At 71.6% G+C, this 56,221-nt stretch carries 55 protein-coding genes (1 of these 55 only partly in view); 22 read left to right on the forward strand and 33 right to left on the reverse strand.

What is annotated here, in order from left to right; all coding sequences use genetic code 11:
• Positions 1 to 231 precede the first annotated feature (231 nt).
• The 4 genes from ACN265_RS17925 (at position 232) to ACN265_RS17940 (ending at position 4,091) form a co-directional block, all read left to right on the forward strand.
• Positions 232 to 912 carry a hypothetical protein gene (locus ACN265_RS17925; RefSeq protein ID WP_421408615.1) on the forward strand — a complete coding sequence of 227 codons (681 nt, stop codon included), beginning with the start codon at positions 232 to 234 and terminating at the stop codon, positions 910 to 912.
• Positions 913 to 1,143: 231 nt separating this feature from the next.
• A complete protein-coding gene (locus ACN265_RS17930; protein ID WP_420115571.1) occupies positions 1,144 to 1,575 on the forward strand; it encodes a hypothetical protein in 432 nt (143 codons plus the stop codon).
• A gap of 168 nt (positions 1,576 to 1,743) precedes the next feature.
• A complete protein-coding gene (locus tag ACN265_RS17935; protein WP_421408616.1) occupies positions 1,744 to 3,246 on the forward strand; it encodes a hypothetical protein in 1,503 nt (500 codons plus the stop codon).
• 83 nt (positions 3,247 to 3,329) lie between these two features.
• Positions 3,330 to 4,091, forward strand: a complete 762-nt coding sequence (locus tag ACN265_RS17940) for a DUF429 domain-containing protein (RefSeq protein WP_421408617.1) — start codon at positions 3,330 to 3,332, stop codon at positions 4,089 to 4,091.
• A gap of 235 nt (positions 4,092 to 4,326) precedes the next feature.
• On the opposite strand, the gene ACN265_RS17945 is transcribed toward ACN265_RS17940, so the two are convergent.
• The gene (locus tag ACN265_RS17945; RefSeq protein WP_420115568.1) at positions 4,327 to 4,947 is read right to left on the reverse strand and encodes a TetR/AcrR family transcriptional regulator; all 621 of its coding nucleotides are present in this window, start codon (positions 4,945 to 4,947) and stop codon (positions 4,327 to 4,329) included.
• 118 nt (positions 4,948 to 5,065) lie between these two features.
• Between ACN265_RS17945 and ACN265_RS17950 the strand changes: the two genes are divergently transcribed.
• A complete protein-coding gene (locus ACN265_RS17950; RefSeq protein WP_421408618.1) occupies positions 5,066 to 5,851 on the forward strand; it encodes an SDR family NAD(P)-dependent oxidoreductase in 786 nt (261 codons plus the stop codon).
• A gap of 195 nt (positions 5,852 to 6,046) precedes the next feature.
• Positions 6,047 to 6,574, forward strand: a complete 528-nt coding sequence (locus ACN265_RS17955; RefSeq protein ID WP_421408619.1) for a DUF6244 family protein — start codon at positions 6,047 to 6,049, stop codon at positions 6,572 to 6,574.
• Positions 6,575 to 6,606: 32 nt separating this feature from the next.
• Here the strand turns inward: ACN265_RS17955 and ACN265_RS17960 are convergent, their stop codons facing one another.
• Positions 6,607 to 7,257, reverse strand: a complete 651-nt coding sequence (locus ACN265_RS17960; protein ID WP_421408620.1) for a TetR/AcrR family transcriptional regulator — start codon at positions 7,255 to 7,257, stop codon at positions 6,607 to 6,609.
• Positions 7,258 to 7,356: 99 nt separating this feature from the next.
• Here ACN265_RS17960 and ACN265_RS17965 point away from each other — a divergent pair, with 99 nt between their 5' ends.
• Positions 7,357 to 7,962, forward strand: coding sequence for a CatB-related O-acetyltransferase (locus ACN265_RS17965; RefSeq protein ID WP_421408621.1), 606 nt, complete (start codon positions 7,357 to 7,359; stop codon positions 7,960 to 7,962).
• Positions 7,959 to 8,864 carry a virginiamycin B lyase family protein gene (locus ACN265_RS17970; protein WP_421408622.1) on the forward strand — a complete coding sequence of 302 codons (906 nt, stop codon included), beginning with the start codon at positions 7,959 to 7,961 and terminating at the stop codon, positions 8,862 to 8,864. The genes ACN265_RS17965 and ACN265_RS17970 overlap by 4 nt, the downstream gene beginning before the upstream one ends.
• A gap of 19 nt (positions 8,865 to 8,883) precedes the next feature.
• Here the strand turns inward: ACN265_RS17970 and ACN265_RS17975 are convergent, their stop codons facing one another.
• A complete protein-coding gene (locus ACN265_RS17975; protein WP_421408623.1) occupies positions 8,884 to 9,678 on the reverse strand; it encodes an NAD(P)H-dependent oxidoreductase in 795 nt (264 codons plus the stop codon).
• 144 nt (positions 9,679 to 9,822) lie between these two features.
• Between ACN265_RS17975 and ACN265_RS17980 the strand changes: the two genes are divergently transcribed.
• Together ACN265_RS17980 and ACN265_RS17985 are read left to right on the forward strand one after the other, a co-directional pair.
• A complete protein-coding gene (locus tag ACN265_RS17980) occupies positions 9,823 to 10,671 on the forward strand; it encodes a helix-turn-helix transcriptional regulator (protein WP_420115561.1) in 849 nt (282 codons plus the stop codon).
• A gap of 233 nt (positions 10,672 to 10,904) precedes the next feature.
• Positions 10,905 to 11,417, forward strand: coding sequence for an O-acetyl-ADP-ribose deacetylase (locus ACN265_RS17985; RefSeq protein WP_421408624.1), 513 nt, complete (start codon positions 10,905 to 10,907; stop codon positions 11,415 to 11,417).
• A gap of 78 nt (positions 11,418 to 11,495) precedes the next feature.
• Here the strand turns inward: ACN265_RS17985 and ACN265_RS17990 are convergent, their stop codons facing one another.
• Both ACN265_RS17990 and ACN265_RS17995 read right to left on the reverse strand, forming a co-directional pair.
• Complete coding sequence (locus tag ACN265_RS17990) at positions 11,496 to 11,729, reverse strand: hypothetical protein (protein ID WP_421408625.1); 234 nt, start codon at positions 11,727 to 11,729, stop codon at positions 11,496 to 11,498.
• Between the two features lie 261 nt (positions 11,730 to 11,990).
• Positions 11,991 to 12,932, reverse strand: coding sequence for an AEC family transporter (locus ACN265_RS17995; protein WP_420118703.1), 942 nt, complete (start codon positions 12,930 to 12,932; stop codon positions 11,991 to 11,993).
• Positions 12,933 to 13,094: 162 nt separating this feature from the next.
• On the opposite strand from ACN265_RS17995, the gene ACN265_RS18000 reads away from it, so the two are divergent.
• Together ACN265_RS18000 and ACN265_RS18005 are read left to right on the forward strand one after the other, a co-directional pair.
• Positions 13,095 to 13,541, forward strand: a complete 447-nt coding sequence (locus tag ACN265_RS18000) for an AAA family ATPase (protein ID WP_421408626.1) — start codon at positions 13,095 to 13,097, stop codon at positions 13,539 to 13,541.
• 56 nt (positions 13,542 to 13,597) lie between these two features.
• Entirely contained in the window at positions 13,598 to 14,155 is a 558-nt protein-coding gene (locus ACN265_RS18005) for a dihydrofolate reductase family protein (protein ID WP_421408627.1), read from the forward strand.
• 49 nt (positions 14,156 to 14,204) lie between these two features.
• Here the strand turns inward: ACN265_RS18005 and ACN265_RS18010 are convergent, their stop codons facing one another.
• From ACN265_RS18010 to ACN265_RS18025, 4 genes are all read right to left on the reverse strand, one after another.
• Entirely contained in the window at positions 14,205 to 14,882 is a 678-nt protein-coding gene (locus ACN265_RS18010; protein WP_421408628.1) for an alpha/beta fold hydrolase, read from the reverse strand.
• A 197-nt stretch (positions 14,883 to 15,079) separates the two neighbouring features.
• Positions 15,080 to 15,517 carry a hypothetical protein gene (locus tag ACN265_RS18015; RefSeq protein WP_420118699.1) on the reverse strand — a complete coding sequence of 146 codons (438 nt, stop codon included), beginning with the start codon at positions 15,515 to 15,517 and terminating at the stop codon, positions 15,080 to 15,082.
• Positions 15,518 to 15,526: 9 nt separating this feature from the next.
• Positions 15,527 to 16,720 carry a Cmx/CmrA family chloramphenicol efflux MFS transporter gene (locus ACN265_RS18020; RefSeq protein WP_421408629.1) on the reverse strand — a complete coding sequence of 398 codons (1,194 nt, stop codon included), beginning with the start codon at positions 16,718 to 16,720 and terminating at the stop codon, positions 15,527 to 15,529.
• A gap of 429 nt (positions 16,721 to 17,149) precedes the next feature.
• Positions 17,150 to 18,193, reverse strand: a complete 1,044-nt coding sequence (locus ACN265_RS18025; protein WP_421408630.1) for an alpha/beta fold hydrolase — start codon at positions 18,191 to 18,193, stop codon at positions 17,150 to 17,152.
• On the opposite strand from ACN265_RS18025, the gene ACN265_RS18030 reads away from it, so the two are divergent.
• Together ACN265_RS18030 and xylB are read left to right on the forward strand one after the other, a co-directional pair.
• Entirely contained in the window at positions 18,152 to 19,132 is a 981-nt protein-coding gene (locus ACN265_RS18030) for a helix-turn-helix transcriptional regulator (protein ID WP_421408631.1), read from the forward strand. The two genes, ACN265_RS18025 and ACN265_RS18030, sit on opposite strands and share 42 nt — an antisense overlap.
• Before the next feature lie 123 nt (positions 19,133 to 19,255).
• Positions 19,256 to 20,653 (forward strand): xylulokinase, encoded by a 1,398-nt coding sequence (gene xylB, locus ACN265_RS18035; protein ID WP_421408632.1) that lies wholly within the window; start codon positions 19,256 to 19,258, stop codon positions 20,651 to 20,653.
• Between the two features lie 141 nt (positions 20,654 to 20,794).
• Here the strand turns inward: xylB and ACN265_RS18040 are convergent, their stop codons facing one another.
• The 3 genes from ACN265_RS18040 to ACN265_RS18050 all read right to left on the reverse strand — a co-directional run bounded on the left by ACN265_RS18040 (position 20,795) and on the right by ACN265_RS18050 (position 25,584).
• Complete coding sequence (locus ACN265_RS18040; protein WP_421408633.1) at positions 20,795 to 22,006, reverse strand: pectate lyase; 1,212 nt, start codon at positions 22,004 to 22,006, stop codon at positions 20,795 to 20,797.
• Between the two features lie 727 nt (positions 22,007 to 22,733).
• Positions 22,734 to 23,999, reverse strand: coding sequence for a S8 family peptidase (locus ACN265_RS18045; RefSeq protein ID WP_421408634.1), 1,266 nt, complete (start codon positions 23,997 to 23,999; stop codon positions 22,734 to 22,736).
• A gap of 616 nt (positions 24,000 to 24,615) precedes the next feature.
• Positions 24,616 to 25,584 carry a hypothetical protein gene (locus tag ACN265_RS18050; RefSeq protein WP_421408635.1) on the reverse strand — a complete coding sequence of 323 codons (969 nt, stop codon included), beginning with the start codon at positions 25,582 to 25,584 and terminating at the stop codon, positions 24,616 to 24,618.
• A 142-nt stretch (positions 25,585 to 25,726) separates the two neighbouring features.
• Here ACN265_RS18050 and ACN265_RS18055 point away from each other — a divergent pair, with 142 nt between their 5' ends.
• Positions 25,727 to 28,870, forward strand: a complete 3,144-nt coding sequence (locus ACN265_RS18055) for a BTAD domain-containing putative transcriptional regulator (protein WP_421408636.1) — start codon at positions 25,727 to 25,729, stop codon at positions 28,868 to 28,870.
• Between the two features lie 59 nt (positions 28,871 to 28,929).
• Here ACN265_RS18055 and ACN265_RS18060 read toward each other — a convergent pair whose 3' ends face one another.
• Entirely contained in the window at positions 28,930 to 29,361 is a 432-nt protein-coding gene (locus ACN265_RS18060) for a hypothetical protein (protein WP_421408637.1), read from the reverse strand.
• Between the two features lie 345 nt (positions 29,362 to 29,706).
• Positions 29,707 to 30,156, reverse strand: a complete 450-nt coding sequence (locus ACN265_RS18065; RefSeq protein WP_420119438.1) for a VOC family protein — start codon at positions 30,154 to 30,156, stop codon at positions 29,707 to 29,709.
• 119 nt (positions 30,157 to 30,275) lie between these two features.
• Between ACN265_RS18065 and ACN265_RS18070 the strand changes: the two genes are divergently transcribed.
• Entirely contained in the window at positions 30,276 to 31,109 is an 834-nt protein-coding gene (locus ACN265_RS18070) for a helix-turn-helix transcriptional regulator (RefSeq protein WP_421408638.1), read from the forward strand.
• Between the two features lie 120 nt (positions 31,110 to 31,229).
• Here ACN265_RS18070 and ACN265_RS18075 read toward each other — a convergent pair whose 3' ends face one another.
• Positions 31,230 to 32,111, reverse strand: a complete 882-nt coding sequence (locus ACN265_RS18075; RefSeq protein ID WP_421408639.1) for a hypothetical protein — start codon at positions 32,109 to 32,111, stop codon at positions 31,230 to 31,232.
• Between the two features lie 210 nt (positions 32,112 to 32,321).
• Here ACN265_RS18075 and ACN265_RS18080 point away from each other — a divergent pair, with 210 nt between their 5' ends.
• The gene (locus tag ACN265_RS18080; RefSeq protein WP_421408640.1) at positions 32,322 to 32,498 is read left to right on the forward strand and encodes a hypothetical protein; all 177 of its coding nucleotides are present in this window, start codon (positions 32,322 to 32,324) and stop codon (positions 32,496 to 32,498) included.
• 243 nt (positions 32,499 to 32,741) lie between these two features.
• Here ACN265_RS18080 and ACN265_RS18085 read toward each other — a convergent pair whose 3' ends face one another.
• A complete protein-coding gene (locus tag ACN265_RS18085; protein ID WP_421408641.1) occupies positions 32,742 to 32,936 on the reverse strand; it encodes a hypothetical protein in 195 nt (64 codons plus the stop codon).
• An 80-nt stretch (positions 32,937 to 33,016) separates the two neighbouring features.
• A complete protein-coding gene (locus tag ACN265_RS18090; protein WP_421408642.1) occupies positions 33,017 to 33,955 on the reverse strand; it encodes an NmrA family NAD(P)-binding protein in 939 nt (312 codons plus the stop codon).
• Positions 33,956 to 34,017: 62 nt separating this feature from the next.
• Here ACN265_RS18090 and ACN265_RS18095 point away from each other — a divergent pair, with 62 nt between their 5' ends.
• Positions 34,018 to 34,632, forward strand: coding sequence for a TetR/AcrR family transcriptional regulator (locus ACN265_RS18095; protein ID WP_421408643.1), 615 nt, complete (start codon positions 34,018 to 34,020; stop codon positions 34,630 to 34,632).
• Between the two features lie 15 nt (positions 34,633 to 34,647).
• On the opposite strand, the gene ACN265_RS18100 is transcribed toward ACN265_RS18095, so the two are convergent.
• The 13 genes from ACN265_RS18100 to ACN265_RS18160 all read right to left on the reverse strand — a co-directional run bounded on the left by ACN265_RS18100 (position 34,648) and on the right by ACN265_RS18160 (position 48,016).
• Entirely contained in the window at positions 34,648 to 36,141 is a 1,494-nt protein-coding gene (locus ACN265_RS18100) for a serine hydrolase domain-containing protein (protein WP_421408644.1), read from the reverse strand.
• A gap of 78 nt (positions 36,142 to 36,219) precedes the next feature.
• A complete protein-coding gene (locus tag ACN265_RS18105) occupies positions 36,220 to 36,882 on the reverse strand; it encodes a response regulator (protein WP_421408645.1) in 663 nt (220 codons plus the stop codon).
• Positions 36,879 to 38,099 (reverse strand): sensor histidine kinase, encoded by a 1,221-nt coding sequence (locus ACN265_RS18110; RefSeq protein WP_421408646.1) that lies wholly within the window; start codon positions 38,097 to 38,099, stop codon positions 36,879 to 36,881. The genes ACN265_RS18105 and ACN265_RS18110 overlap by 4 nt, the downstream gene beginning before the upstream one ends.
• 203 nt (positions 38,100 to 38,302) lie before the next feature.
• On the reverse strand, positions 38,303 to 39,250 hold the full coding sequence (locus ACN265_RS18115; RefSeq protein WP_421408647.1) for a MerR family transcriptional regulator: 948 nt from the start codon (positions 39,248 to 39,250) through the stop codon (positions 38,303 to 38,305).
• Between the two features lie 158 nt (positions 39,251 to 39,408).
• Positions 39,409 to 39,936: a nucleotidyltransferase family protein gene (locus ACN265_RS18120; RefSeq protein WP_421411523.1), complete on the reverse strand. Its 528-nt coding sequence runs from the start codon at positions 39,934 to 39,936 to the stop codon at positions 39,409 to 39,411.
• Between the two features lie 118 nt (positions 39,937 to 40,054).
• Positions 40,055 to 41,041 carry an XdhC family protein gene (locus tag ACN265_RS18125; protein ID WP_421408648.1) on the reverse strand — a complete coding sequence of 329 codons (987 nt, stop codon included), beginning with the start codon at positions 41,039 to 41,041 and terminating at the stop codon, positions 40,055 to 40,057.
• Entirely contained in the window at positions 41,031 to 43,145 is a 2,115-nt protein-coding gene (locus tag ACN265_RS18130) for a xanthine dehydrogenase family protein molybdopterin-binding subunit (RefSeq protein WP_421408649.1), read from the reverse strand. The genes ACN265_RS18125 and ACN265_RS18130 overlap by 11 nt, the downstream gene beginning before the upstream one ends.
• Complete coding sequence (locus tag ACN265_RS18135) at positions 43,142 to 44,137, reverse strand: FAD binding domain-containing protein (protein WP_421408650.1); 996 nt, start codon at positions 44,135 to 44,137, stop codon at positions 43,142 to 43,144. Before ACN265_RS18135 ends, ACN265_RS18130 begins: the two co-directional genes overlap by 4 nt.
• Positions 44,134 to 44,673, reverse strand: a complete 540-nt coding sequence (locus tag ACN265_RS18140; protein WP_420115950.1) for a (2Fe-2S)-binding protein — start codon at positions 44,671 to 44,673, stop codon at positions 44,134 to 44,136. The genes ACN265_RS18135 and ACN265_RS18140 overlap by 4 nt, the downstream gene beginning before the upstream one ends.
• Positions 44,674 to 44,734: 61 nt before the next feature.
• The gene (locus tag ACN265_RS18145) at positions 44,735 to 46,012 is read right to left on the reverse strand and encodes a low temperature requirement protein A (protein ID WP_421408651.1); all 1,278 of its coding nucleotides are present in this window, start codon (positions 46,010 to 46,012) and stop codon (positions 44,735 to 44,737) included.
• Between the two features lie 29 nt (positions 46,013 to 46,041).
• Positions 46,042 to 46,671 carry a class I SAM-dependent methyltransferase gene (locus ACN265_RS18150; RefSeq protein ID WP_420115948.1) on the reverse strand — a complete coding sequence of 210 codons (630 nt, stop codon included), beginning with the start codon at positions 46,669 to 46,671 and terminating at the stop codon, positions 46,042 to 46,044.
• Positions 46,668 to 47,657 (reverse strand): alpha/beta hydrolase, encoded by a 990-nt coding sequence (locus tag ACN265_RS18155; protein ID WP_421408652.1) that lies wholly within the window; start codon positions 47,655 to 47,657, stop codon positions 46,668 to 46,670. Before ACN265_RS18155 ends, ACN265_RS18150 begins: the two co-directional genes overlap by 4 nt.
• Before the next feature lie 53 nt (positions 47,658 to 47,710).
• Positions 47,711 to 48,016 carry a putative quinol monooxygenase gene (locus ACN265_RS18160; RefSeq protein ID WP_420115946.1) on the reverse strand — a complete coding sequence of 102 codons (306 nt, stop codon included), beginning with the start codon at positions 48,014 to 48,016 and terminating at the stop codon, positions 47,711 to 47,713.
• A 380-nt stretch (positions 48,017 to 48,396) separates the two neighbouring features.
• Between ACN265_RS18160 and ACN265_RS18165 the strand changes: the two genes are divergently transcribed.
• On the forward strand, positions 48,397 to 48,948 hold the full coding sequence (locus ACN265_RS18165; RefSeq protein ID WP_421408653.1) for a ferritin-like domain-containing protein: 552 nt from the start codon (positions 48,397 to 48,399) through the stop codon (positions 48,946 to 48,948).
• On the opposite strand, the gene ACN265_RS18170 is transcribed toward ACN265_RS18165, so the two are convergent.
• Positions 48,884 to 51,640, reverse strand: a complete 2,757-nt coding sequence (locus ACN265_RS18170; RefSeq protein WP_421408654.1) for an ATP-binding protein — start codon at positions 51,638 to 51,640, stop codon at positions 48,884 to 48,886. The genes ACN265_RS18165 and ACN265_RS18170 overlap by 65 nt on opposite strands.
• A gap of 142 nt (positions 51,641 to 51,782) precedes the next feature.
• A complete protein-coding gene (locus ACN265_RS18175; RefSeq protein WP_421408655.1) occupies positions 51,783 to 52,691 on the reverse strand; it encodes an AraC family transcriptional regulator N-terminal domain-containing protein in 909 nt (302 codons plus the stop codon).
• A gap of 106 nt (positions 52,692 to 52,797) precedes the next feature.
• Between ACN265_RS18175 and ACN265_RS18180 the strand changes: the two genes are divergently transcribed.
• The 3 genes from ACN265_RS18180 to ACN265_RS18190 all read left to right on the forward strand — a co-directional run bounded on the left by ACN265_RS18180 (position 52,798) and on the right by ACN265_RS18190 (position 55,243).
• Positions 52,798 to 53,409: an aldo/keto reductase gene (locus tag ACN265_RS18180; protein ID WP_421408656.1), complete on the forward strand. Its 612-nt coding sequence runs from the start codon at positions 52,798 to 52,800 to the stop codon at positions 53,407 to 53,409.
• Between the two features lie 233 nt (positions 53,410 to 53,642).
• Entirely contained in the window at positions 53,643 to 54,332 is a 690-nt protein-coding gene (locus ACN265_RS18185) for a TetR/AcrR family transcriptional regulator (RefSeq protein ID WP_421408657.1), read from the forward strand.
• A complete protein-coding gene (locus ACN265_RS18190; protein WP_421408658.1) occupies positions 54,329 to 55,243 on the forward strand; it encodes an alpha/beta fold hydrolase in 915 nt (304 codons plus the stop codon). Before ACN265_RS18185 ends, ACN265_RS18190 begins: the two co-directional genes overlap by 4 nt.
• A 160-nt stretch (positions 55,244 to 55,403) precedes the next feature.
• Here ACN265_RS18190 and ACN265_RS18195 read toward each other — a convergent pair whose 3' ends face one another.
• A protein-coding gene (locus ACN265_RS18195) for an NAD(P)-dependent alcohol dehydrogenase (protein ID WP_421408659.1) crosses the window boundary here: on the reverse strand, positions 55,404 to 56,221 show its 3' portion. Its footprint extends 232 nt past the window's final position; 818 of the gene's 1,050 nt are visible here — the last part of the coding sequence; its start codon lies off the right edge, out of view — the gene reads right to left on this strand; its stop codon occupies positions 55,404 to 55,406.

Genomic DNA, 56,221 nt, shown 5'->3' on the forward strand with positions numbered 1-56,221 from the left:
GGGATGTCGCTGCCGGCCCGGCCCCTGCCAGTAGTCCGGCAACCCTCCGATGAATCCTGACAGCGACGGTCGAGCCGCCAGAACTTACACCGGTCGATAATCGATCTCAACTGATCCGGCCTTTGGGCGGGATAAACTGTGTCGTCACAGGCGACCGTCAAAGCACCCGGTGCCGGGGAGGACACGATGACACCTCGACCGTGTACGGACGGCACGTTCCAACATCTGTCGGTGGATCTCGCTCTCGAACGCGCCGGGGAATACGGGTCTCGGGGGTTCACGCTGTGTTCGACTCCGGGGCGTCCGGTCTGGGGCGATGACCAGTGCGCGATCGACCTCGCCTACGAGATGTACCGCAGCGACACGCACGTGAACATCACCGCGTTGCCGTCGTGTGTGGAGTGCCTGCGGGTGGCGGAGTTGTTGAAGGATCCCGATTCGGCACCGCCGCTGCATCGGAGGCCTCCCCCACCGGACTTTGCTTCGGGGTTCACCGGCGACGAGATCCGGATCGCCCTGCGCACCGACATCGCCACCGGTGCCTCGCCCGGCCAGGGGGCCGCCGTACATCTGCTGACCTTCACGGCGCTCCCCGACCAGCCGGGCTTCGGCGACCTCGTGCGGATCCTGGATCTGTTGTGGGACGACGAGGTCGTGCGGATGGGACGGGTCACCGATTGGGCGGCAGTGGTCGGATTCGCGGCGACCGCCGCCGTGCCGGACCGTGACCGGCACATGGCCGCAGTTGCCGCGAGTCTCGCCGGCGGACCACCGGCCGACCTCGGAGCCGCCACCAGCTCCGTCGACGACCCGACGGCGGCCCGTCGGATGGTCGAGGCGATCGCGATCGCCACGGGCCACGGCGACCGGTGGAGGCTCACAGAGGTACCCGCCCCGAGCGCCTACGCGTAACCACTGTCGGATGCCCTGCGGGCCGCCACGGAAGGCGTCGGGTGGCTGCCGCACAGGCAGGGATCCTCATCCGATCGCCCACCGCCAGGCGGAGGGGCTCACGTGGAGGCCTCCGCCGTGCTTCGACCCGGCGGTGCACGCCGACCGCAACGTCGTCGGCGCCGCTTGAGCGAGCGCAGCTGAGTACGCCGACTCATGCCTGGTCGGGTCGGGCCGTCCACGCTGGACCGGATGACGTCTGACGGGGTCGGCGCGGGTCGACGGGGTGGCCCGATCGTAGGCCTGGTGGTCCTGCTCTGGGTCGGCGGGCTGATCGCGGCAGCCGCCTGGTGGGTGAGCATCGCTCTCGAGCTGTGGAACGTCAACAACGGCGACCAGCCCGGCACGCTCGCTGACCTCAGATACCGGGCGAGTCTGGCCCTGTTCGTCGCCATGGTGGTGGCGGTCGCCGGGCCAGCGATCGTCGCGCTCGTCGCGTACCGGCTACGGCTGGTCCGCACCGCTGTCGTCTTCCTGGTGCTGGCTGTCGTGATCGCCGTGCCCGCCCTGCCGTTCGCCGTGCGCGTCGGCCATGACCTCACTCCGGTGCCGAGAACGACGCCCGTCGCGCCGGAGCACTGTGTGGAGTACAGCGGGGGCGACAACCGCTGTCCGGGCGGCTGACGGGAGCGGTTGCGTCGGACCGTCATGCCATGATGCCGTTCACCTCGACGGCATGGAACACGGCGGGATGGTCACGGTGACGGTTCGGGATGACACAACGATGGGCGGGGCTGCCGGTCAGTGGCCGTTGGCCTGCCCGCCCGGGCTCACCGCGCGGCGGTTCACCCCATGACCGGCTGGGCGCGACTGCACGTCAGCTACTGCCAGTACGAGGTGGTCACCCTGCCCGGCGGGGACGGCATGCCGATCTACACCGTCGGTGATGACCTCCTGCACGTGGGCGGGCCGAATCACGTCACCGGCTTCTGCGGCATCCACACGGGTGAGATCGAGGCACGCCTGCGGGTGCTGTCCGGCCCGCCGGCGGAGGTCGACGCCGGTTGGGACGCGATCAGTGAGGCTACCCTCTGGAGTCCCAGCGGCCGGTTGTCGGTGGTCGGCCTGATGAGCGGTTCCGCGGAGAACCTCGACGACGTCGCCGTGCCGCGCGGGCTGATCCGCGTACGGGTGCACGCCCGCCGCCGCCTGCACGAGGGGGTACGCACCGACGACGACCCGCCCGAGCAGCACGAGCTGCATGTGTGGGCGGTGAGCGAGCAGACGCCGTGCCGCACGGTACTGGCCGACCCGACGGCACGCCGTTGGGAGCAGAAGCCGGCGGAGGCGGCCGAGTGGGCGATGCTGTCCCTGGTGCCGCGTCCGTCCACCCGGCCGGCGGGGATGCCGCCACGTCCACCCGACCCGTACGAGGACGACACCGGACTCGCCCGGGTGACGGTGGTCCGCCACCGGCCCGCACCGGTGGCCCTGCCGGTGGGCGTGCTGCCCGTCGGTGACCTGGAGGTGCGCCTGGACCGGGTCGACGCGGAAACCTTCAGGTGGTCGTGGGCGACCGCCGATTCACCGCTCTTCCCCGACCCGCTGACCACCGTGCCGGACGACGAGCCCAGCACGGTACGGCTGACCACCGGGCCCGACGGCGTCACGCTGCGGCATGAGGGGGTACGGGGCCGGCACGCCGTGGCCCTCGGCCTGATCTGGGACCACCTGCTCGACGGCACCGGGACACTCCCCTGGACGGAGACCCTGCGGGGACAGGCCGCCGAGGCGACCGCACAGGCCGAGAAGCTCCGCCGGCTCCGGGCCGAACGGGAGGCCGAACGTTGGGGAGGCGCTCCCCCATCGGATCGTGTCCGCAAACTCCTCGGACACGCGCAGTCCCTGGCACGGATCGACCGCCGGTTGCTCGACCGCATCGAGGCGCTGCCCGCCGATCGCCAGCGGGAGATGGCCTGCTGGGCGGCCCGCCGCGCGATGCGGGTGGCCGGGCTGGAGCAGATCGGCTGGATCGCCGATGCTCTCGCCGCCGCCGAGGCCGGTCGTCCACTGCCCCGCGCCTTCACCGAGCAGCACGGTGCCGCCGCGACCCGCCGTCTGTTGTCGGACCCTGAGGTGCCCCGTACCGTCATTCCCCTCGCGCCGAACCCGGCGGTGTACGGCACACTCCGCGTCACCGGGATGCTCCAACAGGCTGTCGCATTCCCCGCCCTGGTCGCGTTGGCCGAGCACGACCCGCTGGCCGCCGCGATCGACGCCGTCCGCGACGCGGCGATCGCCCACGGCGAAGACCTCGACCGCTTCCTCACCGAGGCCCACGCCGCTCTACCCTGAAGCGACCCACAGACATGTGGTCGACCGGCGCGGAACGACGTGATGAGCAATCGGGAATCCACCGTACCCAGTAGGTTCGGCAGATGCTGACGGCGGGAATCGATCTTGCAGCGGAGGACACCAACACCGCCGTGGCCTGGATTCGCTGGACCGGGACCACAGCGGTGCTGGAGGAACTGGTTATCGGAGCCGACGATGACGAGCTTCTCCGGGCGGCGTCGACGGCCGACAAGGTGGGGATCGACTGTCCGTTGGGGTGGCCTGCGCCGTTCGTGGAGTTCGTCGTCGCCCACCACCGTGGCGAGATGGTCACCCCCACCGATCTGATCGGGCGCGACTGGCGCCGCAGCCTGGCCTGGCGTCACACCGACCTGGTGACCCGGGAGGTGACGGGTCGCAACCCACTCAGCGTCGCAGCGGACCGGATCGCACACACGGCGATGCGATGTGCCGGTCTCCTGGCGCGGCTCGCCGCAGCTGGGCAACCCGTGGACCGCAGCGGCTGCGGAACGGTCACCGAGGTCTATCCGGCAGCGTCGCTGAGGCACTGGGAGCTGCCGAACCAGCGGTACAAGGGACGACGCAACAACGGTGCGCTGAACGATCTGATGGACCGACTGATGGCCGCTACGCCGTGGCTACAGCTCGGCGAGTTCGAATCGGCGTGCCGGCACAGCGACCACGCAGTGGACGCTGTCGTCGCTGCCCTCACCGCGCGTGCGGCTGCCATCGGGCACGCCACCCGCCCCGGTCCCGCCGAACTGGCGAGCGCCGTCACCGAGGGTTGGATCGCGCTACCGACCGCACCGCTGACCGACCTCGTCACCGCAAGCGCGACGGATTGACGGCAGCGCGGCCGAGGTCCAGCCCAGCCCTGTCCTGTTCCGTCACTGGTGAGCGAGCACCTGCGGCGTTGGTACCGCTACCCAGCACCCGGTGTTGGTGCACGTCGACGACGCCGCTGCGCCACTCCCCCTAAAGCGTCCTAGGACATTGCTTTGCGGCGGGGTGTTCTCGTTGCGGCTGTCGAGGGGTGAGGATCTGCGTCATCGGCGATCAGGTGGGTGAGGCCCGGCCCGGTCAGGTCTGGTAGCGGGCGCACATGGTGTTGACCGCTTCCCGCACAGCGTGTTCGATCGCGGTCCGCTGCGGTGCCCAGTCGGTGAGCAGGAGCGTGGGCCAGAAGACGAAATTGGAGATCATCCCGAGGAACTGGGTCGCGGCGAGATCAGGGTCGTCGACCGTTGCCGAGCCGGCCCTGTCGGCGGCGACGAGGTAGCGGCTGACCGACTCGAAGTAGGGCATCTTTCCTCGGCTGAACTGCGCCTCGCCGAGTTCGGGGAAACGCGGCAACTCTGCGATGACGATGCGGAACAGCGCGGTCATCCCCGGGCGGGTGAGCAGTTCGACGTACCGGTGACCGATCGTGGCCAGGCCGGCCTTCAGGTCCTCGGCCGACGGCTCCGGTGCGTCGGCGTCCTCGACCTGCCAGGACTCCGTCACGATCGCGTCGAAAAGCGCCGCTTTCGTGGGGAACTGCTTGAAGAGCGTGGCCTTGGAGACCCCGGCCGCCTCCGCGATCCTGGCGAGGGAGGTTCCGTCATAGCCGGAGGCCAGAAACAGGCCGGTGGCGGCCGTGAGGATGGCCGCGCGCTTCTCCTCGGCGACGCGCCTGTGGTACGCCGACGGCTCGGTGCTCATGGATCCCAGTATGCCCGATGGCGAGGTGAGTCACTTGACTCATCTTACCGTCGGCCGTAGCGTCAGATGGTGAGGTGAGCCGGTCAGCTCACCAGATTCACTCCTCGAAGGACATGCCATGTCACGTTTCACCAACCAGACCGCGCTGGTCACCGGCGGCACCGGAGGGCTCGGCGAAAGCCACGTCCGGAGCTACCACGCCGAGGGCGCGAACGTCGTCATCGGCAGTACGGCGGGAAGCCTGAGCAAGGCCACCGAACTCGCTGCGGAACTGGGCGGACGGGCCCTCGCGGTCCGCCTGGACGTCGCCCGTGAAGACGACTGGACAACCGCCGTCGCGGCAGCCGAGCACACCTTCGGCACGCTGACGATCCTGGTGAACAACGCGGGTGTCCAGAACCCCGCCACCACGATCGAGTCCACCGACCGCGCCCGCTGGGACCGCACCTTCGCGATCAACGTGACCGGGCAGTACCTCGGCATCAAAGCCGTCACCCCCGCGATGCGACGAGCCGGCGGCGGCGTGATCGTCAACATCGGCTCGACGATGGCGTACGGCGGCACCGCCCGCTACGCCTCCTACGTCGCAAGCAAATGGGCGATCCGGGGCCTGACCCTGAGCGCCGCACTCGAACTGGGTCGGGACAACATCCGGGTGAACGTCATCCACCCCGGAGTCGTCTCGACCAACCTCATCCACGAACCAGCCGCGCCCGGCGAACGGCCGATCTCCGACTTCTACGACCCGGGGCCCTACGCGATCCCCCGCCTCGGCGATCCCGCAGACGTCAGCGCGGCGCTGCTCTACCTCACCTCACCGGACGCGTCGTTCGCGACCGGGACCGAACTGGTACTCGACGGCGGCCTGCTGCTGGGTCCCGCCCTCCCGATCGGCGTGGCCTGACTGGACCGCGCCCACGAACGTGGCGGGTTCCTGAGCCGCCGGTCGCGCCGCACGTCCCGCGATCGCGTCCACGTCTCGACGCTTCGGGCACGGCAGCATGTGTCGGACTCCTGCTGCTGTCTCTGGTGGCCGTGGAGTGCCTTCGGTAGCGTCGGGTGCACCCGTTCGCCGTTCTCGATTGGGGATGCCGCTTCGATGTCAGCCGTTGAGAGAATCACTGGTGAGCTGCGTGCCCTGATGGCCGGCGTCGAGCGGGCCCAGGGGTTGACCGCCGCCGCCGACCGGCAGGCGCAGGAGGTGGCGCTGCGTGCCGCGGGCGCCGGCTTCCTCGCCGTCGCCGCAGGGGTGGCCCGGGTGCGAAGCGCCCTCACCGATGTCCAGGGCGGTCTGGGGCGGCTCGAAGGTTCGATCGGTGAGGCGACGAAGGCCGTCGCCGCCGTACCAGAGCAGGCCACCCCGCAGGAGACGATCGCCGCGCTGACGCCCGTGCAGAGCGCCGTCGGCACCGCCCGTGACGCAGCCGGCGGTGCCGTCACCCGGATCGGTGAGACGCAGCAGCTCGTCACCACGGTCCTGCAGGGTGGCCAACCCGGACCGCTGCTACAGGCGCTGGACGGCATCAAGCAGGTCCTGATGCAGGTCGTCGCCCGCACCAACGGCGCACGGCAGGCCGTCGAGGAGGCGATCGCCGAGGCGCAACGGGTGGGATCAGCGGGTAACTGATCACCCCGGCAAAGGCCGGCATGGTCGAACCACTACGGCGTGGTCGACCTCGCCGGGCTGCTGAAGGCGCCGGCTCGGGCGGCGGTGGCCGCGCTGCGGGCGACACGGTCGGGAAGGTCCGCCTCCGTCGTCGCCCGCAGGAGCAGGAGCTCGTGGTACAGCGGGGCGGTGGTGGCGATGAGCAGCTGGCGCGCATCGGTGTCCGGCGGAATCTCACCCCGTTCGACGGCGCGGCGGGTGATGTCGGCGCAGCGGTCGTACCGGCCGGCCCAGAAGGCGCTCAGGGCCCGGGCGGCCCGCTCGGACCGGAACGACGCGGCGATCAGCGCGACGGTCACCGGGTCGGTGGTCAGTGCGGTGTAGACCTCGTGGTTGACCGCGACCAGGTCACCTTCGAGCGATCCCGTGTCGGGCGGACGCCAGGCGTCGGCCCCCGCCTCGTCGAGGACGTCGGCCAGCAGGCCACCGACGTCCCGCCAGCGCCGGTAGACCGTCGTGCGGTGGACACCCGAGCGTTCGGCGACCACCTCGATGCTCAGGGAGTCGTAGCCGTGCTGCACCAACTGGGCGAGCGCGGCGTCGAGGACGCGGCGGCGGACCGCCGCGCTGCGCCCGCCGGGTCGACGCGTGGGGGCGGTCACCGTCTCGTCGGGATGATCGCTTGTCGGTGGGGGCGACGCCATGCCACGATGTTATCGCTACATCCGTAGTCTTAACGAGCGAGGTTCCCCGTGACGCCCGACCCGACGGCCCTTCACCCCGTGGCGGCGCATCCCCGTGTGATGTTCCTCAAGCCGCTGGTCACCTCCCCCAAAATCATCGTCGGGGACTACACGTACTACGACGATCCCGACGATCCGACCGGCTTCGAGCAGCGCAACGTGCTCTACCACTACGGACCGGAACAGCTCATCATCGGCCGGTTCTGCGCGATAGCGGCAGGAACCCGGTTCCTGATGGCCGGCGGCGACCACCCGGTCGTCGGCCCGTCCACCTTCCCGTTCACCCTCTTCGGCGGAGAGTGGGCCGAGCGGACCATCGACGTCGTGCTCGCCCTGCCCAGCCGGGGCGACACCGTCGTCGGCAACGACGTGTGGTTCGGTCACCGCGCCACGGTCATGCCGGGCGTACACATCGGCGACGGGGCGATCATCGCGGCCGGCGCGGTGGTCACCACCGACGTCGCGCCCTACACGATCGTCGGCGGGAATCCGGCGCGACCGATCCGGCAACGCTTCAGCGACGACGACGTCCACCGGCTCCGGCGGGCCGCGTGGTGGGACTGGCCCGCCGACCTGATCACCCGGCACTCCCGCACCCTGATGACCGGCACGCCCGCCGAGATCGAACGCACCGCCATCGAGTACGGACTGGAGCGAACCCGGTGACCGCCGTCCTCATCGAGGAACACCCCGTGACCGACGCCCGCAGCGGCCTGTACGGCGTCACCACCGGACCCGACGACGCGCTGTGGTTCACCCTCGCCCACAGCGGCCGGGTCGGACGGATGGTCCCGGGCACGCCACCGACCACCTACCTCGTCGACCCCGCCGGGCAGCCCACGATCATCGTCGCCGGGCCCGACGGCGCGCTGTGGTTCACCGAGTCGCGGGCCCACCGGATCAGCCGGATCACCACCGACGGCGACACCACCAGGTTCCCCGTACCCAGCCGTGGCGGCGGCCCGTACGGCATCGCCCCCGGGCCCGACGGCGCCCTGTGGTTCACCGAGATGAACGCCGACCGCATCGGCCGGATCACCACCGACGGCGCGGCCAGCGAGTTCCCGCTCCCGGTCACCGGCGCCTACCCGTCGGCCATCACGGCCGGCCCGGACGGCGCCATGTGGTTCACGATGAACCAGGCGAACGCGATCGGCCGGATCGACATGGCCGGCACCGTCACCGTGCATCCGCTGCCCACCGACGCCGCCGCCCCCGTGGGGATCACCGCCGGCCCGGACGGAGCCGTCTGGTTCGTCGAGATCGCTGCCGGCCAGATCGGACGGATCACCCCCGACGGCGCGATCGACGAGTTTGCGCTACCGGACCGCGCCGCCCGCCCGCACGCCGTCACCACCGGTGGCAGCGGCGACCTGTGGTTCACCGAGTGGGCGGGCAACCGGGTCGGCTCCATCACCACCGACGGGACGATCGAGGTCCATGACCTGCCCACCCCGCGCTCCGAGCCGCACGGCATCGCCCTCGGACCCGACGGCGCCCTGTGGACGGCCCTGGAGAACGGCGCCCTGGCCCGGATCGGCCCCGCAGGTCGTTGCCGCGCGGTGTGAGGTCATCGACGGTGACTGTTCATCGTCCCGGCGGCTGGTCCCGCACGTGCAGGCTGAAACCGCTGCGGCCGGCCGTCTCCAGGCCCTCCTTCAACCGCAGTGACGGCACCTCGTAGTCACCGAAGTTCTGCCGCCGGAACGCGATGGGCGCGGTGGTCTCCAGCGTCAGCAGTCGTTGCTTCCACCTTGTCGCGGCGTCCGCGAACGTGTCATCGGAGATCCTGTCGGCGCCGTACAGCACGAACGGCGGCAGCACCTCCAGGCCCGGGTAGTAGAGGATCCCGTGGTGGATCGGGAACAACAGGTCCTCGATCGGGCCGTTGATACCGCGATCGGTGTAGTGCGACTGCGGGCCGCCAACGGTCACCGAGAGGATCGCCCGCCGGCCGAGCAGCGTCCCCTCACCGTAACGCTCGCCGTGGCGGGTCTCGTCGTGCACGCCCACGCCGTAGGCGAAGTGGAAGGAGAACACCCGGTCCACCCAGCCCTTGAGGATGGCCGGCATCGTGTACCACCACAGCGGGAACTGGAAGATCACCGTGTCGGCCCAGAGCAGTTTCTCCTGCTCTTCCGTCACGTCGGGGGTGAGCGCGCCGGCGTCGTACGCCCCACCCGAACTCCGTACCACCCGCAGCGGGCTGGTGGCGTACCCGCCGAAGTCGGCCGCGTCCACGGCGGCCTTCCAGTTCATCGCGTACAGGTCACTCACCCGTACCTCGTGACCGGCGGCCTCGAGGGTGGACACCGCGACATCCTTCAGCGAACCGTTCAGCGAACGCGGCTCCGGATGGGCGTACACGATGAGGGTCTTCACGGCTGGTCCTTTCGACGGCGTGTGTCGCCACCCATGCTCGACGGCCGGGAGCGCGCCGTTCAGGGACGCGCGTTCCGTCGGACCGGACTTCCTGGTACTGGCAGGACCACCCGCCCGCCTGTCGTCGCAGCGATACTGGAGGTCATGGACGATCTCGCGGGCTTCCTGCGTACCCGGCGCTCCCGGGTCGACCCGTCGGTCGCCGGCATCCCGACCGACGGCCGACGCCGCGTCGAGGGGTTGCGTCGCGAGGAGGTCGCCCACCTGTCCGGGGTGAGCGTCGACTACTACGTACGCCTGGAGCAGGGCCGCGCCACCCAACCGTCGGAACAGGTCCTCGACGCGCTCGCCCGGGTCCTCGGACTCGACGAGACCGAACGCGGCCACCTGCACCGGCTGGCCCGGCAGCGCCGCCGTCGCGACAGGTCACCCGGCGGTCGCCCCCGGGCGGAGCTGCTGCGCGTACTCGACCTGATCATCGACGCGCCGGCCCTGATCATGGACCACCGGATGGACGTGGTGGCCGGTAACCGCCTCGCCGGACTTCTCTACGGCCGCACCCCGACGGGCCTGAACACCGCCCGGCACATCTTCCTCGAGGAAGCCGAGCGTGGTCTCTACGCGGAATGGGAGAAGTGCACCCTCGACGTGGTCGGGCACCTTCGCCTGGCCGCCGGCAAACATCCCGGCGATCCGCGCCTGGCCTCGCTCATCGGCGAACTGTCCATGGGCAGCGAACGCTTCCGCCGGCTCTGGGCCCGCGCGGACGTGCGCGCCCGCACCCATGGACGCAAGGCCTTCCGGCACCCGCTGGTCGGACTGCTGGAACTGCACCAGGAGAACTTCGCCCTGCCCGACGGATCGGGCACGGAACTGATAGTCATGTCGGCGCCGCCGGAGAGCCCCGCCGAGGACGGGCTGCGCCTGCTGGCAGCACTCGACGACGGCGGAAACCCCCGGGGGAAGGGACTGCGGTTCACCAACTCGACATGAACCGCGCGCCCCTCCCCTCCCACACCACCCAGGTGGACGTCAGCCGCCGGCCGAGGAGATCCCGCAGCCGTTGCGCGTGACGACCGGCGACCTCGCCAGCCGTCGAAGTCGAAGGTCATCACGGGACGGTCGTACCGGCCCGAGCTGCCCTGTCGTCGGTGCGGTGGTCGGTGGTCGCCGTTACCGGAGCGGTCATGACGTCGCGGTCGCCTGAGGTGTGCCAGGATTCTGCTGTGGTGACGATCGAGGTGGTGCTGGGCGACATCACGCGGGAGAACGTGGACGTCATCGTCACGGCCGCGAACGAGTCGCTGCTGGGTGGCGGTGGTGTGGACGGGGCGATCCACCACGCCGCCGGTCCTCGGCTGGCCCGGGCCGGGGGCGCGATCGGCCCCTGCGAGCCGGGTGATGCGATGCCGACGCCGGCGTTCGACCTCGACCCGCCGGTGCGGCACGTCATCCACACGGTCGGACCGGTCTGGGAGGGCGGCGGCCACGGCGAGGACGACGTCCTGGCCTCCTGCTACCGCAGGAGCCTGCAGGTCGCCGACGAGCTCAACGCCCGGACCGTGGCCTTCCCGGCGATCGCCACCGGCGTGTACGGCTTCCCGCCCGAACGGGCCGCGCAGATCGCCGTGGCGACGATCAGGTCGACACCCACGAACGTGCGACGGGTACGCCTCGTCGCCTTCGACGACGACACCAATGACCACCTGCGCGCGGCGATGGCTGGCACCGCCGGCTGACCCGGCGGGCAGGAGGCGTTCCGCCGGCCGCCGCCTTCTCCGCTGCGCTCGGCGGCCGACGTCGTCTGCGCCTGAAGATCAGGACCGCGGTGATCCCCGACCGGGACGTCGGTCGTCTGCGATGTGTCCGGTGCCGGGGTCGACCATGTCCAGGAAGCCACGGATGTTCCTGGCGTGTTCGTCAGGCGACAGGTCAGCCGTCGGGCTCACACCGAAGCCGTAGCCGGGATCCGGCCCGCTGAGCCAGGTGTAGTCGGTGCCGCCGAACCCGTTGGCGCGCAGGGCGAAGGTTTCCCCGTCGACCTCGAGCATGCGGGACGTGTCGTCGGCCGAACCTTCGGTTCGGGGGCGCAGACCGGGCACGGCCGCAGGATCCGCCGCTCGACCGCCGTCGCCGTCAGGGTAGATCGCCTTCACACCGTCATCATGGCGGGTCCGCTGCCCCGACGGAGGCGTTCACGCCGCAGACCGCGCCCCGACCGGCTGCGGGGGCCGCCGATGACCGGCAGGTCTGGCCGCCGGCACACGGTCGGGGTGACCCACCATGGGTTGCGGGTGTCTCCGCAGGTGGATCTATCCGAGCGCGCCCGCCGCCGCTGCCAGGGTGACCAGCGACAGCGTCGTGGTCAGGACCACCGCCCGGCTGGTCACCGCCTCGCCGACGCCGTACTCCTGGCCGAAGATGAACGTGTTCTGCGCTGTGGGCAGGCCCGCGCACACCACCACGGCGAGCAACTGCGGGGCGGGTAGGTGCAGGGCCAGTCCCGCGACGTACGCGACGACCGGCTGCCCGACGAGCTTCAGCGCCGTGACCACGGCCAGCTCGCCCCGTCCGGCCCGTTCAGCCGGCGCGGCCCGATCGTCCCGCGACGGCGTACCGCGGTGCAACGACGCGCCGAGCGCGACCAGAGCGGCCGGAGCCGCGGCACCCGACAGCAGGGTGAGCGTCGCGTCGGCCGTCGCCGGCAGCCGCAGGCCGGCAGCCGAGCAGGCGACACCGAGCAGGGACGCCAGGATCACCGGGTTACGCACCGGCAGGGAGGCGATCCGGCGCATCCGTACCCGCCCGGCGGGGTCGCCGTGCCGGTCCAGGGCGACCAGGATCACGGGTGCCACCACCAGCACCTGCAGCAGCACCACCTGCGCCAGGAACGCCACGTCACCGAGGACCTGGGTGGCGATGGGGATGCCGAGGTTCGCCGAGTTGACGTACCCGGCGGCCATGCCCCAGAGGGGTCGTTCCCCAGGCTCGCGACCGAACAGCCGGCTCACACCGAACCACCCGAACCCGACCACGGCAGCCGTGCTCACCGCGAAGGCGAGCAGCGGGCGGCTCGCGAACCCGGACAACGGCATCCGGGACAGTGCCAGGAACAGGGCGGCCGGCATCGCCAGCTGGAACACGAACCGGCCGAGTACCGCCGCCCCGGCCTCGCCCAACAGACCCCACCGACACGCCGCGTAACCGACCACGGTGAGAATCCAGATCGGCACGAACGCCGACACCAGGCTCATCCGGGTGTCACCGACGGCCGGACGAGGGATCGCTGCGCCCGATGGCCGGTGTCCCCATGCGCCAGGTCATCAGTATCGCCTCGATCCGCGTCACCCCTGGACGACCGCCCGGAGGCCCTGCCACCGGCCGGCCCGTGTCTCGTCTCCCGCTACCGTACGGACGTGGCGCGGGTACTGGTGACCGGCATGTCTGGCGCGGGAAAGACGACGGTCCTCGACGAGCTTCGCCGGCGGGGTTTCCGCACCGTCGACACGGACTACGGCGGCTGGGAACTGCCCGACGGGACCTGGGACGAGCCGGGGATGAACCGGTTGCTCGACCGGCACCGTGATCTGGTCGTGTCCGGGACGGTGGAGAACCAGATCCGCTTCTACCACCGCTTTCACCACGTCGTCCTGCTCAGCGCACCGTTGGAGGTTCTTCTCCACCGGGTCACCCGCCGGACGAACCCCTACGGAAGGACTCCCGCACAACGGGCGGAGATCGCCCGTTACGTCCTGACCGTCGAACCACTGCTCAGACGTGGAGCCACCGTCGAACTCGACGGACGTCGGAGGGTTTCCGAACTGGCGGACACCATCGAAGCGCTGGTCGGGAAGGAGCGCTGATCGTCACTGCATGTCGCGCTCGGGCCGTGGCCTCCCCGGCACTAGACTCGCCGGCCATGGGCCTGCTCACCTTTAGCCTCAACATCACCCTGGACGGTTGCGTCGACCACCGGGAGGGGACCGTCGACGACGACACGCACGCCTTCTTCACCCGGCTCATGGACGAGAGCGGGGCGATGCTGTGGGGTCGCGTCACCTACGAGATGATGGAGAGCGCCTGGCCGGCCGTCGCCCGCGGCGACCATGAGGCGTCGCCTGCCATGCAGAAGTGGGCGGCCACGCTGGAGACCAAACCCAAGTACGTGGTGTCGACGACGCGCACGGACTTCCCGTGGAGCAACAGCCACCACATCGCCGGTGACCTGCGTGAGGGCGTGCAGAAGCTCAAGGACGCGACCCCGGCCGGGGTCCTGCTCGGCAGCGGCAACCTCGCGACCGAGCTGGACCGGCTGGACCTGATCGACGAGTACCGGATGGTCGTCCATCCCCGGATCGCCGGTCACGGCCCGACCCTGTACCAGGGCGGGCTGCCCAGCACCCGCCGACTCGAACTGGTCTCGGCGAAGCCGTTCCGCAACGGTGCGCTGGCGCTGCACTACCGTCGCGCCGACTGATCACCGGAGTCCGACGTGAAGATCCCGGAGTCCGGCCGCCTCGCGCGGATCACGGACCGGTGCAGGCGTCGGTGATGGTCGAGGTCCACAGCTCGGGGTGGGTGAACCAGAAGTCGTGCGGTACATCCGCAACGGTGGAAAACCGTCCGTGTGGCACGAGTGCGGCGAGCTGCGCCAGGGGCCAGGAGGGGCGGATGTCGTCGCCGGCGGCGATGAAGTGCATCGGTACGCCGCAGGTGGCGAGCCCGCGCCACAGGTCGGCCCGGTGGGTCCATTCGGTGAACGAGTCGCCGAGTGCCGCGTGGACCTCGGGTACGTGGTCGATGTCCACCACCGGCTGTGTCGCCCTGCCGGCCTTGTACGCCTCGGACCAGGTCTGGTCGCGTTGCGGTCCCCTACCGGCGATGCTGACCACCGCGGCCACCGCCTCCGGATGGTCGACGGCGTAGCGCACCGCGAGATCACCACCCCAGGAGTGACCGGCGACGATCCAGGTGACGACACCGACTGCGGCACGGATGGCTTCGAGGTCGGCCACGGCTTGTTCCATGGTGTGCGGGCCACCGGTCGAGCGGCCGACGCCGCGCGGCTCGGGGTACCAGGCACGGTGACCCCGTGGCGCAAGTTCGTCGTGTTCCAGGTACTGCACGCATCCCGGGCCGCCGCTCAGGACGACGACGTCGGGCCCCTGCCCGGTGACGCCCACGTGCAGTGTGGCGGTTCCCACCTGAACCGTCCGGGATTCCATGTCCGGGGACGCTATCAGCCCTGTTCGTGGCGAGCAGAGGGGTGCCGCGGGCCGGGGTCGTCAGTTCACGCCGGATCCAGGCAACTACGACCCGGCCCTTCCTATCTGCGCAGGCCCCGACAGGGTGGCCCCGCCCGGCTGACAGACGGCATCAGCCGGGCGGGGTCACCCTGTTGTCACAGCTCGACCAGGGCCAGCGTCCACTGGCCGTGAGCGTCCTCCCAGAGGGTGACGATCTCGCCGACCGGGACCGAGTTGTACTCGTGCCGCTCGTCTTCCTCGTAGTAGTCGCCATCCTCCTCGGCCGCCGCGACGATGCGCAGGGCGTCCTCGCGGGTGCCGTCGGTGGCTGCGCGGATGCGGGAGACCCGCCACGGCACACCGCTGAGGTCCCGGCCGACGAGCGCACTACCGGGCACGAGGTTCTTATCGTCGTCATCGATCTCGAAGAGAGTGCCGGGACCGTCGACCAGCAGCGTGTCGGTGTCGCCGATCATCAGGCCGTCGTCGACGACCTGTCGTTCGCCGCGGAGCACCGCCGGGTCGAGCCAGGTCGGCCGCCGGTCGAGTCCGACCTCCCTGATGAAGTTTCCCCAGGCGTAGAGCGCATACATGCGCGCATGCTATCGAGCGGCAGGATCCTCGCTTGTTCGCAAGGAGCGGTCCTGCCGGTGTGCGGCTCGACAGGTGGACCAGACGCCGACGGCGAGAATCACCAGCACGCAGCTGACGATGACCGGGCCGGGCGCGCCGAGGGCCTCGATGGCGAAACCGCCGGCGACGGGTCCGGTGACGGCACCGATGTTCAACGCGACGGTCGCGAAGGAGCCACCCATCGTGGGTGCGTCGCGCACGGTGGCGATGATCCGGGCGATGAGCGTGCTGCCCAACGCGAAGGACAACGCGCCCTGGGTCAGGGCGAGGAACCACAACGCCACGGGGCTGGCAACGGTGAACGCCAGCAGCACCCAGCCCGCCGTGAGCAGCGGCCCGGTGACGGTGATCAGCGGTCGCCAGTGCCGGTCACCGAACCGCCCGGCCACGGTGACCCCGAGGAACGCGCCGGTTCCGAAGACGGCGAGCAGCAACGGTACGCTGCGCTCGGTGAGCCCGGCCGGTCCGGTGGCGATCGCCGCCAGGTAGGTGAAGGTACCGAACGTCGCGGCGTTGACCAGCACGGCCAGCACGATGTTGCACTGCGCCGGACGTAGTCGCAGACTTGCCAGCTCGCGGCCGATGCTGCTCGCGGCGCTCGGCTGCGCGGTCTCCCGCGGGTGGGTCGGCGTGGCCGCCAGAACCGCGACCAGCGCAGGCAGGCACAGCAGCGCGATCGCCCACAGGGTGGCGCGCCAGCCCAGCACGTCGCCGACGAGGGCACCGGCGGGCACCCCGGCGATCAGCGCGAGGGTGGTGCCGCCGAGGATGACTGCCAGCGCGCGGGTGTGCCGCTCGGCCGGCACGATGCGCGTCACGGTCGAGAGTGCGACGGCGAGGAACCCGGCATTGGCCAACGCGGCCCCGATCCGTGAGGCCACCAGGACGGCGAAGCTGTCGGTGACCGCGCCGATGACGTGCGCGGCGATGAACAGGGCCAGGAAGCCGGCCAGGGTCCAGCGGGGTGGGAGCCGGCGGGCAGCGGCGGCCATCGTCGGCGCACCGATGACCATTCCCAGGGCGAAACCGGCGGTGAGAAGCCCGGCCCGGCCGAGCGGGACCGCCAGGTCGGTGGCGATGCCGGGAAGGATGCCGGCGAGGACGAACTCCGAGGTTCCCTGGGCGAAGACCGCGACGGCGAGCAGGTAGAGGAGGACGGGCATGAGCGGACCTTCCGAAGCAAGGACGTGATGGGTGGCAGGCGTGTGGCACTGCCGGTGCTTCGGATGCGCAGGAACTCGTGCGACGTCGCCGCCGACCGGGTCGGCGCGGCTCGTCAGCGCAGGGACTGGGGCATCTGGGGCTACCGGGAGGCCGGCAGCCCTGACCAGTCCGCTTGGGGGGAACTCACCTCGCGAGGCTACCAAACGGGCCCGTCGTCGCTGGTGGGCGCGCACAACGAGAACGCTCGCGGGTCATCTCGATCCCGGTGGGCGTGGTGGAGGGGCCGACCCGGGCGACACAGGTCAGAGCTTCGGCCGACAGCACCCGGGTGGGTTGGTGGCGACGCCACCAACCCACCGCGCCGGGGACATGACCAGCAGCGAGCACACGCGATCCCCGGATCGGGAAACGCCTGTCCGGCGGAGGTGCTAGGCGGTCCCGCGCCGGCCCAGCCACGTCAGAATCGCCTCGGTCGTTTCCTGCGGCTTCTCCTGCTGGATCCAGTGACCGCAGTCCAGACTGACCACCTCCACGTTCGGCACGAACTCCGTCAGCCTTTCCGCCTTCGCGACCGGGTCGCGGTCGCCGTAGATCATGAGGGCGGGCTGTCGGATGATCGGGTCCACGTCGGCCAGCAGACGCCAGTTGCGGTCCAGGTTCCGGTACCAGTTGATCCCGCCCGTGAACCCTGCCGACTCGAAGGCGGAGACGAAGATGGCCAGGTCGCTGTCACTCATGACGGGCTCCCCGGGCGGGGTTTGCGCCCTGGCGAGGTTGATCAGCGCATTGCCCGGCTGAGGCGCTGCGGGGGGCACGTTCCTGCGGTACAGGTTCCGCAGGAACCGGAACGTGTCCTGCTCGAACACGGCGTCCGCGACGCCCGGCCGCCGGTTGAAGTGCACGAAGTAGAAGTCGTCGCCGAGCGCGACCGCCATGGCCTCGATCCAGGGCGTTTCGCCGCGCTCCTGGTAGGGCACGCTCAGCGCCACCACGCCGTTGACCCGGTCCGGGTGCAGCAGGGTCAGGCCCCAGACGACGAATGCGCCCCAGTCGTGGCCGACGAAGGTGGCATCGGCGTAGCCGTAGTGGTCGAGGAGGGCGACGAGGTCGCCCGACAGGTGTGCGATGTCGTACTCCGTCACGTCGGCGGGCCGGGACGAGGTGCCGTAACCCCGCTGGTTCGGGACGATGACGTGGTAGCCCGCCGCAGCGAGGGCCGGCACCTGGTAGCGCCAGGAGTACGCGTGCTCCGGCCAGCCGTGGCAGAGCACGACGGGATCGCCCACGTTCTGCCGGCCGGCTTCGAAGACTTCGAGGTGCACGCCGTTGACCGGAATACGGGTGGGCTCGGGAAAGTCGATTGTCATGCGGACATCCTGCGGACCGATACCGGTCACCTCCTGACCGGTTTCCGTGGCAGTGTCGTCCGGGTGCGAGCCGACCGGTTGATGGCCCTGCTCCTGCTGCTGCAACAGCGCGCCCGGGTGACCGCGGCGGAGGTCGCCCGGGAGTTGGAGGTCTCCGAACGCACCGCCCGCCGCGACCTCGACGCCCTGGGCATGGCCGGCGTGCCGGTGTACTCCGTGCAGGGGCGGGGCGGCGGCTGGCGTCTCGTGGGCGGCGCCCGTACCGACCTGTCCGGGTTGACCGCGGGTGAGGCCCGCGCCCTGTTCCTGGTCGCCGGCCCGGCCTCGTCCGTCACGCCCGCCGCGAAAGCGGCGTTGCGCAAGCTCGTCCGTGCCCTGCCGGAGCCGTTCCGGGAGCAGGCCGAGGCGGCGGCGACGGCGCTCGTCACGGACCCGCGACGATGGGGGGCGAGCCAGGTCGAGCCCCGACCGCCGCAGTTCCTCGACGAACTCCAGGACGCGGTGATCCGCGGCGTCCAGGTCCGGCTCGGCTACGTCGACCGCGACGGTGCCGCTACCGGGCGAACGGTCCACCCGCTGGGCATCGTCGCCAAGGGCCCGGCGTGGTATCTCGTCGCCGGCACCGAGGCCGGCCGGCGGACCTTCCGGATCGACCGGGTGTCGTCCGTCGACCCCACCGTCGATCCCGTGCACCGGCCGGAGGACTTCGACCTGGCCGGGAGCTGGCGCGAGATCGCCGACGAGGTCGAACGCAGGCGAATGCCCGTCGAGGCGCACGCGACGTGCGCGCCCCACGGGATAGGCGTGCTCCGGATGGGGTTCGGCACCCGCCTCGAGGTGGGAGGTGCCACGATCGACGGCCGCGTCGAGGTCGTGATCCGCGGTAACGACGAGCACAAACTCGCCGGTGAGCTTGCCGGATTGGTCGACTACCTGGAGGTGACCGGCCCTGCGGGGGTGCTGGACCACCTGGCCGCGATCGGCACCGTGCTCGTCGAACGATACGGCCCACAGCAGCAGGGAACCCTTACGGCAGAACGGTGATCGAGGTCGGCGCTGGCGCTGCACGGTCGGGGCCGCTACCGCGACGGCAATTCTGTCAAGCCATTGAACTAATCCGGGTGCAGGACGTAGGGTCGGGTCCCGCCGAGCTACGGAGGCACCGCCATGGGTGGCGCGAGGACTCTCGTCGCCGGGGTCGACTCGTCGACCCAGTCGACCAAGGTCGTGGTCTGCGACGCCGAGACCGGCGAGGTGCTCTGCGCGGGCCGCGCCCCGCACCCCGACGGCACCGAGGTCGATCCGCGGGCGTGGTGGGCCGCGTACGAGCAGGCCAGCGCCGGCCTGCTGGACGGTGTGGCCGCGATCGGCGTCGCCGGACAGCAGCAGGGCATGATCTGCCTCGACGAGGCCGGCGAGGTGCTGCGGCCCGCCATCCTCTGGAACGACACCCGCTCGGCGCGCGCCGCCGCCGACCTGACCGCCGAGTTCGGCGGCCCGACGGCGTGGGCCGACGCCGTCGGGCTGGTGCCGGTGGCCAGCTTCACCGTCACCAAGCTGCGCTGGTTCTCCCGTGCCGAGCCCGAACTCGCGGACCGCACGAGCACGGTGCTGCTGCCGCACGACTGGCTCACCCACCGGCTGCGCGCGGACGGCGGTGCGCCGACGACCGACCGGGGCGAGGCGTCCGGCACCGGCTACTGGTCACCGGCCACCGGCGCGTACCGGGAGGACCTGGTGCGGCTCGCCTTCGGTCGGGACGTGGCACTCCCCCGGGTCGCCGGGCCGGCCGAGGTGGTCGGGGAGACCGCCTCCGGCGCGCTGCTGTCGGCCGGCACCGGTGACACGATGGGCGGGGCGCTCGGCGTCGGCCTGCGACCGGGCGACGTGGTGGTCTCGCTGGGCACCTCGGGGTGCGTGTACGGGCTCGGTGACGTGCCGACCGCCGACGCGAGCGGCCTGGTGGCCGGGTACGCCGACGCGACCGGCCGGTTCCTGCCGCTGGTGTGCACGCTCAACGCGGCCCGGGTGCTCGTCGCGGTCGCCGACCTGCTCGGCCGGTCACTGGCCGAGCTGGACGAGCTGGCGCTGTCGGCACGACCCGGCGCGGACGGGTTGACGCTGCTGCCGTACCTGGACGGGGAACGCACCCCCGATCTGCCCGACGCACGCGGTCTGCTCGCCGGCCTGACCCGGGCGAACGCGTCGGCGGCGAACCTGGCGCGGGCCGCGGTGGAGGGCATGCTCGGCGGCATCGCCGACGCCCTGCACGCGCTGCGCGCCCAGGACGTCCCGGTCGACCGGGTGCTGCTGATCGGCGGCGCGGCCCGGTCGGGGGCGGTGCGGGCGGTCGCGCCGGCGTTGTTCGGCGCGCCGGTGAGCGTGCCGCGCCCCGCCGAGTACGTGGTGCTCGGCGCGGCGCGGCAGGCGGCCTGGGCGCTGTCCGGAGACCCCGAACCGCCGCCGTGGCCGGTGGAGGTCGAGGAGGTCACCGCCGCCGGCACCCCCGAGGTGTACGAGCGCTACGTCGACGTCCGCCAGCGGGCGCTACCGCTGCTGACGTGACACCGGCGGCGTCCGGGTCCCCTCGTGCGTTCCTGCCGGGTGGTCGCGGACGCCGCAGGGGTCGCATCCCGCCCGGTACGGCGCAGCGGGGCACCCGCCCGATGGCGGGTGCCCCGCTGGGACGCGACGCGTCCGGAGTGACTACCGGAAGATGACGTCACTCCTGTTGACCTTGCAGTTGGCGTCGTTCCAGCCCTCACCGAGGTAGCTGGGTTCGCTGCCCTTGGGCACACCCTTGTACTTGCCGCAGATGGTGGCCGAGCCGATCACGACCACGCGGGTGATCGTCGCGGTGTCGTTCCAGTTGCTGTTGATGCCGGCGAGCATGTCGATTTCGTCGACCAGGACGTTGTCGATACGCACGTGCCGGGTGTACGAGGTGGTGCAGTTGCCGCAGCCGCGGTACAGCTTGCCGGACCCCTTCAGGTAGAAGCCGGAGATGTTGACCGTGCCGTTGCCGTTGTGCTGGAAGGTCTTGTCGCTGCCGCTGCGCGCGCCGCCACCGATGACGTACGAGGTGCCGCCGTTGGTCTGCTTGAAGGTGGCGGCGTCCTCACCGATGTCGTTCCACCACACGTTGCGCAGGGTGCAGGTGCCCTCGCAGTGCACGCCGTCACCGGCGGGCGAACCGAGGATGACGTTCTGCAGCGTGCCCCCGTTGGCGATCTTGAACATCGGGTCCTGCGACTCGCCCTGCCCGCCGTCACCGATGCAGCAGTAGGTCTTCATGCCGCCGTCGAAGGTGCCGGAGACGTTGACCGTGCCGGAGATGCTGACCGAGCCGGCCGACGACGGCCACGCGCCGGTCGGCGTGCCCGGGTTGCTGGTCGGGCCGGACGTCGGACCGCTGGTGGGGCCGGAGGTCGGACCGGTGGTCGGGTTCGACCCGCCACTGGAGTACGTCTCGAACTCGGCGATCCGCGGGGTGCCGGACGCGCTGGTGATGACGAAGGAGATCTTCTTCAGCGACGTCGAGGAGAAGGTGATGGTGCTCGGGGCGCTGCTGCCGCTGGCCAGGACAGCGCTCGTGTCATTGTTCTTGAGCTGCCAGCCACTGATCGACCCGCCGCCCGCAGCCTGCACGATGACGGCCGAGGACACTGTGGTGGCGCTGCCCCACTTGACCGAGATCGTGCCGGTCGAGCCGCTCGGCGACCAGTAGGTTCCGGCGTTGCCGTCGACGACGTTGCCGTAGCTGGTGCCGCTGGCCTTGCTGGAGCCGTCGGCGCCCGCGCCGAGGCTCAGGTTCGTGGCGGCCGAGGCGCTGGGAATCTGCAGCGCCAGGGCGACGACGGCACCTGCGACCACGGTGGCACCGCCGGCCAGCCACCGCGAGGCGACTTTGCGTCTCATCTGATTTCACCCTTTCGAGCAGGAGCACTGGGACGGGAAAGCGCTTTCCGCCAACAATAGAGACTGGTCGATACTGAGGCAAGGGTCACATCGTCTTCATCTGCCGGATGCGCCGGCGCTGCTGCGCGGCAGAGCGGTGAGCACACCGGTCGGTTTGCTCGGCTGCCCCCGGTGGACCTGCCGAGCGCCCCGGAATCGCCGGTCGGGCGGACCTGCCTCGACAGGCTGACCGGCTCGGGCGAGGCTACGGCCTCGCTGTCAGGGGTCCTACGACGACCAGGTCGACAGCGTTCCGGGCGGAGAGGGCCGGTGATCTCACCGACGAGAGCGACTTTCCGGAGCCGCCTGGTCAGCTACCGCAAACAGCCACCCTCGCCGATAAGCCGCCACCGCGCCGCTCGGGCCTGTTCCACCACCTGCGACGAGCAGCAGCGGGAGCACGGATCAGTGCCCGGTTCGACAACCGGGTAGGTCGACCAGACGGTGGCAACAGGGCCGATCGCACCCGGCTACCGGAGCCAGCGCAGCGCGCATTGCCGGCGAGGTTGTTGGACAGCTACGGCAAGACCGTGGCGTGCCGGGCACACCGGTCGCCCGGATGACGCTGCTCGACGGCACGTCTTCGGCGGGAGCGCCGGCCCCGGCGACGGGTCAGCCGGGCGCAATCTGCGGGCCGGGCGGCGTCCGGCGGCCCGACCGGGTCGGGCCGCCGGACGTCGGACGCCGTTCAGAGGGTTGGTGATCCGTAGAGCAGGCGGTTCGGTGAGCCGCTGCCGGGATTGGTCACCACGCCCGTGGTCGCGCTGTCGACCAGGAAGGCGTGTACCTGTGCCGGGGTCCAGGTCGGATTCTTGCTCAGCACCCGGGCTGCCATTCCGGCCACGTGCGCCGAGGCCTGGAGGGTGAGGTCGGCAGCGGCCACGGCGGTGTCGGAGTCGGATGAGGCCGACACGATGTTCACGCCGGGTGCGAAGAGGTCGACGCACGGGCCGTAGTTGGAGTAGGAGGGCCGGGCGTCGTTGGATTGGACGGATGCGACGGTGAGCACGGTGGGCACCGATCCGGGCGAGTCGAGGCAGGCGTCGTGATTGACGTCGCCAGCCGGTGTCGTGATGACGATGCCGTCGACGACGGCATTGGCCACCGCCGTGTTCAGTGCGGTGCTCATCCCGCCGGCCAGCACGAAGTCTCCGACGGCGGGTGGGCTCCAGGGGGTGTTGTCGGCGACCACCCAGTCGACGGCCCCGATGAGCGCGCTGAGGGTGCCGACGCACGTGGGCAGGCCGACCGAGACCATTGTGACGTCCTTGGCCACCCCGTACGTCGTGCCACCGATGATGCCGGCGACGTGCGTGCCGAGCGACCTGAAGCAACTGGCGGCGTAACCGTGGTAGGCCTGACCGCCGAACTCCTGGTGGGTGGTACGGATGCCGGGGCCGATGACGTAGACCCGGACTCCGGTGCCCTTGCTGACGAAGTTGTAGGTGGTGTCGAGTCCGACCGGAGCATCGATCCGGTCCAGGTTCCAGGGCGCGTTCGGTTGCGTGAGGGTCGTCCGCGCTGCCGTTTCGGGCACCTTGACGGTCTGGTTCTGCTCCACGTAGGCAACCGCCGGATCGGCGGCGAGTCTCCGGGCGATCGACTCGGAGGTCCGTACCGAGAAGCCGTTGAGGGCGTCGTCCCACACCTGGTCCGGCGCTGCGCCGAATCGACCGGCCAGCGACCGGGCCAGGCCGGCAGTCGTGGATCTCCGGGCGTCCCCCAGGCCGTCGACCGCACCGTCCTTGAGCACCACGATGTAGTCACCCGGTATCGCGGTCGCCCTGCCGGCCCCGAAGATGTGGCCGGCCACCCCCTGAGCCGTCCCCGGATTGGCCGCCGCGGCCACTGGCTGACTGAGGAAGATGCCGGCCAGCATGGCGGGGACGAGTGCGACTGCAATGATTAGACGTTGACGAGTATAAATTGGTGAGCTTCCGCGCGGTAATCCCATCGACAGCTCCCTCTCCCTGCGGACGACACGACACCACGAATGCCAGCGCCCGATCCGACCACTGTGCCGGACTCTACCGTGAGCGTCATCCCGCAGAGAGATCCGTCGATTGGGAAAGGCATCGTTCTCGGCGATTCTGACGATGACTGAAAACATCTGCTTCAGAGGTATCAAAGGGCAGCCCGGCGACTCGTCCAAGATCGGCGGGGGCGGAATCCTGGACGTCGACCAGGGTCCCGCCCGCTGCCGGACCGCTGGCGACGGGCTCACAGCCGCCGCCACCGAGACCGACGTACGCACCGCCTACAGCCGGACGTTCGCTTCACCCTCGCGGCAGTGGCGAACGATTCACACCCCGGTCCCAGCGGCACGAGATACCGGCCCGTTCCGCATTCCGTCCGGATCGCCGCCGACCAGGATCGGAGCACCTCGTCTCACGCCCGGCGCACTTCCGCCCGACATCGCAGGCGGGTCCCCGGGTGGCGCACCGCCTTCCGACGGTCGTTCGACCACGGACGGCGGAACCCGGGAGGAGACCGGTGGCGAAAAGGGGGGGGCGCGGCCACCGCTCGACAACGGTGGTTGTCGAGCGATGACCGCGGGGACGGGTGCGGGATCAGGCCGCGATGGTTTGCAGGTAGGCGATTCCTCCGCAGGACAGCGTGCTGAGGTTCTTGAACCACATCGCGAGCTGGCGCTGCGAGGAGCCGTCACTGTTGATGCGCTGGACGTAGACCACGCGCGTGACCTCGAACTGGCAGTAGGTGGGGGCGCTGCCCTGGGGCGACGGGCCGATCACGTAGGCCGAGGTGACAGGATTCGCGTTGTTCCAGGTCGTGGACCAGGTGCCGCCGGGGCTCACGGTCGCCATGGAGAACTGCGAGCCGATGGTGGTGGAACCGAGCCGGACGTCGGCCTGGCAGGTGATGGCCCCCACGTTCTTGACCTCCACCCAGATCTGGCGGAGCGAACTGCCCGGCTGCACGGTCCAGATGCGTGTCACCTGGAACTGGCAGGCGGCCGAGCTCGTGGCACCGTTCGGGTTGAGACCGGCCACCCAGATGGTGTTCCAGGGGACGTTCCACAGGTACGTCTGGGTGCCACCCGGGTTGACGCCGCCGGTCGAGACCAGGGACGTGCTGGTCACCGCCGCCAGTTGTACCGTCGCACCACAGGCGATCGAACCGACGTTCTTCAGGGTGAACTGGAACTGCCGCTCCCCACTGGGCAGTTGGACGTACCGGCTGTTGATCGTCTCGAACTGGCAGGTGGCCGAGGTGGTGGCGCCGGCCGGGTTGTAGCCGACCACGTAGGCGGCGTCGGCGGGAGCGTTGGTCCAGGTCCAGCCCTGGGTGCCGCCGGCCGAGACGGTGCCGGTGAACCACGCCGCGGCGGTGCCGATCCCGCCCTTCGCGGCCCGGCCCAGTCCGTTCGACGCCGCCGCGGCGGCCCGCGCGTCGCGCAGTGACGACTGCGACGGCTGCACCGGCTGCGGAGACGCGCCGGCCTGCGCGACCCCGGACGATGCGACGACCATGCTGAGCGCCGTCACCGCGAGGAGAACCGCGCGGATTCTTCGTCCCATTGAAGCTCCTTTATCTCGGAATCCGGGCCGTCCGCCCGGCTCCATCAGGCTGCGCGGCCCCGCTTGCCATCGGCTAGCCATCCGATAGCCGCCCTGGCAGCTACGCATAGAATCGTCATCGATACATCGATGTGGGGGCTGGATGACATGGCGCTTGCTCGGCCCGGTTGAGGCCGTGGTGCGGGGCGAGCGAGTGCCGCTGGGGCGACCCCAACAACGCGCTGTGCTGGCGTATCTGTTGCTCAATCCCAACGTGGTGGTGTCGGCGGAACAGTTGGCCGAGGCGCTGTGGGGCGGAGCTCTCCCCACCCGCGCTCGGGCGCAGGTCCAGGTCTGCGTCTCCCGCTTGCGACAACTGACCCGTGCGGCCGGTCTACCCGAGACGATCCATTCGGATTCCGGCGGATACCGCCTTGAGTTGGCCGGCGACGACCTGGATGTGGTGGTCTTCTCCGGGCTGACGGAAACCGCACGCCGGTACGCCGACTCCGGCCGGCACGAGCGGGCCGCGACCCTGTTGCGACAGGCGTTGGCGTTGTGGCGGGGGCCGGCCCTCGCGGGCGCGTCCGCCGCGTTCGTGGCGGCGGCCGCCGCCGGCCTGCACGACAAGCGGCTCGCCGCGTCCGAGGACCTGTCCGACGCCGAGTTCGCGCTCGGCCGGCACGCCGCCGCGGTGGCGCCGTTACGCGAGCTGGTCACCGCGAACCCGTGGCACGAGGGACTCGCCGCGCGGCTGATGACGGCGCTGGCCGCTTCGGGTCACCAGGCCGAGGCGCTGCGGGTGTTCGAGCGGGTCCGTCGCCTCCTCGCCGACGAGCTGGGCATCGAGCCGGGCCCGCGGCTCGCGGAGGCCCACGTGCGGGTGCTGCGGCAACAGTTTCCACCGGACAGGCCCGCACCGCCGGTCGCGCAGACCGGATCCGGTCCGCGTCCCGCACAGCTGCCCCCCGGGCTGACCACCTTCACCGGGCGTGGAAACGCACTCACCGCGATGGACACGATGCTGAGCCGGGCGCGGGAGAACGGCGCCCTGGCGGTCGTCGCGATCGTCGGGACGGCCGGGGTGGGCAAGACGGCGCTGGCGATCCGCTGGGCCCACCGGGTACGGCCACTCTTCGACGACGGGCAGCTGTTCCTGGACCTGCGCGGTTACTCCCCCGGAACGGCGACAGCGCCACTGGACGCGTTGTCGCGCTGCCTTCGCGCGCTCGGTGTGCCGCCCACCCGGGTGCCGGACGACGTCGACGAGGCGACGGATCTCTACCGCAGCGTGCTCGCCGACCGGCGGGTGCTGATCCTGCTCGACAACGCCCGCGACACCGCGCACGTACGGCCCCTGTTGCCCGGCGGGGCCGGCTGCCTGGTGATCGTGACCAGCCGGGACGGCCTCGGTGGGCTGGCCGCCCGACACGACGCGCAGCGGTTGTCGTTGGACGTGCTCGCGTCGCAGGAGGCCACCGAGCTGTTGACCCGCGTCATCGGCGCGGAACGGGTCGCCGGGCAGCGGAAGGTTCTCGCGGAACTGGCCCGTGACTGCGCGCACCTGCCGCTGGCCCTGCGGATCGCCGCGGCAGACCTGCACGGCCGGCCACGCGAGACGATCAGCGGGTATCTGGCGCGACTTCGGGCGGGCGATCCGCTGACCATGCTGACCGTCCGTGACGACGAACAGGTCGCGGTGCGTTCGGCGTTCGCCGCTTCGTACCAGACTCTGCCACCGCGACTCCAGCGGCTCTTCCGGCTGTTCGGCCTGGTGCCCGGCTGCGACATGACGGCGGAGTCGGCCGCCGCGATGCTCCGCTGCGACGCCGGCGAGGCGGCGGACATGCTCTCCCGGATCGCCGACGCGCACCTGGCACAGGAGCGGACCCCTGGCCACTTCGGCACCCACGACCTGCTCGGCCGGTACGTCACCGAACTGGCGGCTGTGGAGGACAACCGGGAGACACTCGTCGACCTGCTGTCGTGGTACCTGTTCAGCGTGTACGCCGCAGCCGACCGGCTGTATCCACAGGTGCTACGCGTGCCCACGCAGCAACCCGCGCCCGCTGGGCCACCGATGCGGTTCGCCGCCCACGTCGACGCCCTCGCCTGGCTCGACGCGCACCGGCACAACCTCGTCGCCGTGACCCGCCACGCGGCACACCAGGGGCTGCACGCCTTCGCCTGGTCGCTGGCGGACGCGCTGCGCGGATACCTGTGGCTGGGAATGCACACCACGCAATGGTCCGAGGTGGCGGGGATCGGTCTCTCCGCGGCCCGGGCCGACCGGCACGAGCAGGCCGAGGCGGCGGCCCGGCTGAGTCTCGCCGCCCTGCACTGGCGGCTGGAACGCTTCCCCGAGGCGATCGACGACTATCAGCTGGCGCTACGCTGCGCGAACCGCTCGGCATGGCACGACGGCGAGGCCGCCGCGCTGGGCAACCTGGGTCCGGTGTTCCGGATGACCGGCCAGCCGGGTGAGGCCCTGCGGGTCATGGAGCAGGCGCTGGAGTTCAACAGGCGCAACGGCCGGACCGCGGGTGTGGCCGTCAACCACAACAATCTCGGACTGGTCTGCGCCGACCTCGGACGGCTCCGTGACGCCGCGGACCATCATCACGCGGCGCTCACCCTGGCACACCAGGGCGGGGCGACCTCCAGCCGGGCGCTCATCCTGAGCAACCTGGGCGTCGTCCACCACCTTCTCGGCCGGTCCGACGATGCGCTACGGACGCTGACCGAGGCACTGGAACTCCATGAGCAGACGGGCAGCCGGGGCCGTGCCACGACCCTGTGTGCGCTGGCTCGGGTCCACTGCGACCGTGGTGACCATGAGCAGGCGGCCCGCCTCGCCCGGCAGGCGCTCGAGATGGCGCGCGCGCCGGTCGAGCCCCGCGTCGAAGCACTTGCTCTGCACGTCATGGGCATCGTCGAGGGCAGAACCGGCACCCTGTTGGATGCCCTGCGGACCGCGCGCTCGACTGCGGACCGTTACATCGAGGCCGATGTCACCGTCAGCCTCGCCGAGATCGACGAGCCCGCGGCACCGTCCTGGTGTCATGCGGCGCTGTCCATCACCCGGCAGTGCGGCTACCTGCTGCTCGAAGGCCGGGCGCTCGCCGCCCGTGCCGCGGCCGAGTACCGCTCTGGTGACGTGGCCGCCGCCCGGCGCAGCGCGCGACTCGCGGCCCGGTCGCACGCCCTGACCGGCCACCAGCCGGGCACGGAACGCATCGAGAAGCTGCTCGCCCTCCTCGCGGCGGAGTCCTCACCGGACACCGCATACGGGCTAGGTCAGCCGTGAGACGAGTCACCAGTGCCGGGTGCCGGCAGGCCACCACCGAGCCGGGCCGGTGAAGATGGTCAACGGTTGTCGTGCGGTCCCAGCGCGCCGCGTCGCCAGGTGTACCAACCACGGCACAGTACGTAGGCGACGATGGTGGTCAACGAAACGAGTCCGTCGGCGATGAGGGTCCGGCCCGCGTTGGGCACGTCAATGACGAACGCGGCCTGAATGCTGACCGCAATCTTGTGGAAGAGCAGCAGCTCCCACATTCCGCGTTGCTGTCGCGGCGCGACCGCCAGCAGCGCCCACATGCCGGCGAAAACGATGTAGGCGAACGTCCGCCAGAACTCCATCAGGACCTGGTCGCCGGTGGCGGCGTTGATGCGCGAGATGCCGTCCACGAACGGCACAAGGGTCACCGCCGCCGTGAGAGCCATCAGGATCCGTCCCGTCCGATCCTGCCAGCGGGCGGGGGCGGTGGTCGCGTCGCGACTGGTGATGGCGGTCATGGGGATTGTCCTTTCCGGTTTTTCGGATGAGCCGTGGGAAGCATCCGACGGCTGCGTCCTTCGTCGCGTCGGCGAAACCACCTGGCCGGGCCGGCAGACGTGACCGGGCGGCCGGGTCCGGTTGCGCACCGCTGACCTGCGGCTGCGAACCACAGCTGCGCCTCGCGGCCCGCGGGTCGGCAGGGAGAACGAACGCAGGCTCCGCTATGAGCTGACCGACGCCGCGCGGTCGGGCCGGGACGGGGCGCTGGTGCTCGGCGGTGAACCGGGCGTCGGCTCGGGCGCGCCGTTGGATCACTCCCGCGCAGCGGTGTCGGTGTCAGAGTCGCGTGACGTGCCGGGTGGTCACCGGGGAAGTTCGAAGAGTTCCAACTGGATGCCGTCCGGGTCACGCAGGTAGAGGATCTTCGTGCCGGCCAGCTCGCCGGCGTGGATTCCGTCGCCGCTCATCAGTACCACCGGATCGGCGTTGAGGTGGACACCGCGCTCCCTCAGGTGGCGTACCGCAGTGTCCATGTCGTCGACCTCGAAGCAGAGATGCATCACCCCGACGTCGCAGTTGCGGCCCTCGAACGGCTTCGGCGCAGGCCGGTCGTACTGGATCAGCTCCAGCAGGACGTTGTCTCCGGCGAGTGAGAACACCGCGCGCATCGCGGGGTTCTCCACTTCCACCACGGCGCCGAGCGCGGCGCTGTCGGCCGAGATGGTCACGCCGTTCGCGGCGATCCCGAGCACGTCCTCGTACCACCGCACCGACCGGTCGAGGTCGCTGACGGGCACGCCGATGTGGTTCATTCGCGTCACTCTGAGCATCCGTCGATGCTGTGACACCGAGGAGCTTCGAGGGAGTCAGAGATCTTCCTCGTACCACCGGTACCAGGACACGGGTGGCCGGATGCGGAATCATGACGTGGATGAACCCCCTTGGTGCCGCGCTCCGGGCCTTTCGGGGCCGACTGGAGCCCACCTCGGTCGGGCTGGCCCACCACGCGCCGCGGCGGGTCACCGGCCTGCGCCGCGGTGAGCTGGCGATGCTGGCGGGCGTCTCGGCCGAGTACGTCGCGCAGCTCGAGCAGGGCCGGGCGAAGACACCGTCGGCCCAGGTATGTGCCGCGCTGGCCCGCGCGCTGCGGTTGAACGACGAGGAACAGGCCCATCTCCTGCGTCTGGCCGGGCATTCCGCCGACCCGGACCGTATCCCCCGGCGGGTGCCGATCAGTGTGCGCCGGGTCGCGGACCAGATCAGCGCCAGCCCGTTGGCCGTGTACGACGCCGCCTGGCAGCTGCTGCACTGGAACCCGTTGTTCGCGGCAACCTGGGGCGACCCGTCCCGAGGCGATGCTGAGGACCGGAACGCCATGATCACCCAGTTCGAGCGGCGGAACGCCCGAGTCCGGCAGACCGCGGCGGAACAGGCGTGGTTCGAGCAGTCCCTCGTCGCCGACCTGCGGACCACCACCGGCCGGTACCCGAACGATCCTGACGTCGCGACGTTGGTCGAACGGCTGAACCGCACTCCGCGGTTCCGCGAACTGTGGGCGAGCCCGACGGTCGCGGCTCACGAAAGCGCGCACAAGACCGCCGTTCATCCGACGGTCGGTGAGATCGCCCTGGACGCCAACATCCTTGCCACGCAGGACAGCGATCTGCGGGTCGTGGTGCTGACGGCGCGATCCGGCACCGACGCCCAGCGCAAACTGGACCTGTTGGCCACCATCGGTGTCCAGGAGGCTCTACACCTCGACTGATCCTCCAGCAGCCTGACGGCGTACGGCCGCCGGTGGTGGTCCGACGTGTCGCGTCGGACCACCACCAGCCGGGCGGCTGTGGTGGCGCGGCGGTCGAGAGTCCGCCCGGCGGGTGCGCGGCTATGCGGTGGGGATGTCCGGTGCCTGCCCGTGCCCGTATGGTTCGGCGGCGTTCCAGACGGTGGTGAACTGCTCGTAGAAGTAGTCGAACCACTCGCCGTCTCGTTGGCGGATCAGCCGGAAGGTGGGTCGTAGTTCGTGCCGGCCGCCGACGGAGCCGAGCCGTAGTTCCATCGATCCGTCGTCCAGGCCGGGGTCGTAGGCGTAGAGGGTGTACGGGGGCAGGTAGTCGACCAGGCGTACCTCCAGGCCGTCGCCCTGGGTGAGTCGCCGGTCGAGCAGCCCGAGGTTGATGGCCAGTCGTTCCTCCAGGGTCTGCCGCCCCCATGCGGGCCCGGCCCGGAAGGCCAGCATGGACATCGCCGCTCCACCGGGGTTGATCAGCAGGACCTTGACCCGGACGTCGCGGGCCAGCGCCTGACCGAGGTAGATGTCCAGGTAGGGGATGTGCATCGACAGGGTCGTTCCCCACAGCCACACCTCGTCCTGGGCCTGCTGGATGAGGTGGGAGATCTCGATCAGGTCGTCCTGCTCGGCGAAGAACCGGTTGGCGGACACGGGCTGGGTCAGGTCCCCGAGCCGCCGCTGGCGGGTCTGGATCGACTTCGACTTGTGGATCCGGTCGAGGGCGTCGAGCCAGGCGGAAACCTCGCGGTCGTCGTGCACCTCGCAGGCGGCGAGGAGGTTGAGCAGGAGTTGGCGGCTGGGTGGCCGGGCTCCCGAGCGTGCCTCACCGAGCGACGTGCGCGGCATCGGCCGGTTGTAGGCGATCCCCCACGACTCCAGCTCACGCAGGGACAGGTTCCCGTGGCGGGACAACAGGCTCCGGATGCACCCCGCCAGCCCCTCCGCCGTCTGCACCGACGACAGATCAGACACCATGCTGTGGTCAGACATTGTTCCTCCCGGACGGTCTTCGATGCGGCGAGTATTGATGACCGCCGGTGCGTCCGGCACCGGACGGCGCGTCCGACCGGACACACTCGACGGTCCGATGTCCGACCGGGTCCAGGCGGATCATCGGACAGCACCGGCGTCCCGGAACAATGGTTGATCTTGCTGGACGGGTGGCTGTGAGCGCCTGCTGGTGACATGCCCTCCGACATGCCTCCCCCGCCGAGCACCTGCCGACACGACGCACATCCCGAGACCGACGGCGACCACACCCGTAGCCTGCGGGCCAGGATCATCCCGCTGGTGACCGCCGGTGTCGCCTCCGGCATCGCCCGAGCAGTCACCGCATGGTTCCTCGACCACCTCGGCCTCTAGCCGGCCGCTGGTGAGCGTGTGTGAGCGCGGCAGGTGTTCGCCACGGTCCACACGACCCGGTTCGGGGGGTGCGTGCGGGTCCCCTCCGAGCGGCACCGCTGCCGGATGGTTCCACTCGACGTCGCTTGTCTGCTGCCGAATTCGTAGCGGGCGGATCTGAGACGACCGTTGATGCGCCGCTCAGGTCGGGTGACCGAACCGGATACCGGGCGCACGCACGAGCGCGGTGGTGTCCAGGTCCCCTCACGTGGGCAGGGCCCGGTCGACGCAGTCGTCGGGCCGGGTCAGCAACGCGTCGACGTCCCGGTGGGCGTCGTCGGGGTCCATCCGGTCGGAGAAGGGAACATCCGCGGCCGCCGCCCGCTGTCGGCAACTGGCGGCTGCCCTGTCCCTCCCCCGGGTGGGCGCCGGCACGTGGTGGCCTACCTGGTCAGGCACCGACGAGATCCCGCGGGCCGGGTGTGCACCCTGAGCCGCTGCGGGGCGGCACCTCGGTTGCTACGACCCGGCGGGAGGGATCAGTTCGTCGGGTGGGGGTCGGCGGTGAACGCCGCGGCGTGGTCGGCAACCCACTGTCGGAACGTTCGTGGGGGCGTTCCGAGGATGTCGGCCACGCTGGGGGTGAGGTACGCCGGCTGTCCCAGCGCGGCGTTCCATGCGTTCAGGAGCATGTCCACCGCCGGGCGTACGGATTCCGGGGTCCCCCGCCGGAACTCGTCGGGTGACAGTTCCTCGAACGCGATCGGGCGGCCCAGGACGTCACCGATGATGCCCACCTGCTCGGCCTGGCTGAGGGACTCGGGGCCGGTCAGGACGTAGTCGCCACCGACGTATCCCTCCTCGATCAGCGTCCGTGCGACGACCGCCGCCACGTCGCGGTCGTCGACGGGTGCCGTCTCGGCCGCCCCGTACGGCCACCGGACCGAGCTGTCGGCACGGATCGCGGCGGCCCACCAGAGCAGGGCGTTCGACGCGAACATTCCCGGCCGGACGACCGTCAGGCCGAGTCCGGTGCCGGTGATGAGCCGCTCGACCTCGGCGTGCAGCGCCGCCATCGGGTTCGGTTGCTGGAAGAACGGGTGCGGGGTCCGGTGCGGCGCGGACAGGTAGACGACGCGCTGTGCGCGGGCGGCCAGCCGGTCGACGACGGCCGCCGCGGTCTGCGGTGGGGCGGTCCAGACCAGGAAGACCGTGCTGACGGCGTGCAGCGCGGCGTCGAGGGATGCGGGCACGGTGAGGTCGCCGGTGACGACCTCGACGGTGGCGGGCAGCGTCGCCGCCGACTCGGAGCGGCGCACGAGGGCACGGACCGGCACGCCCGCGTCGGTCAGCAGGTCGATCACGCAGCGTCCGACCCGGCCGGTCGCCCCGGTGACGAGCACCGGCGGCCGGTCGACCGGTGCCGTGGTAACCGGGCCGTCGGCGGCGGGGGTGCGGGGGGTGTCTGCCTGCTTCATGACCCCATGAAAGCGTTACCGAGTTAAAAATGCAACCCGGTAACGAATGTTACCCTGACAGAATGATCGAACGGGTCGGGCTGCGGGCGCGCAAGAAGGCGCGGACCCGGGACGCGATCGCCGACGTGGCGATCTCGCTGTTCCTGACGCACGGCTTCGACCGGGTGTCGGTGTCCGACGTCGCCGCAACCGCCGAGGTGTCCAAGCCGACCCTGTTCCGCTACTTCGCGACGAAGGAAGACCTGATCCTGCACCGGTTCGCCGACCACCAGGGCGAGGCCGCACGGGTGGTACGCGACCGGCGGCCCGACGTGACGCCGATGGCGGCGTTGCACCGGCACTTCCGGGCCGGCCTCGACCGCTTCGAGCCGGTCACCGGCCTCAACGATCAACCCGAGGTGGTGGCGTTCCACCGGCTGGTGTTCACCACACCGAGCCTGGCGGGACGACTCGTGCAGTACACGCTCGACGACGAGGACGCGCTGGCCGACGCCCTCGACCGGGGCATCGAGGGCCGGCTCCAGGCCGCCCAGGTGATCGCGGTCCACCGCGTACTGGCCCGGACCAACTGGGGCAAGATCGCCGACGGGCGGACCGCACGCGACGTCCACCCCGAGGCGGTGGCCGACGCGGACCGGGCCTTCAGCCAACTGCGCCACGGAACGGACGACTCCTAGCCCCGCTCGCGGTCGTCACGCCGTCGTCGGCCCGACCGCCGCAGGACCGTTCCCGGCGGGGACCGCCTGACCGGCATGGCGCAGGCACCAGAGGCGACGGGCGAGCGCGACCGCCCCCAGCACACAGCTGACGAGGGACAGCAGTGGCAGCAGTGGCAGCAGCCAGGCGAAGACGATCCAGTACCCGACGTCGAAGGTCGCGCCGAACAGCAGGATCGGCAGCACCGCGGGCAGTGTCGCGCCCAGCACCGTCGCCAGGGTCAGGGGCACGAGCCGCAGGATCAGCAGCGGTCGTCGCGTCGTACGGCGTCGGACGGCCCAGCGGCGCGCCCGGACGGCCGCGGTGACCAGCAGCGCCGCCAGCACCACCGTGAGCCCGAGCAGGACCGCGTTCACGGTGTCGAGCGGATTGCTCATCGGCCGTGTCGGTGTCCCGATCCGTTCGGCGAGAAGGTTGGCCGACAGCTCGCCGGGCGCACCGACGCTGTTGGTCAGGACGACGGCGGCCCTGCCCGTGGTGGGCGAGAAGACCATGTCCCCGGTCCACGTCGCCAGGGTCCCGCCGTGGCCGATCATCGTCGGGGTGCCGGCGGCGGCCGGACGGGCCTGCCAACCCAGGGCGTAGTCGCCGGCCCCGGGCTGGACGGTGTGCAGCTCGGTCAGGGCGGCGGTGCTGAGCAGGCCGGCGCCGGGGCCGCCCTGGTTGAACCGCAGCCACCGCACCATGTCGTCCAGGGTCGAGATCACCCCGCCGTTGCCGGCGCACGTCCCCGGCATCTCCGGCACCGCGACGGCGAACCCGAGGACGACCTCGTACCCGGACGGCAGCCCCTCGGCGCGATCGGAACACCCCGGCGTCGAGCGGGTGTGGGTCATCCCCAGCGGGGTGAACAGCTCGGCACGCAGGAACTCGTCGAAGGGCTCACCCGACACCACCTCGACGATCCTCGCCGCGATCGTGAAGTTGGTGTTGTGGTAGACCGCCTTGCTGCCCGGATCGGCGGCCAGGGTCTCGTCGGCCAGCCGGGCCACGGCCTGCCGCGCGTCGCGCGGGGGCGGAAACACGTAATCGTTGTTCGTGCCGGCCGACAGGCCCGAGGTGTGGCTGAGGAGGTGCCGCACGGTGATCGCGGTGAAGCGCGGATCGGCCATCCGGAAGTCGGGAAGGACCGTGACGACCGGGTCGTCCAGCACGACGCGGCCCCGGTCGACCAGCAGCATGACCGCTGTCGCCGTCATCGACTTGCTCATCGACGCGATCCGGAACGGCGTCCCCGTCGTCACCGCGTTGCCGTCCCCGTCCCGGCCGCGGACGGTCGTCTCGACCGACGAGCCGTCGATCACGGCCGCCGCGACCCCCGGCGTCGCGTAGGCGGAACGGTAGTCGTCGACCAGCCCTCTGCCGGTGGCGTGGGCCGGCGTCGCCGAGGCGAGCAGTACGGCGACGAACACAGCGGCGACGGCGGACAGGGAGGTCACCCGGGGAGAACGCAGACGTTGGAGAGGCACGAGGTCGAACCTAGGCAGGCCGTCACCGACGGTCATCACACCACGGGGTGAGCCGGCACCACCCGGCGGAGTGAAATCTCAGTCGGGCAGATCGTACCGACCGACCAGCCCGTTCTCGTACGCGTGGATCACCACGTGCACGCGGTCGCGCAGGTCCAGCTTCTGCAGCACGGCCCGGACGTGCGACTTCACCGTGTTCTCGCTCAGCACCAGTTCCGCGCAGATCTCGCCGTTGGACCTGCCCCGGGCGAGCAGGCCGAAGATCTCGACCTCGCGCGGGGTGAGGCCGTCCAGCGCCCCCGTCCGGCGCGTCGGCACCTGCCGGACGAGATCGAGGACCGTCGCCGCCACCCCCGGGGCCAGCGCCGACGTCCCGGCGGCTACGTCACACACGGCCTGCGCCAGGACGGCGGGCCGGACGTCCTTGGTCAGGTAGCCGCTCGCGCCGGCCCGGATGGCGGCCACGACCAGGTCGTCGTCATCGAACGTCGTCAGCATGAGCACCCGGGTCGCCGGTGCGATCCGGACGATCTCCGCCGTGGCGGCCACCCCGTCCATGCGTGGCATGCGGATGTCCATCAGCACCACGTCGAGACGGTGCCGCCGGACGACCTCGACCGCGTCCCCGCCGTTCGCGACGTCGTGGGTGACCTCGATGCGTTCGTCGGCCGACAGGACCGTACGCAACGAGGTCCGCAACAGTTCCTGATCGTCCACCAGCATCACCCGGATCCTGGTCATGCCCCCTCCTTCGTGGGCAGCAGCGCTCGCAGCACCCATCCGTCGTCCCCCTCCGTCACCGACAGGGTGCCCCCGGCGGCGCGCACGCGTTCCCCGACGCCCAGCAGGCCGGTGCCGCGGCTGCCGGGGGCGCGGAGCGCCGACCTGCCGGGGGCGCGGAGCGCCGACCTGCCGGGGGCGCGGAGCGCCGAGCCGCCGTCGTCGCGTACCTCCACCTCCAGCCCGGCCGGACCCCACCGGAGCTCAACGGTCACCTCGACCGGCGGTTCGAGGTGCCGCAGCGCGTTGGTGACGCCCTCCTGCACGGTACGGAACGCCGCCACCTCGGCGCTCAGGCTCAACGGCCGCCGCGGGCCCACCTCCGCGAACGTCACCGCGTGCAGCGGGCTGGCCGCCGAGGCCACCAGGTCGGCGATGGCGTCCAGCGAGATCGGCACCCGGTCGCGCCGGGCACCGGCGCGCGGTGCCGTGGTGGCCGGCCCCAGGGTGGCCAGCATCGCCCGCAGACCCTGGTGGGCGTCCCGGCCCGCCTCGGCGATGTCGCCGAGTTCACGGCGGGTCGCCGGATCCGTCGTCGTCACCGCCGCGGCCTCGATCCGCGCGACCATGACGGTGACCGTGTGAGCGATCACGTCGTGCAGGTCACGGCGGATGCTGGCCCGCTCGTCCGCGACGGCCGCGGCCAGCCGTCCGCTCTCGGCCCGCCGGCCCGCCTCGCGCCGCCGACGCAGCAGCAGGGCCGCACCCCACACCCCGCCGACCGCGAGCGTCAGCAGCCCGCCCTCGACAAAGAGGGTCCATCCGGGGATCTCGGGGGGCAGCCGGTCCCAGGCCACCAGCTCGGTGAGGACGATCCCGAGCACGGCAACCGCCAGCGCGGCCACCGAGAACCTGACCGGGACGAGGCCGGTCAGCCGCCACAACGTGACGGGGAACCACAGGGCCGACGGCAGCAGGATCGCCGACCAGCTCGGAAAGGAGATCGTCGCCAGGACGAGCATGCCCAGCGCGGCGGTCGCGTACCCCGGCCACGGCCGGCGGCGGGACACCACGGCCGCCCCGTGGAGCAGGACGGCGGCACCCGCTGCGGCGAGGACCTGCCACCCGGCCGCGCCGTAGTACCGGTTGCCCGCGAGCGCGAGCACCGTCAGCACAGCCAGGACCACGTGCGCGGTCACCGTCACCGGCCGGGCGTCCTGGCGTGGGGTGGCTGTCACGGTGGTCGCCTTCTGGTGGGTTCCTGGTGCGAGCCGCGCCCGTCACGACGTGCCACAGAATAGCCAGGCAGGCGGCGCCCCGCGCCGGTTCCCGCACCCCTTCGCGTACGTCCCGATGATCTGGGCTGGCGGTTCGACGAACCCGGTCCACCGCGTTCGCCCACACTTCGACGACCCGCCGCCGGACAACCACGCACGCCCGGTCAGGGCAGCGCGGCGACGGCCGCGTGCAGCCAGGTGGACGCCGGGGCGTGCACGACGGGCTGCGGTGTGCCGTTGATGGTGGCGGTCAGCGCGTGGTACCTGCCGAGCAGCTCGACGTGCCGGGCCACCTGCGGCCCGGGGTCGGCGGCGACGATCTGCCGCCGTACCTCGGTCAGGTCCCGCTCGCCACAGCGACTGCCGGTCAGCGCCACCCACCGCGTCGCCAACTGCCGGGCCTCGCGGGAGTCGACAGGTACGCCGGCCTCGGACGCGGCCCTGGCCTGCGCGAGGATCTCGACCTGTTCCGCGATCTGCGCCTGCGTCGACGGGTCGTCCCGCCCGTGGTCCGCCGCGTCGGCGAAGGTCTCACCGAAGAACCGACGCACCGCCCGCCGGAATCCGGCGTCACGCACCATGTCGGCCAGCTCGATCCACGCGTCGAGCTGCTCACCGGTGGGGTCCTCCGGCAGCCGGGGCCGCCACGGGCGCAGGTGTTCGACGAACTCCCGCACGTCGAGGCCCTCGGTGACCTCGGCCCAGAACTCCTCCACGAGTTGCTCACGGTCGTCGTCGGACATCGACGCCAGCCGGTGCACGAGACCCACCTGCCCGGCCTCGCTGTCCTGCCGCACCACGGCCCGCAGCACGGCACGCCGGGTACGCAACTGCCCCATCTGCCGCTCGACGAGCGCCAGATGGGCGGTCGCGAGGTCCCGCACCGTGATCTCCTCGGCCAGCAACCGACGGATCTCGTCCAGCCCCGCGCCCAGGTCCCGCAGCGTACGCACCAGTTCGAGGGCCGCCACGCCCCGCGCGTCGTAGCACCGGTACCCGGCCCCGGTGTACCCGGCGGGCGCGACGACGCCCTCGTCGGCATAGAACCGGATGGTGCTGACACTCAGCCCCGTACGCCGGGCCACCTCACCGATCGACAACCGCTCGTCCATGACCACCACCCTGACGTCTCAAGCCACTGGAGAGTCAACAGCGGACCCGGCGAGCCGGACAGGGCGATGCCGCCGACCGGGCGCCCCCACCCGGCGGCGTCGGGGTGTGGACCGAGCGCGGAAGGGCACCCGGAGCCCTGACGGCAGGGGAACCGTCCTCACCGCTCGTCGATGTCGTAGCCGGCGGCCACGTCGGCACACTCGACGACGCTCACCTGGTCGGCCCGCAGGCGCAGGTAGGCCCGCGCACCCTGGTCGCCCCGCGCGGTCGCGGCTGCCTCCGTCCAGTGGTCGCGGCCCAGCAGCACCGGATGGCCCGGCTCGCCGTCGTAGCAAGCGCGGGCCAGGCAGCCCGGGTGCGTGTGGGTCCGCAGCCGGGCCACCGCCGCTGCGGTGACTCCGGGCATGTCCACCAGGTGCACGCACACGGCGGAGATCCCGGGCAGGCCGGCGGCCGTGTTCAGGCCGAGCCGTAACGACGAGGACAAGCCCGCGGCCCAGAGCGGATTGTCGACGACGTGGACGTCCGTCAGGTCGACGGCCGCCCGGGTCTGGTGGGCGCCGGCGCCGAGGACCGCGATGAGCGGGTCGCACCCGCCGTCGCGCAGCGCGCGCAGCGCCTGCCCGAGGAACACCGGTGCCTTGGGTCCTCCGTAGCGACGCCCTGCCCCGGCGGCCAGGACCAGTCCGGCGACGGGGTTCGCCGTGCTGTCAGGGTTCGTCCCCGCCCGTGGGACGTCCGGCCGCCCGCGGGAGCGGACGAGGTCGTGGGAAGGGGTCGTCCGGCCGGCCGGTGGTCGGACGTCACCCATGGGCCGTCGTCGTCGCGTGGACGCCGATGGGCAGCCGGGAGTCGCGCAGTCGGCCTCCGGCCCGACCGTTTCCCGCCGCGACCACCTCGGCGAGGATGGACAGGGCCGCCTCGGCCAGCGACGCGCCGCCCAGGTCCAGTCCGGCGGGACCGGCGAGCCGGTCCAGGCCGGGTGTGCCGGCGAGGCGTCGCAGGCGCTGGGTGTGGGTGGCCCGACTGCCCAGGGCCGCCACGTGTCCCGCGCCGCCGGCCAGTGCCGCACGGATGGCCTGGTCGTCGATACGCGGGTCGTGGCTCACCGCGACCACGGAGTCGCCGGGTCCGGGCGGGTGGCGGGTCAGCCACTCGCCCGGCCAGGCGCGCACCAGCCGGACGCTGGCCGGCAGCGCCCCGGACCCGACGTGGAGGGGGCGTGGGTCGATGACGGACACCGCCAGGTCCAGTGACTCCGCCAGGGTGGCCACCACCCCGGCCAGGTCGGTCGCTCCGGTGAGGACCAGCCGCCGTCGGCGCGGCAGCTCCTCGACGTACGTCGGGTGGCCGTCGGGGAGTTGGGCCCTGGTCGGGGCCACCGACCACCGGTACGGCGGCTGTAGTCCGACGCCCACGGCGACGGGTCTGTCCGACCGCAACGCCACGGTGATCGCGTCGTGCACCGGCGGCGGTGGTGCGGGCAGCACCAGCACCTGCATGGTGGCGGAGCAGGCGGGCGTTTCCTCCCACGGCAGCAGGAACTCCCCCGGTGTCACGGGCAGCACGTGCGCCGCCGCTCCGGCGAGGACGGCGCGGGCGGCCTCCACGACGACGGCCTCGACGCAGCCCCCGGACACCGAGCCGCGCCATGTGCCGTCCGCCGCGACGGCCATCGTCGATCCGAGTGGCCGTGCTCCCGGGCCGTCCCGCGCCACCAGCCGGGCGAGGGCGACGGGGCGTCCGGCCCGGCGGTGGGCGTCGACGAACGACCAGACCTCACGCAGCATCGGGGGTGCCCGGGTCGGCGGGCTCCAGCACCCGGTCGAGGCGGATCGGGAGGATCCGCTGGCGGGTGCCCGTGGCGTGCCATACGGCGTTGGCGATCGCCGCCGCGGTGCCGGCCGTGCCGATCTCGCCGAGCCCGTTGAACCCCGACGGGTCCTGCGGCTCGTAGTCGGGCACGAAGTCGGCCTCGACGTCGGGCACGTCGGCGTGGGCGGCGATGTGATAGCCGGCGAAGTCGCCGTTGGTCTGCCTGCCGGTACGCGGGTCGCGCACGCTCTCCTCGTGCAGGGCCATGGACAGCCCCATGATCATTCCGCCGATCACCTGGCTACGGGCGAGCAACGGGTTGATCACCCGGCCCACGGCGAACATGCCGAGCAGGCGACGCACCCGCACCTCGCCGGTCGACGGGTCGACGGCCACCTCCGCGAAGACGGCGCTGAAGGTCTGCCGTTCCCGGCCGGTTTGGTAATCGATCATCGTGGTGGTGTCCACCGTCGCGGTCACCGGCCAGGCCGGGTCACCCAGGTTCTCCCGCAGTTTCCTGGCCGCCTCGGTGATGGCGAAGGACCAGGATGTCGTGCCCCGGGAGCCGCCCGCGCCCCAGGCCATGCCGAGGTCGCTGTCGCCGATCCGGATGCGGACCCGCTCCGTGCCGACCCCGAGCGCGTCGGCGGCGACCGCCGTCAGCGCGGTACGGGCACCCGTGCCGATGTCACTCGCGCCGACCGACACCGTGAACGTCCCGTCCGCCTCGGCCGTGATCGAGGCCGTCGACGGGAACACCCCGGCGCCGAAGGAGGTGGTGGCCATGCCGGTGCCGATCAGCAGTGGACCCTCGTGCCGGCCACGCGGACGCCGGTCGCGCGTGGCCCAGCCGAACCGGCGCGCGCCCTCCCGCAGGCAGGAGACCAGCCGGCGGCTGCTGAAGGGCAACCCCGACACGGGCCCGACCGGGGGCTGGTTGCGCAGGCGCAACTCCAGCGGGTCGAGGTCGAGCCGCTCCGCCACCTCGTCGATCGCCGATTCCAGGGCGAACGAGCCGGGCGTCACGCCCGGCCCGCGCATCGAGGCCGGCGGCAGGATGTCGAGGGGTACGGCGGTGAGCTGCGTGCGGATCGCCGACGCCGCGTACAGGATCTTGGCCTGCTCGGTGCACCACTCGATGTACTCGGCCAGCGGTGAGAGGGCGTACGCCGGTCGGTGGTGGATGGCGCGCAGGCGGCCGTCGGCGTCGGCGCCGATGCGCACCAGCTGGTCCGTCGGGGGCCGCGACGCGGTCGCCTCGAATACCTGCGCCCGGGTCATGACGACCCGCACCGGACGTCCGAACCGCTCACTGGCCATCGACCCGAGGATCATCTGCGGGCCGCAGGCGACCTTGCCGCCGAAGCCGCCCCCGACATGCTCGGCGCGGATGTGCACCCGCTCCCGGTCGATGGACCACAGCGCGGCCAGAACCTCGGACACACTGAACGCGCCCTGGTTGGCGTCCAGGGCGTACACGTGGCCCCCGTCCCACCACACGGTCGCGGCATGCGGCTCCAGGGCGCTGTGGCTCTCCTCCGGAGTGCGGTAACGCTCGCTGACCACGACCGCGGACGCCGACAGTTCCGCCTCCACGTCGCCGGTGTCCGCCTCCGGGCCGAAGGCGGTCGATCCCGGCCGGGCCGCCGGGTGCTCCAGGCTGAAGTCCAGGTCGTGCGGTTCGACGTCGTAGGTCACCCGCAGCGCCGCCGCTGCCGCCCGGGCCTGCTCGGGCGTCTCGGCCACCGCCAGCGCCACCGGCCGGCCGGCGTACGGGATCACGTCGTCCTGGAGCAGTTGCATGCTGCCGTCCGGCCCGAAGTAGTTGCCGGCCCGGGGGTCGAGCCGGGGCGCGTTGCGGTGGTCGAGCACCCCCAGCACGCCCGGCATGCCGAGCGCGGTCGAGGCGTCGATGTCGCGGATCCGGCCCCGGGAGATGGGGGCGGTCACCATCCAGCCGTGGGCCAGATCCGGCATCGGCACGTCCGCGGCGTAGCGGGCGGCACCGGTGACCTTCAGCGGACCCTCGATCCGGGGACGCGGGGCGCCGACGGCACCGGGATCGAGGTTCGTGCTCATCGGTTTCCCTCCGTTGCGGCGAGCCCACCGAGCACGGCCTCGACGAGGTTCCGCGCCAGGGCCACCTTGTATCCGTTGTCGCGCAGAGGCTTCGCGGCGCTCAGCTCCGCCTCGGCGGCGTCGCGGAACAGATCGGCGGTGGGCCGGGCGTCGCGGAGCACCGCCTCGGCGGTGCGGGCCCGCCACGGATGCGATGCCACGCCGCCGAGGGCGACGCGCACGTCACGTACCACGCCGTCGCGGACGTCGAGCGCGGCGGCGACGGAAACCGTCGCGAAGGCGTACGACGCGCGCTCGCGGACCTTGCGGTAACGCGACCGAGGGGTGTGCGCGGACCCGGGCAGGACGACGGCGGTGATCAGCGCGCCGGGCGGCAGCGCGGTCTCCCGGTCCGGACGGTCGTCGACCGGCAGGTAGAACTGCTCCAACGGGATCTCACCGGTGCCGTCGAGCGTCTCGTAGCGCACGACCGCGTCGAAGGCGCAGAGCGCCACCGCCAGGTCCGAGGGGTGGGTGGCCACACAGTGCGCGGTGTGGCCGAGGATCGCGTGGTTGTGGTGCACCCCGGCGACGGCGGCACACCCGCTGCCGGGGATCCGCTTGTTGCAGGGTGAGGAGAGGTCGGTGAAGTAGCCGCAGCGGGTCCGCTGCAACAGGTTGCCGCCCACCGTGGCCATGTTCCGCAGTTGGCCGGATGCGCCCGCCAACACGGCCTGGGCCAGCGCCGGGAACCGGCGGCGCACCTCGGGGTGGGCGGCTGCGTCGCTGTTCGTGGTGGTCGCACCGATGACCAGCCCACCGTCCGGTGCCACCTGGACACGGTCGAGGGGAAGCCGCCGTACGTCCACCAGCCGGGTCGGCTCCTCGACCCCGCGCTTCATCAGGTCGACGAGGTTGGTGCCGCCGCCCAGATACCGGGCGCCGGCGTTGCCGGCGACCGCCGTGAGCGCCTCGTGGACCTGTGTGGCGCGCTGATAGGCGAACTCCCTCACCCCGCCACCCCCGGCCGGGCGGCGGTCTCGATCACCGCACGGACGATCGCCGGGTACGCCCCGCAGCGACACAGGTTGCCACTCATCCGCTCGCGTACCTCGACCTCGTCCAGTTCCGGCGCTCCGTGCGGTGCGTCGTCGACGGTGACGACGCTGGGCCAGCCGGCCGCGTGCTCGGCGAGCATCCCGACCGCCGAGCAGATCTGCCCCGGCGTGCAGAAGCCACACTGGAAGCCGTCCAGGCGCACGAACGCCTCCTGGATCGGATGCAGCCTGCCCCCGACGGCCAGCCCCTCGACGGTGGTGATCGCGGCAGTATCGGCGGCGACCGCGAGGATCAGACAGGAGACCACCCGCCGGCCGTCACGCAGCACCGTGCAGGCACCGCACTGCCCGTGGTCGCATCCCTTCTTCGGCCCGGTGACGCCCAGGTCGTCCCGTAACACGTCGAGCAGCGTCCGACGGTTGTCCACCGACAGTCGGTGAGTCACGTCGTTCACCAGCAGCGTTATCGTGCTGTGTGTCTGATCGGTCATCGTCGTCACCTCCCGCTCATTGAATCGGGTATCGCGTCATTCGAAAGAAGTGTTCAGGTAATCAGTTTTCGGGTGCGGCATCCATCTCGATCCTCGCGATTCCTTGCTCGATCCTCCGCGATTCCGGTCCACCGACGATCGCCGCCACGTGGGCTGACGGAATCGACGGACGTGAATTCCGACGGCGCTGGCGGGTCTCGACCACGATCAGGATGATCAGGACGGCGACCAGCCCGGCCAGGCCGACCATCGGCGCGAGCGTGGCGGCAGCCGGACCGGCGGCGGTGAGCACACCTGCCGTCACCAGGCGCGGCAGGCTCGTCGCACGGTGCACGAGCCGCGCGAACAGCAGGTGACCGGCGAGGTAGAGGGCCGCACCGCCGTAGAGGGACAGCGCGTAGAAGACTCCCAACGGTCCTGTCTCGTCGGCGTGGGCCACCACACCCTCCACCCCGAGCGCGGTGAGCACGATCCCGGCGACCAGGGGAAAGTGACCATAGGTGTACGCGTCGACGGCCAGGCTGACCCGGACGGCGTCGTGCACGGCGACGAGGCGACGCCGGGCCGCGGGTGCCACCACGTCGAAGTACAGCCACCACAGGCAGACGGCGGTGCCGACGCCGAGGACGGCGGCGGTCAGCAGCGGCACGCCGACGGGCTGGCCGGCGGCCCCCACCCCGATCGCGACAGTGGACTCACCGAGGGCCATGATGATGAACAGGCCGTGCCGTTCGGTGAGGTGCGCCGGACTGTGCAGCCGCCAGGCGCCGCGCCTGGCCGTGAGGTAGATACCGGCCCAGTCCACCAGCAACGCGACACCGAACAGCAGCACCTGGGCCCAGCCACCCAGCAGCGCCCCGCAGAGCAGCAGCGCCGCGCCGGCCAGCAGGGGCGGCCAGGTTACCGCGATCTGTTGCCGCAACCCGGTGTCCCCGGTCGCGGCCACCGCGTAGACCGCGAGGTGCACCCACCGGACGAGCAGGTAGGCGCAGACCAGGACGACCGGGCCGGGTAGGCCGCCGGGAGCGTCCCGCCAGGCCTCGGGGATGGCCAGCGCCACTACGAACATGGCCGCCATCGCGCCGACCATTCCCGCCCGCAGCAGGCCCTCGTCGGCCCGGGAGTGGTTGCCCAGCCAGGTGTAGCCGGACCATGTTCCCCACAGCAGGGCCAGGATCAGCAGCCCCCGCAGGACACCGTACGGGCTGTGCTCGTGGGCCAGGTAGGCGGTGATCTGGGTCGTCGCGAAGACGTAGACGAGGTCGAAGAACAGCTCGAACGGCGTCGCGCGGTGGTCCTCGCCGACCGGGCGGACGGCCGGATCGGACCGCTTCCCCATGGCCGATCCTCCTCTCGGGTTCTCGTCGCTCAGCGGACCAGGGACACCAGCGTGCGCGGTCGCGCTGCCACCCGGGGTCGCCGGCAGAAGTACACGAACGCCGGCGGCAGGTTCGCCCACACGGTGCGGCCGGTCACGACCTCCTCGAACCGGTCGTCCAGCGCCCGCCGCAGTCGCCGGGCGGGCGGGGCCCAGCGGGCGAGCGTGTAGCCGAACGTGGTGAACGCCCCGTCCGGGGTGAGCGCGTCGGTGACGGCCTGCAGCAGTTCGTCCTGCTGGTTCCCGGCGAACGCCGCCCACGGCAGGCCGCTCACGATCACGTCCGCCCGGCGGTGACCCCGCCGCGCGAGCACCTCGCCGAGGTCGCGGGCGTCGGCCACGGCGACGTCCAGGCGCGGGTACCGGGCGGCCAGCAGGCCCGCGAACCGCCCGTTGACCTCGACGGCGAGGTGGTGGCCTCGGCCAGCGAGCCGGCGCTGGACGGCGGCCGTGAACGCTCCGGTGCCGGGGCCGAGTTCGACGACCAGCGGCTCACCGAGGTCAGGCACGGGTGCGGTGACGAGGTCGGCCAGCGGGCCGCCGCTGGGGGCGACCGCGGCGACGGTCAACGGGTCACGGAGGAACTCGCGCAGGAACTGCGCCCGGTGGTTGTCGCTCATCGCCCGGCCCGCCGCCCGGCGAGCTGCGGCTGTGGGGTCAGGACCCGGGCGAGCCAGTCGGTGCGGGCGCGGCGGGCCTGGGCCGAGATCAGCGCCTGCGGGTACAGGGCGTCGAACCCGTGGAAGCCACCCGCCCAGATGTGCAGCTCGGCCTGGCCGCCGGCGGCCCAGACGCGGGTGGCGTAGGCGACGGCCTCGTCGCGGAACACCTCGGCGGTGCCGGCGTCGACGTAGGTGTCCGGGAGGCCGGACAGGTCGCCGGCCGTCGCGGGAGAGACGTGAGCGGGTACGGCGTCGTCGGCCAGATCACCGAGCACCGACCGCCAGCCGAACTCGTTCATCTCGCGCGTCCACACGCCGGGCTCGCCGGCGTACTGGCGGCTGGAGGTGGTGTCGTTGTGGTGGTCGAGCATGGGGCAGATCAGCACCTGGGCGGCGAGCGGCGGGCCACCGCGGTCGCGGGCCAGCAGGGCGATCCCGGCGGTGAGGCCGCCGCCGGCGCTGACCCCGGCGACGATGATCCGGCCCGGGTCGACGCCCAACTCGTCGGCGTGCTCGGCCACCCACAGCAGACCGTGGTAGCAGTCGTCGACCAGGCTGGTGCCGGTGGCCTCGGGCGCCAGCCGGTAGTCCACGGAGACCACGACGGCACCGAACAGGTCGAGCCACTCCAGAGGGATGTCGAGCTGGGAGAAGCGGTCACCCATCACCATTCCACCGCCGTGCATCCAGTAGACGCACGGGGCCGGGGCGGTGCGGGCCAGGCCGGCGGGGCTGAAGACGGACAGCGGGATGTCCGCGCCGTCGGCACCGGCGATGCTGACCTCGCGCCGGTCGATCGCCCGGCCTTCGAGCAGCGGCTCCACGGGCATCGACGAGAACTGCCGGATCTGCGGAAGCACCTCGCGGTTGAGTTCGGGTACGAGCGGCATGTCGGCGAGGAGTGCGCGCAGCTCGGGGTCGAGAGGGGGACGTGTCAGTGCCATGAGGGGTTTCCTGTTCGTGTTCGGTGCGCAGGGGCGGATGTCCGGGCCGGATCTCAGATGGCGGCCTTGCCACCGATCGGCACCTCGTCGAGGTATGCCGGCTCGCCGGCGATCAGCGGCTGGAGCCGGGTCACCAGGGCCTGCGCCTCGTCGGTGGCGAAGAACCTGTGATGCGCCTCCTGGGTCGTCCAGCCCTCGGTGACGTGGACGACGTCGGAGTCGGCGGCGGATCGGCCGATCAGGAAGACGACGCAGTCCTCGTTCGCCAGCGACGGCGAGGCGAGCAGGAAGTCGACCAGTTCGTCGCCCTTGCCGGGGCGGGCGGTCATGGTGGCGTGGAAGCCGTAGCTTGCGGTCATCGGGCACTCTCCTCGGCGGCTGCCACCGGATGTCGGCGGCGACGGTGTTGCCTGGCTGGATCCAGCCTCGGGGCCACCCGGTCGGCCCTCATCAGTCATCCGACTTCCGGGATCCGGGCCGCAGACTGCCGATGACCTAGCCGGTGGTGCTGCAATCGGGCAGGCCCGTGGCCGGGTGTGACCGGCGACGTGAGCGGAGTCGCCGGCTCACCGCGCCCCGGTGCTCTGGTGCGAGGGCTGCGGGATCCGCCCATCGCCGGCATGTCGGCCCCGGGGTTAGGTCGTTCGACAGATGCGCGGGCCGACAGCCACGCCGCACCATCGACGGTGTGACGCCATCAGGACGGGAACATCCCGCATCGCCGCCCACCGTGCTGCGGATGCGCGAGGTCCGCGACCGGGCCCTGTTCGACCTCGACGACGGGCCGGTCACGCCGTCGAACCGGGTCGATCTGACGGCGGCCACGCAGCTGCTCAACGTGCTGCTGGCGAGCCTGGTCGTGTCCTCGTTGCAGTACGAGCAGCACGCGCTGGTCGTCCGCGCCCCGGCGTTGCGGCCGCTCGCGGACCTCCTGTTCGCCGGGGCCGACCGTGACCGGGGCGACGCCCGGCTGGTCGCGAATCGGATCCGGCAACTCGGCTGCGTCGGCGACTACGACCCACAGCACCTGAGTGCCCGGTCCAGGGTCGCCTTCCGCGCATTCCCCGACGGTGACGTCGTCGGCATCGTGACGCAGAACCTCGTAGGGGCACGGATCCTCGTCCAGACGTTGCAGGAGGCGGTGCGCTGGATCGGCGACGACGACCCCACCACCCGGCGGCTCCTGGAGCGGCTGCTCGAAGCGAAGGAGACGCAGGCCGACGAGCTCAGCGCACAGTCTGCTCAGCAGCAGACGGCGACAGGGCGTCCCGGAGCGCGGCCCGTGACGTGACGCCCAGCTTGGGAAAGATCCGGTACAGGTGGGCACCGACGGTCCGGTGCGACAGGTACAGGCGCTCGGCGATCTGCTTGTTGGTCATGCCGCTCGCCGCCAGTTCGGCGATCTGGAGTTCCTGCGCCGTCAGGTCACCCAGTTGCCGTGGGGGCGGTCGATAGCCGCAGGCGCGCAGTTCCCCCTCCACCCGGGCGAGCCAGGGTTCGGCCGCCATGGCGGCGAAGCCGTCGCGTGCGGCGAGCAGGTGCCGGCGGGCATCCACCGGCGACCGGGTCCGCCGCAGCCTCTCCCCGAGGGCCAACCGCACCCGGGACCCGTCGAACAGCCACCGCCCCGTCGCCGGGTCGGCCAGCAGGGTCTCCAGGCGGGTCACCGACTCGTCGTCGGCGCGGACGACGGCCTCGGCGCCGGCCTGGAGCAGGGCCATCCGGGGCGACAGGCCGGCCACGTCCGCGTCGCGCATCGCCCGGACGTGGGCCTGGGCCTCGGCCGTACGCCCGGTGCGGACGGCCACCTCCACCAGGTCGAACATGACCCAGGTGCAGTGCGGCACGTGGGAGGCGAGCACGCCGGGCGGGCTCATCGCGGCGGCGTGCCCGAAGGCGGCGTCGTAGTCACCCTGCCCGATGGCGGCGAGCACCCGGGGATGCTGCGCGAACACCGCCGCGGCGGCGACGCCCCGGGGCAGCGCCCAGTGGGTGATCTCGTCGGCGAGCGCGTACGCCTCGGCGAACCGTCCCCGGCCGGCGGCCAGGATCGCCCGGTTGTACCGGAAGTACCACGCGAAGAACGAGAAGCCGCTGGTGTCGCAGGTCCGCTGGCCCTCCACGGCGAGTTCCTCGGCCTCGTCCCACCGGCCCGTCAGGAAGTCGTCGAGGCACAGGTGCATCAGGGCCCCGAGGTGCCGGCGGGGCGCCCCGCCGTTGCGCCCGTGCTGGACCAGCTGCCAGGATGCCTCCCGCGAGTCGCCGAGACGGTCGAGATACACCGAGGCCGTGCCGATCCGCATAACGCGGGTGGGGTCGGCGTCGTCGGTCAGCGTCCGGAGCACCGCGTCGACCCGGTGCAGCGCCGCCTTCCCGGTGCGCACCGGGTCGGCGAAACTGTCGCTCGCCAACGCGAGCACGTCCGGCGGCCGGGGCCGGATCCGACGCAGCGCCGTGAAGAACGGCGCCCAGTGTCGCGGGGTGCTGCCGTACCAGCACAACAGCAGCAGGGTGTGCATGGCCTCGACGAGCGCCGGATCGTCGGCCCGGTAGCCGTGGTCCCCGGTCTCGATGGCACCCGCCAGCAGCCGGTGGGCGGTGCTCACGTCACCATCCCCGTTGATCATGAGGAAAGCGGTCGCGTTGGCCGCGTGCAGGGAACCGACGGAGTCGGGAGCCGCCCGACGGGCGTCGGTCAGCAGGATCTTCGCGTCGTCGATGGTGCCGCTGGCCTCCGCGCCGATGTACGCGGCCTCGGCGAGCCGCCGTCCCCGACCGGCGCTCGTGGCGCTCAGCTCGGCGGCGCGGACCAGGGCCGCCACCGCCGCGAACCCGTCCCCACGGCGCATCACCCGGTGCGCCGCGTCCTCGAGGATCTCCGCCACCGCCTCGTCCGGGCCGACGGCGGCCGCCGCGAGGTGCCAGGCCCGGCGCTCCTCGTCGTCGACCAGGGCTCCGGCGAGGGCGACGTGCGCGGTGCGGCGCTCCTCATGGGTGGACATGGCCACGATCGCCGACCGGATCAGCGGATGCCGGAACGCGATCCGGGCCGTGGGGTCGTCCACCCGCACCAGTTGCGCCCGCTCGGCGGGGGCCAGGTCGGCCAGGCTGGACTGGTCGGGCAGCGCGGCGCGGAGCACCCGGACGTCGCCGGTTCCCTCGAACGTGGCGAGCAACAGCACCTGCCGGGTCGCCTCGGGCAGCCCGGTCAACCGGGCCGCGAAGATCGCCTGAAGGCGGTCGCTGAGGGGAACCACCTCGGGGTGCGTCTGCGTGCGCCGCACGGAACCCAGCAACGCGGCGGGCAACTCCATCAGCGCGAGGGGGTTGCCCTGGGCGAGGTCGAGCAGGCGGCGGCGTACCCGTGCCGGCAGCTGCGGGTGGCGGACGTCGACCAGCCGCCCCGCCGACTCGTCGTCGAGCGGCCCGACGACGTGCTCGGACAGCCCCCGCAGGTCGAGGAAGCTCACCGATCCCGTCCTGGTCGACGCCAGCAGCCCGGCCCGGCGGCCCGCCAGCCGCCGGGCGACGAAGCCGAGGACGACGGCGCTGGCCCGGTCCAGCCAGTGCACGTCGTCGACCACCAGTACGACCGGCCCGTCGGCGGTGAGCTCGGTGACGAGCAGCAGCGCTGCGTTGCAGACCAGTAGGACGTCCGGGGGCGTGCCGACGCCGAATCCGAGCGCCACCGACAGCGCCTCGCGCGGACCGGGCGGGAGGCGGTCGAGGGCCGCGTACGCGGGTAGCAGCAGCTGGTGCAGGCCGGAGTAGCTGACGTCGGCCTCGAACTCCGACCCGGACGCCCGCAGCACGCGCATCCCGCCGGCGAGGGCGAGTTCCGTCGCGGCAGTCATCAGGGAGGACTTGCCGACCCCCGGCTCGCCGCAGATCAGACGCGCGCCGCCGCCCTGGCGCACCCCGTCGAGGAACTCGGCGAGCTGCACCAGGTCGTCGTGGCGTCCGTACAGTTCGCTTCCGGCCACCCGTACCTCACGCGCCTGTCGTTGTCCGTCGACCCCCCGGCCGACCTCGCCCCTGTGTCCGGGCAGGCTACCGGGGGCGTGCCGGCACCGGCTTGTCCGTCGGGCAGGCAGGCAGGAACGGGCAAGACAACGCGAGTTCTCGTCAACTGTCGCGCGTTGCGGACCGTGTGGCGGTCCGGGCGTGCAGGCGGGCCGCGTCCTGGCGGGGCGGGCCCCCGAACTGCCGGCGGTACTCGCGGCTGAACTGTGCGGCGCTCTCGTAGCCGACGCTGCGGCTGACCCCGGCGACGTCGCCGGGGTTGGCGGCGAGCAGCAGCCTGGCGCGTTGCAGGCGGATCTGCTTCTGGTACTGGATCGGGCTCATCGAGGTGACGGCCTGGAAGTTGCGGTGGAACGCCGAGACGCTCATCCCCGCCCGCTGCGCCACGTCCTCGACCCGGAAGGGCTGCGCATAGTTGTCGCGGATCCACTGGACGGCCCGGGCGACGTGGCTGAGGCTGCTGTCGGGCAGGCCGAACTGGCGCAGGACGCCGCCCTGCTCGCCGGTGAGCAGCCGCCAGATGATCTCCCGCTTGATCAGGGGCGCGAGCATGGGAATGTCGCGAGGCTGGTCGAGCAGGCGCAGCAGTCGGACGGCGGCGTCGAGCAGCTCGTCAGGGGCTCTGCTGACGGCCAGGCCGGCTGGTGGATGGGGGGCGGGTGCCGGCAGGTCCGCCGGGTCCGCCTGGAGCAGCACCTCGGCGACAGCGGCCGGGTGCAGGGTCAGGCCGAAGCCCAACGCCGGCTCCTGCGGGCTGGCCCGGGCGAAGTGCGCGGTCACCGGCAGGTCGATCGAGGCGACGAGGTAGTCGCCGGCCTGGTACTCGTACACCCGGTCGCCGAGCGCGAACCGCTTCGTTCCCTGGACGACGAGGGCCAGCACTCGGCCGTAGGTGGTCGGCGTCGGCGGGCTGGGCCGGTCGGCGCGGAAGATGCGGACGTCAGCGATACCGGTGTCCAGATCGGGCCGAGCATGCCGGGCCAGCAGAACGCGCAACTCGTCGAGCGGCATGCCCACCATTCAAGCATCGCGACCGGCGTGTCCCGGGCAAAGGTCGCCGTCGGGGGCCGCCCCGAGGTCGACCGCGCCCCACCCTGGTCGGGAGCGAGATGCCGCTGTGCCGGCATACCAGGATGATGTCCGAAGAAGCCGTAGCTACTCGCTGGCCCGGCTCGGCGTCGACCACGTGGACATCCACCGGCCGGCGCGGCTCGACCGGTCGGTGCCGATCGAGGACACGATCGGCGCGATCAAGGACATGATCGACGCCGGTTACGTACGGTTCGTGGGGCTGTCCGAGGTCGACGCGCAGACCGTCCGGCGGGCGCACGCCGCACACCCGGTTGTTGATCTTCAGATCGAGTATTCGCTGCTGTCGCGGGCGGTCGAGGCCGAGGTGCTGCCCGCGCTGCGGGAGTCGGGCATCGGGCTGACCGCGCACGGGGTGCTGGGCCGTGGTCTGCTCTCGGGGAACTGGGTGCCGGGGCGGGCGGACGATCCGCGCAACCACGCCCCCCGCTTCTCCGCCGAGAACGCGTCGCACAACCAAACTCGCTCCGGTGGAGGGGTTGCGCCGGGTCGCCGATGGGAAGGGGTGGAACCGTCGGCCGGTGATCCCGAAGAGATCGAGGCGGCCGTGCCGAAGGGCACGGCGCGCGGTGACCGCTACCCGCGGCGTTCATGGGCGAACCTCGGCGTCGGCAACCGACGCCTCGACGGGCAGCCGTGACCGGGTGGGCCGGGGGAATCCGGACGCCGGTGACGATCGGGGCCCGCAGTCCGAGCGGGGGCGGGCAGGGGAACGGTTGACCGAGGAGCCGGGGGCGCACCGGGCGATGGCGTAGATCCGGTCGGGGTCAGCTCAGCGACATGTGCCGGTGTGCCCCGCTCCGTCCACCCGCCGGCCAGCACCGGGCGGGCCGCCGGTGGATGGTCCCGACATCCTGATATACGATACGGGACGTGTCGTATCGCAATGAGGAGCCATCAGGGACCCGCGGCCGGCCGCGCGATGCCGAGCTGGAGCGGCGGATCACCGCGGCCGTTCTCGGGATCCTCGCCGAGGACGGATACGAGGACGTGTCCTTCGAGGCGGTGGCCCGACGCTGCCAGACGTCGAAGGCCAGCCTGTACCGACGATGGGGATCCAAGCGGGACATGGTGATCGCCGCGGTGAAGGCGGGGCCCGCCCGGCACTCGACGTCCCCGCTGCCGCAGGGGGCCACCCTGCGCGAGGACCTGCTGACCCTGGCCCGGCGGCTGGATCGCACGATGGCCGCCGGCGACACCGGCACCGCGTTGATGCTGCTCCAGGCCGGGCTGAAAGACCCCGAACTGTGCGACGCCATCGAGAACTCCGCCGGCCCCACGGGGGCCAGGCTGCCGCAGGCGGTCATCGACGCCGCCGTTGCCCGCGGCGAACTGCCCGCCGGTGTGAGCCCGTTCGCCTTCGAGGAGGTCGTCGGGTCGGTGCTGCTGCTCCGGCACGCGAACGGGCTCGCGGTCGACGACGCCTACCTGTCCGCACTCGTGGACACCGTGATCATCCCGGCGCTCGTCGCCTCCGCGAACAGCGTCACCACGTTGCCCGCCGGCCTCTTCTCCGGCCATCCCGAAACCCGCACCACCGACCCGATCCAGGGGGAATCGTGACCACACCATTCGTGATCGACAACGTCACCTACCGCACGCTCGCCGGCGCCGGCGGCGTGGAACTCAACGTCGCCGTCGGCGGCCGGGGGCCGGCCGTCGTGCTGCTCCACGGCTTCCCGCAGACCCACTACATGTGGCGTCACGTCGCCGGGAAACTCGCGACCGACCACACCGTCATCGTTCCCGACCTGCGCGGTTACGGAGCCAGCGGCAAGCCCGTCGCCGAGGACCCGGACACCTACTCCAAGCGCACGATGGGCAACGACGTGATCGCCATCACCCGTCAGCTCGGCTTCGACCACTTCGGACTCATCGGCCACGACCGCGGTGCTCTGGTCGCCGTCCGCGCCGGCCTCGACCACCCCGAGGCGGTGCGCTACCTCGGCATCCTCGACGTCCTGCCGACCCTGGACACGTGGGCCGTCCTGCACGGCGTCGACGCCAAGGTCGCCTGGCACCTCTACCTCATGGCCCAGCCGGCCGGCCTGCCCGAGAAGATGATCGCCGCCGTCGGTCCCGAGTTCTTCGGCTCCTTCCTCGACGCCTGGGACCCCACCGGCACCACCTTCACCCGCGACGAGCGCGACCACTACGTCGACAGCTCCGTCGCCGCCATCGACTCGATCGTGGCCGACTACCGCGCGACGGCCGGCATCGACCTCGACATGGACATCGCCGACCGGGAACGCGGCGCACACCTCACGATGCCCGTCGGTGTCATCTCCCAGGACTGGGGCGCCCAGCTCGGCTTCGACGCCTCCGCGCTCTGGCGCGCATGGGCCCCGCACCTCACCTACCAGGCCACCACCAGCGGCCACTTCATGGCCGAGGAGAACCCCGACGAGATCGTCACGTTCATCACCGCGCTGGCCGGGCGCGCTCCCGCCACCGGGCACCGGACCGTGGGATGAGATTGGCGAGCCGCACGTCTGGCCGCGCGAGGAACGGCGCCTGCGCCCGTACCACTGCGGCGGTCAGGCGTGCCGCGGTGTTCCGCCCCCGGGCGGCGGCCGACGGGCGGAATCCCTCGGCGGCCGGCGCGGACGCGGCTCCGCCGGCGTCGGTGGTGTCTCAGTCGAGGTCGGCGAGATCCAGCACGAAGCGGTAGCGGACGTCGCCGCGTTCGAGCCGGTCGAAGGCCTGCCGGATCTGGGCGGAGGGCAACAGTTCGATGTCGGCGGTGATGCCGTGCTCGGCGGCGAAGGACAGCAGTTCGGTCGTGTGCCTGGTGCCGCCGGTGCCCGAGGAGCTGAGTTTCCTGCGGCCGAAGCTCAGCTCCATGAGGTTCACCGGCGTCTGCATGGGGAAGCCCAGCACGCTGAGGGTGCCCTCCAGGGCCAGCAACCGCAGCAACGGCGACAGGTCGTGCGGGCCGGAGATGGTGTCCAGGATGAGGTCGAAGCGGCTGGCGGCCCGCGCGAGCTGGGCGTCGTCGGTGGTGACGAGCAGATCGACAGCGCCGAGCTCACGGGCGTCGTCGGCCTTGCCGGGGGTACGGCTCAGCACGGTGACCTCGGCACCGAGCGCGGCGGCGAGCTTGACCCCCAGATGGCCGAGGCCCCCGAGTCCGGCGACCGCCACCCGGCTGCCGGCACCGATTCCCGCCTCGCGCAGCGGCTCCCACATGGTGATGCCGGCGCACATCAGCGGAGCCGCACCCGCCGGGTCGAGGCCGGCGGGCAGCCGGTAGGCGAACTTCTCCCGCAGCACGTACTCACGGCTGTACGCACCCTTGGTGATGGTGCCGTCGAGCCGGTCGGGACTGCCGTAGGTGCTGGTCGGGCGTTCGAGACAGAAGTTCTCCTGGCCGGCCCGGCACATGGGACAGGTCCCGCAGGAGTCGACGAGGGTGCCCACGGCGACCCGGTCGCCGGGAGCGAGGCGGGTCA

It is taken from the genome of Micromonospora sp. WMMD730, assembly GCF_049178955.1.
Classification (GTDB): Bacteria; Actinomycetota; Actinomycetes; order Mycobacteriales; family Micromonosporaceae; genus Micromonospora; species Micromonospora wenchangensis.

Excerpts from the sequence above, each read along its gene's own strand:
- ACN265_RS17930 (WP_420115571.1), top strand. The coding sequence starts at position 1,144 with ATGACGTCTGACGGGGTCGGCGCGGGTCGACGGGGTGGCCCGATCGTA.
- ACN265_RS17935 (WP_421408616.1), top strand. The coding sequence starts at position 1,744 with ATGACCGGCTGGGCGCGACTGCACGTCAGCTACTGCCAGTACGAGGTG.
- ACN265_RS17940 (WP_421408617.1), top strand. The coding sequence starts at position 3,330 with ATGCTGACGGCGGGAATCGATCTTGCAGCGGAGGACACCAACACCGCC.
- ACN265_RS17945 (WP_420115568.1), bottom strand. The coding sequence starts at position 4,947 with ATGAGCACCGAGCCGTCGGCGTACCACAGGCGCGTCGCCGAGGAGAAG.
- ACN265_RS17950 (WP_421408618.1), top strand. The coding sequence starts at position 5,066 with ATGTCACGTTTCACCAACCAGACCGCGCTGGTCACCGGCGGCACCGGA.
- ACN265_RS17955 (WP_421408619.1), top strand. The coding sequence starts at position 6,047 with ATGTCAGCCGTTGAGAGAATCACTGGTGAGCTGCGTGCCCTGATGGCC.
- ACN265_RS17960 (WP_421408620.1), bottom strand. The coding sequence starts at position 7,257 with ATGGCGTCGCCCCCACCGACAAGCGATCATCCCGACGAGACGGTGACC.
- ACN265_RS17965 (WP_421408621.1), top strand. The coding sequence starts at position 7,357 with ATGTTCCTCAAGCCGCTGGTCACCTCCCCCAAAATCATCGTCGGGGAC.
- ACN265_RS17980 (WP_420115561.1), top strand. The coding sequence starts at position 9,823 with ATGGACGATCTCGCGGGCTTCCTGCGTACCCGGCGCTCCCGGGTCGAC.
- ACN265_RS17990 (WP_421408625.1), bottom strand. The coding sequence starts at position 11,729 with ATGCTCGAGGTCGACGGGGAAACCTTCGCCCTGCGCGCCAACGGGTTC.
- ACN265_RS17995 (WP_420118703.1), bottom strand. The coding sequence starts at position 12,932 with ATGAGCCTGGTGTCGGCGTTCGTGCCGATCTGGATTCTCACCGTGGTC.
- ACN265_RS18005 (WP_421408627.1), top strand. The coding sequence starts at position 13,598 with ATGGGCCTGCTCACCTTTAGCCTCAACATCACCCTGGACGGTTGCGTC.
- ACN265_RS18015 (WP_420118699.1), bottom strand. The coding sequence starts at position 15,517 with ATGTATGCGCTCTACGCCTGGGGAAACTTCATCAGGGAGGTCGGACTC.
- ACN265_RS18020 (WP_421408629.1), bottom strand. The coding sequence starts at position 16,720 with ATGCCCGTCCTCCTCTACCTGCTCGCCGTCGCGGTCTTCGCCCAGGGA.
- xylB (WP_421408632.1), top strand. The coding sequence starts at position 19,256 with ATGGGTGGCGCGAGGACTCTCGTCGCCGGGGTCGACTCGTCGACCCAG.
- ACN265_RS18040 (WP_421408633.1), bottom strand. The coding sequence starts at position 22,006 with ATGAGACGCAAAGTCGCCTCGCGGTGGCTGGCCGGCGGTGCCACCGTG.
- ACN265_RS18045 (WP_421408634.1), bottom strand. The coding sequence starts at position 23,999 with ATGGGATTACCGCGCGGAAGCTCACCAATTTATACTCGTCAACGTCTA.
- ACN265_RS18050 (WP_421408635.1), bottom strand. The coding sequence starts at position 25,584 with ATGGGACGAAGAATCCGCGCGGTTCTCCTCGCGGTGACGGCGCTCAGC.
- ACN265_RS18055 (WP_421408636.1), top strand. The coding sequence starts at position 25,727 with ATGACATGGCGCTTGCTCGGCCCGGTTGAGGCCGTGGTGCGGGGCGAG.
- ACN265_RS18060 (WP_421408637.1), bottom strand. The coding sequence starts at position 29,361 with ATGACCGCCATCACCAGTCGCGACGCGACCACCGCCCCCGCCCGCTGG.
- ACN265_RS18065 (WP_420119438.1), bottom strand. The coding sequence starts at position 30,156 with ATGAACCACATCGGCGTGCCCGTCAGCGACCTCGACCGGTCGGTGCGG.
- ACN265_RS18070 (WP_421408638.1), top strand. The coding sequence starts at position 30,276 with ATGAACCCCCTTGGTGCCGCGCTCCGGGCCTTTCGGGGCCGACTGGAG.
- ACN265_RS18075 (WP_421408639.1), bottom strand. The coding sequence starts at position 32,111 with ATGGTGTCTGATCTGTCGTCGGTGCAGACGGCGGAGGGGCTGGCGGGG.
- ACN265_RS18080 (WP_421408640.1), top strand. The coding sequence starts at position 32,322 with ATGCCCTCCGACATGCCTCCCCCGCCGAGCACCTGCCGACACGACGCA.
- ACN265_RS18090 (WP_421408642.1), bottom strand. The coding sequence starts at position 33,955 with ATGAAGCAGGCAGACACCCCCCGCACCCCCGCCGCCGACGGCCCGGTT.
- ACN265_RS18095 (WP_421408643.1), top strand. The coding sequence starts at position 34,018 with ATGATCGAACGGGTCGGGCTGCGGGCGCGCAAGAAGGCGCGGACCCGG.
- ACN265_RS18105 (WP_421408645.1), bottom strand. The coding sequence starts at position 36,882 with ATGACCAGGATCCGGGTGATGCTGGTGGACGATCAGGAACTGTTGCGG.
- ACN265_RS18115 (WP_421408647.1), bottom strand. The coding sequence starts at position 39,250 with ATGGACGAGCGGTTGTCGATCGGTGAGGTGGCCCGGCGTACGGGGCTG.
- ACN265_RS18125 (WP_421408648.1), bottom strand. The coding sequence starts at position 41,041 with ATGCTGCGTGAGGTCTGGTCGTTCGTCGACGCCCACCGCCGGGCCGGA.
- ACN265_RS18130 (WP_421408649.1), bottom strand. The coding sequence starts at position 43,145 with ATGAGCACGAACCTCGATCCCGGTGCCGTCGGCGCCCCGCGTCCCCGG.
- ACN265_RS18140 (WP_420115950.1), bottom strand. The coding sequence starts at position 44,673 with ATGACCGATCAGACACACAGCACGATAACGCTGCTGGTGAACGACGTG.
- ACN265_RS18145 (WP_421408651.1), bottom strand. The coding sequence starts at position 46,012 with ATGGGGAAGCGGTCCGATCCGGCCGTCCGCCCGGTCGGCGAGGACCAC.
- ACN265_RS18150 (WP_420115948.1), bottom strand. The coding sequence starts at position 46,671 with ATGAGCGACAACCACCGGGCGCAGTTCCTGCGCGAGTTCCTCCGTGAC.
- ACN265_RS18155 (WP_421408652.1), bottom strand. The coding sequence starts at position 47,657 with ATGGCACTGACACGTCCCCCTCTCGACCCCGAGCTGCGCGCACTCCTC.
- ACN265_RS18160 (WP_420115946.1), bottom strand. The coding sequence starts at position 48,016 with ATGACCGCAAGCTACGGCTTCCACGCCACCATGACCGCCCGCCCCGGC.
- ACN265_RS18165 (WP_421408653.1), top strand. The coding sequence starts at position 48,397 with ATGCGCGAGGTCCGCGACCGGGCCCTGTTCGACCTCGACGACGGGCCG.
- ACN265_RS18175 (WP_421408655.1), bottom strand. The coding sequence starts at position 52,691 with ATGCCGCTCGACGAGTTGCGCGTTCTGCTGGCCCGGCATGCTCGGCCC.